Source organism: Pseudomonas fluorescens (assembly GCF_000968015.1).
GTDB lineage: Bacteria > Pseudomonadota > Gammaproteobacteria > Pseudomonadales > Pseudomonadaceae > Aquipseudomonas > Aquipseudomonas fluorescens_W.
This window is the reverse complement of the sequence record NZ_LACH01000005.1, coordinates 1-56285: the sequence shown is the minus strand read 5'-3', so window position 1 is coordinate 56285 and position 56285 is coordinate 1. Positions and strand designations below refer to the sequence as shown.

Sequence of the window (56285 nt, the reverse complement as noted above, 5' to 3'; positions counted from 1 at the left end):
ACACGACGCCATCGCGAGCAGGCTCACTCCTACAAGGGGGAGGTGGTGTTCTTGCGGGAGGGGGGATAAGCGGCAGAAAAGCGGCAGGCGGCGGAAATCGGTTGCCGCTTTTCTGGCATTGCCACTTTGCCACTGCCCGCAAAGCCCCGGTTTACGGGCTTTTTTTAATTGGCACGACGCTTGCTATGTCCATGTTACGAAAAATCAGGTCACCCGAAGGTTTCCGACATGAGCATCAGCTTCGATAAAGCGCTCGGTATCCACGAACAAGCCCTGGGCTTCCGCGCTCAGCGTGCCGAAGTCCTGGCCAACAATATCGCCAACGCCGACACCCCGAACTACAAGGCTCGGGATCTGGACTTCTCGAAAGTGCTTGCCGAGCAGAACGAGAAGACCAGGAGCGGCACTTTCGCTTTGAACAAGACCAACAGCCGTCATATCGAAGCCGAAGGCCTGGGCAATGGCGACGAGTCGCTGCTGTATCGCACGCCGATGCAACCGTCGATCGACCAGAACACCGTGGACGCCCAGCTGGAACAGTCGAACTACGCGGAAAACGCGATCAACTTCCAGGCCAGCTTCACCCTGCTCAACAGCAAATTCAAAGGGCTGGTGTCAGCCCTTCGTGGAGAGTAAGTCATGTCTCTATCCAGTGTTTTCAACATTGCCGGTAGCGGCATGAGTGCCCAGACCACTCGCTTGAACACCGTCGCCAGTAACATCGCCAACGCCGAGACCGTCTCGTCGAGCATCGACCAGACCTACCGTGCACGGCACCCGGTTTTCGCCACCATGTTCCAGGGCGGCCAGAGCGGCGGCAGCGATTCGCTGTTCCAGAACCAGGATGCGGCCGGTCAAGGCGTGCAAGTGCTGGGCGTGGTCGAGGACCAGAGCAACCTTGAAGCGCGCTACGAGCCGAACCATCCGGCGGCCGACGCCAAGGGCTACGTCTACTACCCGAACGTCAACGTGGTGGAAGAAATGGCTGACATGATTTCCGCGAGCCGTTCGTTCCAGACCAACGCCGAAATGATGAACACCGCCAAAACCATGATGCAGAAGGTCCTGACCCTCGGTCAGTGATAAGGGGCGACTCAGATGAGTGTTACCGATACCACGAGTGGCATTAGCCTCAAGGACATTCTGGCCAACTCCTCGATCAAGACCAGCACCAGTGCCGACGGCCTGGCGTCGGCGACGAACAGCGCCACCGGCAAAAAGGCCTTGGGCAAGGACGCGTTCCTGCAGTTGCTGGTAACGCAACTGAAAAACCAGAACCCGCTGGAACCGCAGGACAACGGCGCGTTCGTCGCCCAGTTGGCCCAGTTCAGTAGCCTGGAAGGCATCACCACGCTCAACACCACTGTGAGTGGCCTGGCGAGCAATTACAACTCGTCCCAGGCGTTGCAGGCGTCGTCGCTGGTCGGGCGTTCGGTTATTGCACCGGGTGACAAGGCGGTGGTCGATACCTCCAAGAGTTTCAACGGCACCATCGCCGTACCGGCGTCGGTGGACCCGGTCAAGGTCAAGGTCACCGATGCCGATGGCAAGGTTGTCCGCACCATCGACCTGGGCACCCAGAAAGCCGGTACTTCCACTTTCATCTGGGACGGCAAAAACGATGCCGGCGAAGTGGCCAAGGCGGGTACCTATACCTTCGGCGCTACGGCGACCTACGACGGCAAGGCGACCTCGCTGGTGACGTACCTGCCGGCCACCGTCAACAGCGTGACCATCAGCCAGACCGGCGGTGAGTTGATGCTCAACCTGGCCGGGCTGGGCAGCATTGCCCTGTCCAAAGTACAAACTATTGGTATGTAGAGCCGACTAACACGGCACAAAGGAGTGGAATATGTCTTTCAATATCGGCCTTAGCGGTCTCTATGCAGCCAACAAACAACTGGACGTGACCGGCAACAACATCGCCAACGTCGCGACCACCGGTTTCAAATCGTCCCGTGCGGAATTCGAAGACGTTTACTCGGCCACCAAGCTGGGTTCCGGCAGCAAAACCATCGGTAACGGCGTGCGCCTGGCCAACGTTTCCCAGCAGTTCACCCAGGGCGACGTCAACAACACCGGCAACGTGCTGGACATGGGTATCAACGGTTCCGGCTTCTTCGTGCTGAGCGAGAACGGTTCGATGTCCTACACCCGTTCCGGTACGTTCAAGGTCGACAAGGACGGTTACGTCACCAATAGCGATGGCTCTGCGCGTTTGCAGGGTTATGGCGTGGATGCCAATGGCAAGATCCTCAATGGTGTTTTGACTGACCTGCGCATCGATACGTCGAACCTGGCGCCAAAAAACACCTCCACGGTTTCGTCGACGATCAACCTGAACTCCACAGCTCCCATCATCAACCAGACGACCAATCCGTTTGACCCGTCCAAGGAAGCGTCCTTCACCAAGCAGTTCAGTACCCCGATTTACGATACCCAGGGTAACAAGCACACCATGGATCAATACATGGTCAAGACTGCTGACAACACCTGGAAGACCTACACCCTGATCGAGGGTCGCAACCCGGATGGCAGCGACCCTACCAATCCTCTTACTCCGCCTGTCGCTTCGACCATGAACTTCGACAGCGCCGGCAAGCTGACTTCGGTCACTACGCCGGTTGTTCCAGCGACCGTTCCGCCATCCGTGGTAACCAGCCCTGACCTGAAGGTCACCGGCTGGGTTCCGGGTACCGTGACCAATGGCGTGTGGACAGCCAACGGCGCTGCCTCCGGCGTCGTTACGGTCTCCATGGACAAAACCACGCAGTACAACGCTGACACCGCGCGTTCGATCCCTTCGCAGAACGGCTACGCCACCGGCCAGATCACCAACCTGACCATCGACACCAGCGGTATCATGCTGGCCAACTTCAGCAACAGCCAGACCAAGCCCATCGGCCAGATCTCGCTCGCCAGCTTCACCAACGAACAAGGTTTGCAGCCTGTAGGCGGCACCAGTTGGAAAGAAACCTACTCGTCTGGTATCCCGGGCTACGATGCGCCGAACACCGGTACCTTGGGCGAGATCCACTCCAACTCCCTGGAAGAGTCCAACGTCAACCTGACCAATGAACTGGTCGACCTGATCAAGGCGCAGAGCAACTACCAGGCGAACGCCAAGACCATCTCGACTCAGAGCACCATCATGCAGACCATCATTCAGATGACCTGATGCGGGTTGGCTGAAAACGCTGCACAAAGAGCCCCTCGCAAGAGGGGCTTTTTTATGGCCGGGATTTGTCCCTGGCGTAGACATCTTGGTTATCGGTGCTGGCCTCATCGTCGGAACGCCGCCCGGAGCAAGCTCACTCCTACAGTTGATCGCATTCCTCCAAGCCAACTCGGTCTCCTGTAGGAGTGAGCCTGCTCGCGATGGCGTCAGCCCGGGCATCACTTTCCTGGAGGCAAAAGAAAACCCCCGACAATCCAGAGGACCGATCGGGGGTTATCCAGGTAGCGCCTTGCGGCGCCTACCGGCTCAGCTTATTGGCAAGCTTCGCAATCCGGCTCGTCGATGGCGCAAGCCTTCGGCACTGGAGCAGGGCCGGCAGGTGCTGCCAGGACCGAATCTTCACCGTGGTTGCCGCCGCTGGAAACAGCGTTCAGCTTGCCGGTGTTGATGGTCGACTTCTCGGTGCTGGTCGCGGCCAGGGCACGGAGGTAGTAAGTGGTTTTCAGGCCACGGTACCAGGCCATGCGGTAGGTCACGTCCAGCTTCTTGCCCGATGCGCCAGCGATGTACAGGTTCAGCGATTGAGCCTGGTCGATCCACTTCTGACGACGGCTTGCCGCGTCAACGATCCACTTGGTGTCCACTTCGAAGGCAGTCGCGTAGAGCTCTTTGAGTTCTTGCGGGATGCGCTCGATCTGTTGCACCGAACCGTCGTAGTACTTCAGGTCGTTGATCATGACCGCGTCCCACAGACCGCGAGCCTTCAGGTCGCGAACCAGGTACGGGTTGATCACGGTGAATTCGCCCGACAGGTTCGATTTCACGTAGAGGTTCTGGTAGGTCGGTTCGATCGACTGCGATACGCCAGTGATGTTGGCGATGGTCGCGGTCGGTGCGATGGCCATGATGTTGGAGTTACGAATGCCTTTCTGAACGCGGGCACGAACCGGTGCCCAGTCCAGGGATTCGTTCAGGTCAACATCGATGTACTTCTGGCCACGTTGCTCGATCAGGATCTGTTGCGAATCCAGCGGCAGGATGCCTTTGGACCACAGCGAACCCTGGAACGTCTCGTAGGCGCCGCGCTCGTCGGCCAGGTCGCAGGAAGCCTGGATCGCGTAGTAGCTGACCGCTTCCATCGACTTGTCGGCGAACTCGACGGCAGCGTCGGAACCGTAAGGAATGTGCTGCAGGTACAGCGCGTCCTGGAAGCCCATGATGCCCAGACCGACCGGACGGTGCTTGAAGTTGGAGTTCTTCGCTTGTGGCACCGAGTAGTAGTTGATGTCGATAACGTTATCGAGCATGCGAACGGCGGTGTTCACGGTGCGTTCCAGCTTGGCGGTGTCCAGCTTGCCGTTGGTGATGTGGTTCGGCAGGTTGATCGAGCCCAGGTTGCAAACGGCGATCTCGTCCTTGTTGGTGTTCAAGGTGATCTCGGTGCACAGGTTCGAGCTGTGAACCACGCCGACGTGCTGCTGCGGGCTGCGCAGGTTGCACGGGTCTTTGAAGGTCAGCCATGGGTGGCCGGTTTCAAACAGCATGGACAGCATTTTGCGCCACAGGTCTTTGGCCTGGATGGTCTTGAACAGCTTGATCTTGCCCGGGTACTCGGACAGGGCTTCGTAGTACTCGTAACGCTCTTCGAAAGCCTTGCCGGTCAGGTCGTGCAGGTCCGGCACTTCGGATGGCGAGAACAGGGTCCACTTACCGTCATCGAAGACGCGCTTCATGAACAGGTCAGGGATCCAGTTGGCCGTGTTCATGTCGTGGGTACGACGACGATCATCACCGGTGTTCTTACGGAGTTCGATGAACTCTTCGATGTCCATGTGCCAGGTTTCCAGGTAGGCACAGACAGCGCCTTTGCGCTTGCCACCCTGGTTAACGGCGACGGCGGTGTCGTTCACGACTTTCAGGAACGGAACAACGCCCTGGGATTTGCCGTTGGTGCCCTTGATGTACGAACCGAGTGCACGAACCGGGGTCCAGTCGTTGCCCAGGCCGCCCGCAAATTTCGACAACATGGCGTTGTCGTGGATCGCGTGATAGATGCCCGACAGGTCATCCGGCACGGTGGTCAGGTAGCAGCTCGACAGCTGTGGACGCAGGGTGCCGGCGTTGAACAGGGTCGGGGTCGACGACATGTAGTCGAAGGACGACAGCAGGTTGTAGAACTCGATCGCACGGTCTTCTTTGTTCTTCTCTTCGATCGCCAGGCCCATGGCCACGCGCATGAAGAAGATTTGCGGCAGTTCGAAGCGGATACCGTCCTTGTGGATGAAGTAACGGTCGTACAGGGTTTGCAGGCCCAGGTACGTGAACTGCTGATCGCGCTCGTGGTTGATCGCCTTGCCGAGTTTTTCCAGGTCGAAGGTGGCCAGGACCGGGTTCAGCAATTCGAATTCGATGCCTTTGGCGATGTACGCAGGCAAGGCCTTGGCGTACAGGTCGACCATTTCGTGGTGGGTCGCGCTTTCGGCGACTTCCAGGAAGCTCAGGCCTTCGGCACGCAGGGTGTCCATCAGCAGGCGGGCGGTCACGAACGAGTAGTTCGGCTCACGCTCGACCAGCGTACGGGCGGTCATCACCAACGCGGTGTTGACGTCGGTCAGGGCCACGCCGTCGTACAGGTTTTTCAGGGTTTCGCGCTGGATCAGGTCGCCGTCGACTTCTGCAAGGCCTTCGCACGCTTCGGTAACGATGGTGTTCAGGCGGCCCATGTCCAGAGGAGCAAAGGTGCCATCGGCGCGGGTGATGCGGATCGACGGGTGAGCGTTGACGGCTTCTTCGGCCGGTGCGTGGGCGGCGCGTTCTTTCGAACGACCGTCACGGTAGATCACGTAGTCGCGCGCTACTTTCTGCTCGCCGGCACGCATCAGGGCCAGTTCGACCTGGTCCTGGATTTCTTCGATGTGGATCGTGCCGCCCGATGGCATGCGACGCTTGAAGGTCGCGGTGACTTGTTCGGTCAGACGGGCAACGGTGTCGTGGATTCGCGACGAAGCGGCAGCGGTGCCGCCCTCAACTGCGAGAAACGCTTTGGTGATAGCGACGGTAATCTTGTCATCGGTGTAAGGAACGACAGTGCCGTTACGCTTGATCACGCGCAGTTGGCCAGGCGCGGTGGCGGACAGATCCGAAGTCGAATCTGCGGCCTGCGGCAAGGTGCCCTGCGGGTTCTCGCGAGTTGTGTCGGTTTGCATGGGGGGTTGTCTCCACATTCTCTATGTTTGTTTGGGCACCATCACGGTGCCCACCGTTCCGTCCTGAAGCACTACAACCGGCGAGGGGCCGGGCATACCAACTTCGGGACAGATCAGGAAGGGGCAATTGGGGCGCCGCTTCCATGCCGAAGTCTTTGGTCCCAGGCCTTGAACCTGAAACCGGGATCCTTTTGGGTGACAGTAACTGACTGCAACACCCGTACCGTTAACGCCGTTTTCGGCTCAAAAACAGTAGCCATCCGCACGCGCGGTTTGGTCTTTCGAAAATACGTTTGGTTCAACCGGAAAGAGGCAATAAAAGCGCTTGAAATCAGTGTCCGGTTTGTGTTTGGTTTTTGGCGTAAAACCCTACATGTAGGGTTTTTTTCGCGCCGAGGTACAAGATAATGCGTTTTGGAGGGTGTTGCAACGTACTACCTGTGGATAAACCTGTGCGTAAATTGTGTGTGAAACGTGGAACGAGCGTGTAGGCCGCGACCTAGCTGGAGCGCACCGTTTTTCACTGATTTTCAGCGATTGAAAACAGTCATTCGGATTTTTAAGGGCGCGAACCCTATCACAAAATTCCGGGTTGTCCGAACGCATTTACCGGCTTGTGTTCTTGGCGAGCGGCGTTTATACAATCGGCCAATGCAGAAGCATTCTTATCCTCCCCAATCATTACAAAAAGACGGGCGGATCCTTCCTTATCAAGTGTTGTTGGCAAGCAGAGGTCACCGTGGAGCAAGAAGCCTGGCAGGTATTGATTGTGGAGGACGACCAGCGTCTGGCCGAACTGACCCGCGACTACCTGGAAGCCAATGGTCTGCGGGTATCGATCGAGGGCAATGGCGCCTTGGCCGCGGCCCGGATCATTAAGGAGAAACCGGACCTGGTGATCCTCGACCTCATGTTGCCGGGCGAAGACGGACTGAGCATCTGCCGCAAGGTCCGCGACAAGTATGACGGCCCGATCCTGATGCTTACCGCCCGCACCGACGACACCGATCAGATTCTTGGCCTGGACCTGGGTGCCGACGACTACGTGTGCAAACCGGTTCGCCCACGTTTGCTGCTGGCGCGCATCCAGGCCCTGTTGCGACGCAGTGAAACGCCTGAAGTGGCGCCGGAAAAACAACGGCGTCTGCAGTTCGGACCCTTGGTGGTCGACAACGCATTGCGCGAAGCCTGGCTGAACGACAACGGCATCGAACTGACCAGCGCCGAGTTCGACCTGCTCTGGCTGCTGGTCGCCAACGCCGGACGCATCCTGTCCCGGGAAGAGATTTTCACGGCATTGCGCGGCATTGGCTATGACGGCCAGGACCGTTCCATCGACGTGCGCATCTCGCGCATTCGCCCGAAAATCGGCGATGACCCGGAGCATCCGCGGCTGATCAAGACCATCCGCAGCAAAGGTTATCTGTTCGTTCCGGAAGCCTGCACGCTGTGAACTCTATCTTCCTGCGCATCTATGGCGGCATGTGCGCGGCGCTGATTCTGGTGGCGGTACTCGGCGTGCTGGCCTTGCACCTGCTTAACCAGGTGCGCGGCGAGCAATACCGCGAACGCCTCGCCCACGGCACGTTCTCGCTGATGGCCGACAACCTGAACCCGATGAGCGAAACCGAGCGCCGCCGTGCCTTGCTGGTGTGGGAGCGTTTGCTGGGCATACCGTTGGCGCTGAAGACCTTCGCCCAGACCGACCTCGACCTCACCCAGCGCACCCGCGTGCTGCGCGGTCAGGTGCTGGTGGAACAGACCGGTCCGCATGCAGCGAAGGTGTATCGACTGGTCAGCGACAAGGAACAGCTGGTGCTGACCGGCGAAGTCCAGCAGATCAGCGAACAACTGGCACGGGCGACTATTTACCTGCTGGCCGATGAACTGGTGCGCTACCCGGTGGCCGAGCAACCCGAGCGCCTGGCGCAGTTGAAGCGCGATAAAGGGTTTGGTTTCGACTTGCGGCTGGTGACGATCGAACAGGCGGACATGGACGAGGACCAGAGTCGCCGGGTGTCGGAGGGCGACACCGTGATGGCGCTGGGCAAGGGCGGCGATTCGATCCGGGTGTTTGCCGGCATGGTCGGTACGCCGTGGGTGCTGGAAATCGGCCCGTTGTATCAGATGAATCCTTATCCGCCGGAGTGGCTGGTGCTGATCGCCGCCCTGGGTTTGAGCCTGATCGGCTTGATCGTCTATTTGTTGGTGCGCCAACTTGAGCGCCGCTTGCGTGGCCTGGAAGCGGCCGCTACGCGCATCGCCAAGGGCAGCCTGGAAACCCGCGTACCGGCACGCGGCGCGGATTCGGTGGGACGGCTGGCTTCGGCGTTCAACGGCATGGCCGAGCACTTGCAGCAACTGTTGGCGATTCAGCGTGAGCTGGTGCGCGCCGTGTCTCACGAACTGCGCACGCCAGTGGCGCGGTTGCGTTTTGGTCTGGAAATGATCGGCTCGGCCACCACGCCGCAGGCGCTGGAAAAATACTGTGAAGGCATGGACCACGACATCGAGGATCTCGATCGGCTGGTGGACGAGATGCTCACCTACGCACGTCTGGAACAGGGGGCACCGGCGCTGAATTTTCAGCGGATCGATCTGGATGCGTTGGTCAGTCAGGTGATCGAAGAACTGGCGCCGTTACGCGCCGAGGTCACGGTGCAGCGCGGTTTGTGTTTGTCCGCCGCTGACAACGACGACGCTTGGGTCGAGGCCGAGCCGCGTTACCTGCACCGGGCGTTGCAGAACCTGGTGAGCAACGCCATGCGCCACGCTCAATCACGGGTGACCGTCAGCTATCAGGTCGGGCAGCAACGCTGTCGAGTGGATGTTGAGGATGACGGGCCGGGCGTACCGGAAACGGCCTGGGAGAAGATTTTCACACCCTTCCTGCGCCTCGATGACAGCCGCACCCGTGCCTCCGGTGGGCATGGGTTGGGGTTGTCCATCGTGCGGCGAATCATCCATTGGCATGATGGCCGGGCGTTGATCAGCAAGAGCAAGAGTTTGGGTGGGGCGTGTTTCAGCCTGAGCTGGCCGAGGAATCAGGAGAAGCGTTGAGATCTGTGTTGAATGATCTGCCGCCATCGCGAGCAAGCTCGCTCCCACGGGGATTTATGGTGTTGCATAGATCCAATGTGGGAGCGAGCTTGCTCGCGATGGGGCCCGAATCGACGATACAAATATTCAGGCCTTGATGCTGACCAGACTCAACAACTGCCCATCCACCACCCCAAACTGCGCATCCAGCTCAGTGCCATTGCGCCATTCACTGGACAGATCTGTCAGCAGCCGCAGCCGCACTTCACCACTCTCGCTCCACTCCAGAACTTCGGCATGTTCAAAATAAAAGCGCTGCTGAACGATCGGATACAGCGCCTTGAACAGGCTTTCCTTCACCGAAAACGTCAGGGTCACCAGCATCGCCAGTTGATCGCGACGGCCAGCAGTCATGCGTTGCAACTCTGGCGCGGTGAGGATTTCCCCGGCCAGTCGCTCGGCCCGTTCGGGGTTGAGCAGGTTTTCCAGGTCCATCCCCAGGCCGCGCCAGTGGGTTTTCTTCGCGACAATCGCCGAGGCCCGGCCGGTGCTGTGGGTGATCGAGCCCGTGATGTGCGTCGGCCACACCGGTGCCCGGTCCTCGCCGATGGCGGGGGTAAAGCTCAGCCCTTCCAACTGTTGCAACGCAGCCCGAGCGCAAACCCGCCCGGCGAGGAACTCCGCCTGACGCTTGGCGACTGAACGCTGGATGCTGGGCGGCGGCTCGATGGCGCTGCGCTGGAAATCATCGCTGGCCAGTTGCGAAGTATCGAAGTGAGTGCTCAACAGTACCGTATCGGGCAGCGCAAACGGCAGCGGCCAATGGGCATCGAGTGGAGTGCAGCAGATGGGTAGGGCGGGGGCGCGATTCATGTCGGGCATTTTGCCGGGTTGCTCTCAGGCTGGGTAGTACAAAGCTTTGGATTGGTGTCGCGGCCATCGCGAGCAAGCTCGCTCCCACAGGGATTTATGGTGCTACATAGATCCAGTGTGGGAGCGAGCTTGCTCGCGATTAGCCGCGCCGCGGTCTACCGGCTCAACCAAAAATCTTCTTGAAGAACGCCTGCATGTCCGCCCAGGATTTTTCATCCGCCGCCTTGTTGTAGCCAATATCCGGCCCGCCATGATCGCCATGGCTCAACCGATCCGCATCAGGGTTGCTGAACCCGTGCTTGGCGCCTTCCAGGCTGACGAACTTATAGTCCGCCCCAGCCTTGTCCATTTCAGCCTTGAACGCTGCCACGTTATCCGGCGTGATCATGCTGTCCATCGCCCCATGTTCAACAAGGATTTTCGCTTTCACACTACCCGGCGTCGCAGGCGTCTTGGTCGCCAGCGCACCGTGAAAACTCACCACGCCCGCCAGCGGTAAACCCTGACGCGCCGCATTCAGCACCACGCCACCGCCGAAGCAATAACCGATAGCGGCGATTTTGTTCGGATCGGTTTGCGGCTGTTTCTTCAATAGATCGAGCCCGGCCTGAAAGCGCGCGCTCGCCGCGCCACTGTCTTTTAACGCCGCCTGCATAAAGGCCATGGCGTCCTTGGGGTGCTCAGTGTTTTTGCCATCGCCATACATGTCGATGGCCAGTGCGCTGTAACCCAGACCGGCCAGGTCACGGGCGCGGCGCTTGGTGTACTCGTTGAGCCCCCACCATTCGTGCACCACCACAACGCCAGGGCGTGCGCCTTTGATGGCGTCGTCATAGGCGAAGTACCCGATCATTTTGGTGCCGTCAGTACTTTGATAGGGGATTTCCTGAGTCTTGATCGCGGCTTGGCTGAGCCCGCTCAAGGCCAGCAAGAGGAAAGCGAGAAACATACGCATGGTCGGATCTCCTGACAGAAAAGTCGTCAAAAACAGCTGGATCGATCTGGTTCAGCTCAGGTTCAGAGTGCGTTCAGGGGGAGTTCAGGGCGGGGTGAGTAACCTTGCCCCGTACCCAAATAGCACATAGCGCATAAGGAACTCCCCTATGACGGGCTTCAAAAAACTGCTTCTGGCTTTCACTGTCCTGACCGCGAGTACCGCGGCTTTCGCTTCCGACGACAATTTCGCCAGCCTTACTTTTGGACAGACCAGCGACAAAGTCAAAAAGTCCCACGCCCTGAACGACAACCTCAACCACCCGAACGCCGACGGCGTGATCGGCAAGGACAACACCTGGGGTGTGCGTATGGGCCAGCAAAACAGCCAGGGCCGCTACTACGCCACTTACGACAACGTGTCGGGCTCACACAATGGCATTAAATTGCGTCAGGAAAACCTTCTGGGCAGCTACGATCTGTTCTACCCGGTGGGCGGCAGCACCAGGTTGTTCGGCGGCGCCACGGCCGGTTTGACCAAAATGACTCAGGATTCGCCAGGCTTCAGCCGCGACAGCGACATCGGTTACGCCATCGGCGGCCAGTTGGGTGTCCTGCAACAGGTTTCGCAAAACACCTCGGTGGAACTGGGTTACCGTTACCTGCGCAGCAACGCCAGCACCGAGATGAGCGAGCGCGGTGGCAGCAAACAGGGTTCGCTGGACCTGACCAGCAGCGCCCAGACCTACCTGTCGGCGAACTACGCTTTCTAACAGGTAAGCACAATCCTTGTAGGAGTGAGCCTGCTCGCGATGGGGCCAGCACATTTGACATTGTTGTCGGCTGACACACCGCTATCGCGAGCAGGCTCACTCCTACAGGTTCTTCGACCTGACTGAAAACCGTGCTGCTGGAGATATCGATTTGCGTAGGAGAGCGTTATGAAACTGCTGGTCGTCGAAGATGAAGCGCTGTTGCGCCATCACCTGCAAACCCGCCTGACGGACAGCGGCCACGTGGTCGAGTCCGTGGCCAATGCCGAAGAGGCGCTGTACCAGACCGAGCAATTCAACCATGACCTGGCGGTGATCGACCTCGGCCTGCCGGGCATGGGCGGGCTCGACCTGATCCGCCAACTGCGCTCGCGCGGCAAGACCTTCCCGATCCTGATCCTCACCGCGCGCGGCAACTGGCAGGACAAGGTCGAAGGCCTGGCTGCAGGCGCCGACGATTACGTGGTCAAACCGTTCCAGTTCGAAGAACTCGATGCCCGGCTGAACGCGTTACTGCGCCGCTCCAGCGGTTTCACCCAATCGACCATCGTCGCCGGGCCGTTGCTGTTGGACCTCAATCGCAAACAGGCGTCCCTCGATGAACAACCGCTGGCGCTGACCGCTTACGAGTACCGGATTCTTGAGTACTTGATGCGTCATCACCAGCAAGTGGTGGCCAAGGACCGCTTGATGGAACAGCTCTACCCGGACGACGACGAGCGCGATCCGAACGTTATCGAAGTGTTGGTCGGCCGTCTGCGCCGCAAACTTGAAGGCCCGTCCGGCTTCAAGCCGATCGATACCGTGCGTGGCCTCGGCTACCTGTTCAACGAGCGCTGCACTTGATTCGTTCCCTTCGTGTTCGTTTGATGCTCGCCGCCACGATCCTGGCGGTGTTGTTCATGCTGGCGTTGCTGCCGGCGATGCAGGGCGCGTTCAGCCTGGCGTTGCAGGACTCGATCGAACAACGCCTGGCGTCGGACGTCACCACGCTGATCTCCGCCGCTCGGGTGGAAAATAACACCCTGCAAATGCCGGCGCAGTTGCCCGACGAGCGCTTCAACCTGACCGACAGCCGTTTGCTCGGCTACATCTACGACCGCGAAGCTCACTTGGTGTGGCGCTCGAAAGCCACCCGCGAAGAGAAGATCAACTACAAACCGCGTTACGACGGACGCGGCAACGAGTTCGCCCGAATTCGCGAGGCCGACGGTCAGGAATTCTTCGTCTACGACGTCGAAGTCAAACTGCTCGGCGGCAAGAGCGCGGCGTTCAGCATCGTCGCGCTGCAACCGGTGCGTGAGTACGAAGCCACCCTCGAAGGCCTGCGCGAAAACCTCTACCTTGGATTCGGTGCCGCCTTGCTGGTGTTGCTCGCGCTGCTGTGGATCGGCCTGACCTGGGGCTTGCAGGCATTGCGCCGGCTCAGTCAGGAACTGGATGAGATCGAAAGCGGCACCCGCGAAAGCCTCAGCGAACAACACCCGCGCGAACTGCTGCGCCTGACCGGCTCCCTCAACCGTTTGCTGTACAGCGAGCGCGAACAACGCAGCCGCTATCGCGATTCCCTCGACGACCTGGCCCACAGCCTGAAAACCCCGCTGACCGTGCTGCAAGGCGTCAGCGAAGACATGGCCCAGCGCCCGGCCGATCGTGATCAGGCCTGGGTGCTGCAAACCCAGATCGAACGCATGAGCCAGCAAATCAGCTATCAACTGCAACGCGCCAGCCTGCGCAAAAGCGGCCTGGTGCGCCATCAGGTACGCCTGCGCCCGGTGCTGCAAAGCCTGTGCGACACCCTGGACAAGGTCTACCGCGACAAACGCGTGCGGGTCGCCTTCGATCTGCCGGAGCAGTGTTACGTGCCGATCGAGCAGGGGGCGTTGCTGGAAATGATGGGCAACCTGCTGGAAAACGCCTATCGCCTGTGCCTCGGCGAAGTACGCATCAGCGTGCGTGAAAGCCTTGGCGGGGTTGAGTTGTGCGTTGAAGATGACGGGCCGGGCGTGCCACCGGATCAGCGAGCGCGGATTCTGCAAAGGGGAGAGCGGCTGGATCGCCAGCATCCGGGGCAGGGGATTGGTCTCGCGGTGGTCAAGGACATTATCGAGAGCTACAGCGCGAAGCTGACGCTGGGGGATTCACCGATGGGCGGGGCGGCGTTTCGGATTCATTTTCCGGTGGTTTGACCGCAGAGTTGATGGTGTTCTTCCAGGCCTTATCGCGAGCAAGCTCGCTCCCACAGGGATCTTCAGTGAACACATAATTGTGTGAACTCAGGAGATCAAATGTGGGAGCGAGCTTGCTCGCGATGAGGCCCGCCCATACAACGCAAATCCCACAGAAGCTCAGCAGTAAACAGCGGTGTTTAAAACACATCTCCAGACACTCACGCAGGCTACACATCCTTGCGCCGCTGCCTACGACTACGCCAGAATCCGCCGGCTTTTGCGCCTGGGGCGTGGGCTCTATCGTTTCCGGGTCGCTGACGAATCAGCGATCGGGTTTAGCAGCTCGGGTCATCTCTAGACGTACAGCGTCCGCCGTTGATGTTATGGCGGCTTTGCGTGGGGCACTTCGGTGCGCCGGGTTCTAGAGTCCTGGTCTGCTAACCCGCGTACAGCCGCCACCCCTTTTTCGTTTAGCAGCGATGCGTAGCGGCTCCATCACTCTAGGAGCTCAAATGTTCAAGATCACCCCAAATCCACCTGAAACCGACGACGTTTCCCCGCACGAATCCCTCGATTCCCAAAAGCTCAACGAAGCCGCCGACCGCACCCTCGATTACTACCTCACCCCGGCGGCCCACATCAAAGCCACCCCGCGCACACCCGGCACGATGTTCATCGTCAACCCGGAGCTCGATACCGAAACCCTGCTGGCCCACGCGTGCGAGTCGCTGGCTTCGGCCAATGTCATGACCATGGACCTGGCGGATCATATGGAGGGGTCGAGTCGCAATTCGCTGTTGGGGATTGCGCAGATCATCATGCTGGGCGAACTGGCGGTAAATCGGGCGCTGGATAACATCGATCCGCACGACTAGCGCGGACCTGTTGCGAGGGGGCTTGTCGGAACGCCGCACCGCCTCGTTCGGCTGCGCAGCCATCGAGCCCTCGCCACAAAAAGCATTGCTGGTTGCAAGAGTTATGCGGTGTACTTTCGGCCCTCATCGCGAGCAAGCTCGCTCCCACAGGGATCTTCAGTGAACACATAATTGTGCAAACTCAGGAGATCAAATGTGGGAGCGAGCTTGCTCCGGGCGGCGTTCCGACGATGGGGTCAGTGGCTACGCCAGAAAAAACCAGCGCAAGAACTCAGTTTTCTTGGGCGCGGTAGGCCCCCGGCGTCAACCCGGTCCACTTCTTGAACGCCCGATGAAACGCCGAAGGCTCTGAAAACCCCAACTGCTCGGCAATCTGCTGCAACGACAAATCCGCCCGCCCCAGGTGATAAATCGCGATGTCCCTTCGCAACTGATCTTTCAATTCCTGAAAACTCGACCCTTCTTCCCGCAAATGCCGACGCAATGTCTGCGGGCTGATGTGCAAGTGCGCGGCCACCGTTTCGAGGTCCGGCCAGTGTGAACTGTCGCGGCTGAGCAGTCGGCGCAACTGGCTGCTCAAACTGTCGCCATCGTCCGGGCGCGATAACAGGTCGGCGGGGGAGTGTTCGAGGAAATGTTTGAGTGTCCGTTCGTCCTGCAACAGCGGCATGTTCAGGTAGCGACTGTGAAACAGCAGACTGCTCTGCGCCGTGGAAAAGACCATCGGGCAGGGGAACAGCAAATCGTATTCGGCGCCGTGCTCGGGTTTCGGGTAGCTGAACGTCGCCTGTTCCAGCCGAATACGCTGGCCGATCAGCCAGCTGCCGAGTCGATGCCACACCATCAGCTGGCTCTCGGTGAGGAAGTGGTCCGGGTCGCGGAACTGCGAATCGTCGAGGCTGAGGCGAATCATGTCGTCTTCGCGGGTCAGGGTCAGACGCGGGCTGTCGGGAAACAAGCTATAAAACAATAGGCCGCGGTGGAGTGCTTTCTCCAGATTGCGGCAGTGGATCACCGCATGGCACATCATCGCGAAGCTGCCGGTTTTGCTCGGGACCGGCCCGAAGCCCAGGTATTCGTCGTCCAGTGCCAGCCACAGTCCCTGGATCAACCGGGTGAACTGTTCAGGCGCGATTCTCGCTCGTGGCTCTTCAAGCAACTCGGGGTTGATGCCAAGTTGTTGCAGCAAATTTGAATAGTCATAACCCAGCCGGCGTGCGCCACCGAGGGCGGCACGGGCGAAATGACTGGCGATGGTGCGTTCGCGCATAGAAGGCAAGTCCGTCCATTGAACGACGGATGGTAGCCGTGGTGCCTGAAGATGAACAAGGCGGATATCCGCCAAATTGCAGGACGAGGTCTGGTCGATGGGCGGAAATCCGCCACTTTGCCGTAACCGTTTGGTGACAAAGAAAAACCTGCAACCCTTGATGTCAAAAGCCTTGCTGGCGATTTGACGAAGGTGGCACGGGCCTTGCGATACAACCCGCAGATGCCTGCCGTTGCGCAGCTCGACAAAACAAATCCCTCCAGTGCAGGAGGGTTCGCAATTGAAGTGTCTTTGGCAACAGATGGATGTTGTCACCGGGCACTCTTGAGGAACTTTGCAATGACGACTCGTCAGCCACTGTACAAATCCCTGTATTTCCAGGTGATCGTTGCTATTGCCATCGGCATCCTGCTAGGTCACTTCTACCCGCAGACCGGTGTAGCCCTCAAGCCGCTGGGTGACGGGTTCATCAAACTGATCAAAATGATCATCGCCCCCATCATCTTCTGCACCGTCGTCAGCGGTATCGCGGGCATGCAGAACATGAAGTCGGTCGGCAAGACCGGCGGTTACGCGCTGCTCTACTTCGAAATCGTTTCGACCATCGCTTTGCTGGTGGGTCTGGTGGTGGTCAACATCGTGCAGCCGGGTGCCGGCATGCACATCGACGTCACGACGCTGGATGCCTCCAAAGTCGCTGCTTATGTAGCGGCCGGTGCTGATCAAAGCGTTGTTGGCTTCCTGTTGAACGTGATCCCGTCCACCATCGTCGGCGCGTTCGCCACAGGCGATATCCTGCAAGTGCTGATGTTCTCGGTGATCTTCGGTTTCGCCCTGCATCGCCTGGGTGCCTACGGCAAGCCGATCCTGGACTTCATCGATCGCTTCGCCCACGTGATGTTCAACATCATCAATATGATCATGAAGCTCGCGCCACTGGGTGCCTTCGGTGCCATGGCGTTCACCATCGGTGCCTACGGTGTGGGTTCGCTGGTGCAACTGGGTCAGTTGATGGCCTGCTTCTACATCACTTGCCTGCTGTTCATCCTGGTCGTACTGGGCGGTATCGCTCGCGCTCACGGCTTCAGCGTGCTGAAAGTGATCCGCTACATCCGTGAAGAGCTGCTGATCGTGCTGGGTACTTCTTCTTCGGAATCGGTGCTGCCACGCATGCTGATCAAGATGGAACGCCTGGGCGCGCAGAAATCCGTTGTGGGTCTGGTGATCCCGACCGGTTACTCGTTCAACCTCGACGGTACTGCGATCTACCTGACCATGGCGGCGGTGTTCATTGCTCAGGCAACCGACACCCACATGGACATCACTCACCAGATCACCCTGCTGGTGGTGTTGTTGCTGTCCTCCAAAGGCGCTGCGGGAGTGACCGGTAGTGGCTTCATCGTGTTGGCGGCTACCTTGTCCGCTGTTGGCCACCTGCCGGTTGCCGGCTTGGCGCTGATCCTCGGTATCGACCGCTTCATGTCCGAAGCCCGTGCCCTGACCAACCTGGTCGGTAACGCTGTTGCCACCCTGGTTGTGGCCAAGTGGGTCAAGGAGCTGGACGTTGATGTGATGCACGCTGAACTGGCTTCTGGCGGTCGCGGTATCTCCGACGAGCCTAAAGACGATGTTCTGGGCCACGTCGAAGGGGCAACCCCAAGCAACGTCAAATAAGACGGCTGCACTGAAAAAACCCGCTTCGGCGGGTTTTTTCATGCCTGCGATTTGAGCGTAACGGTCAGCGCATCTGACGCATAAGGTGATTGCTGCAATGCCGTCGGCTGCCTAGTCTGGGAGCATCGTTTACGGAGAACGCCCATGCTCGGTCCACTGGTATCGCTCAAGGTTCTGGATTTCTCGACACTGCTGCCGGGGCCGTTCGCCTCGTTGTTGCTGGCGGACATGGGGGCCGAGGTGTTGCGCATCGAATCGCCGACGCGCATGGACCTGCTGCGGGTATTGCCGCCTCACGATCAGGGTGTCTCCGCCAGCCACGCCTACCTCAATCGCAACAAATGCAGCCTGGCGCTGGACCTCAAGCAGCCGGAGGCACTTGAGGTGATCAAGCAGTTGCTTGCGGACTACGACATTGTGCTGGAGCAGTTCCGCCCCGGTGTGATGGAACGATTGGGCCTGGGTTATGAAGCCTTGAAGGCGATCAATCCGAAACTGATCTACGTGTCGATCACCGGTTACGGCCAGACCGGCCCCTACAAGGACCGCGCCGGCCACGACATCAACTACCTGGCGCTGGCGGGGCTGGCGAGCCACACCGGCCGGGCCGACAGCGGACCGCTGCCGTTGGGCATGCAAGTGGCGGATATCGCCGGAGGCTCGTTGCACGGGGTGATCGGGCTGTTGGCGGCGGTCATCGCCCGGCAGCAAACCGGGCAGGGGCAGCATCTGGATGTGAGCATGACCGACTGCGCGTTCAGCCTGAACGCCATGGCCGGCGCCGGGTATCTGGCCTGTGGCGTGGAGCCGGGAAGGGAGGATCAGATGCTCAACGGTGGCAGTTTCTATGACTATTACCGTTCCCGCGATGGACGCTGGTTCTCGGTGGGCAGTCTGGAGCCCGCGTTCATGAAGCAACTGTGTGCAGCGTTGGGACTGGAAGAGCTGGAAACCTTGGGCTTATCGCCTGAACCGGCCTTGCAAAAGGCGCTGAAGAACGCGCTGAGGATTGAATTCGAGACGCACGATTTCGCCGAGTTGTGCGCGTTGTTTGCCACGTTGGATGCGTGTGTCGAGCCGGTGTTGAGTGTGGGCGAGGCGGTGCGGCATCCGCAGTTCAAGGCTCGGGCGCTGGTGACCGAAGTGCCGCGTGGGGATGGGACGACTCAGGCGCAAATGGCGTGTCCGTTGAAGTTTTCGCAAGGGTTGCCGCAGCCACGGCATATTGGTGCCCGACTGGGGCAGCACACGGATCAGGTGTTGGGGGAGTTGGGGTTTAGTGCAGAGCGTATCGAAGAACTGCGGCGTGCCAAGGTGGTTGTTTAGCGCCAGATCAGACGCCATCGTCGGAACGCCGCCCGGAGCAAGCTCGCTCCCACATTCGACCGAGTTCTTTCAGGAGGAAATGCGATCAAATGTGGGAGCGAGCTTGCTCCGGGCGGCGTTCCGACGATGAGGCCAGATCAGACACCACAAATCTTGCTACTCGACCCGCATCTCCCCACTGAACACCAACGTACTCCGGCACCGCCGACACAAATACCGCCGTCCTTGCCGCACCAAACCATGGCGCTGGGCCGAAAACGGAAAATCACTGTCCGCACACGGACACTTGTAGATGTAGCGGGTCACGCTGCGGCGTTTGACGTCATAGGTGTGGCAGCGATTGGGCGGCAGTTCGTATACACCGCGCATGATCAATTGCCACTCTTCGCCATGGGGCTGGATGCGGTCGCCGAACAGTTGATGGGCGATCAGGTGCGCCACTTCGTGGGCCACGGTCTGCTTGAGGAAGTCTTCGGTGTTTTCCCGGTACAACTGCGGATTGAAGCGCAGCAGGTTCTCATGCAAATGCGCGACACCGGCTTTTTGCCCGCGCAGCTTGAGGCTCACCACGGGGCGTTTGAAAGGTCGTTTGAAAAAGGATTCGGCTAGTTGGTAACAGTCTTCGACGCGGGTATTGAGTTGCTCGGGCATGCTTGATGGATCTCCAGAGACGTCGAGTATGCCGCAACCCTCGAGCGTTGCGAATCGCCGAGGCGCCGAATGGTCGTCACCGTTTCCTTTCCTTGAGCATTAGAAGGCCGCCTTGCGGCGGCCTGTGTTGGCAGATCTTGTTTTTGGGTGATGTGTTGCTAATTGGTGTAGACCGGCCCCACGCCGAGTCCCCAGACAATTACAGTGAACGCCATGATGGCCACCAACACCACCAGGCCTACAGCAAGCACCGAACTTGAAAATAGAAATCCCTCGTCTGATGGAATGTTCATGAAAGTGGGTAGCCCCACATACAGCAGGTACACCGTGTAGCAGATGGCCGCGGTGCCGACGATCATCCCAAGCCACATGTGTGGGTACAGCGCCGCCAGACCGCCGATAAAGAGCGGTGTCGCGGTGTAGGTCGCAAATGCAACGCAGCGTGCCAGACTCGGATTGGCGTCATAGGTACGAGCCATCCAGTGGATGAACGCGCCCATTACCGCCACACCGCCGAGCATCGCCAGGTACGACATGACCGTCATCCATATCGCGCTTTCCACCGTCAGCATTACCGGTGCGCGACTGCCAATGACCCAGCCGACCTGAGTGGTGCCGATAAACGCGGATACCGCGGGAATCGCCGCCAGAATCAGGGTGTGAGTGAGATACATGTGGCTGATGCTTTCCTCCTGATCGCCACGAATCTCTTTCCATTCTTGGTCAGGGTGGGTGAAGAGCCCCACTACGTGATGGATCATGCCAGTCACTCCTCTTGTTTTTACCGTCGCCCCCCAGTGGAGCGCCTACGGGCCAAAGTGGCCTAGTAAGGAAAGGTCTGGATATGTGTGCGACCTTATGTCGCAGTATAGAAAGGTCTTAACGGCGCAGGTTGCAGGGCTTTAGAGCAAATTGCGCTGTAAACCCTCCTGTTAATCGCCGCAGGGTCTGTGCACACAGACCTTGTAGGAGTGAGCCTGCTCGCGATAGCAGTGGGTCAGCTTGCATTGATGATGATTGCACACCGCCATCGCGAGCAGGCTCACTCCTACAGGAGACGGTGGGCTCTTCGCCCCTGATGGGTTTTTGCGTAAAATGCCGGCCTTTCGTCACACCTCACGGATCTCGCGTCATGGGCACTCTTACGGTCAACCAGAACAAACTGCAAAAGCGCCTTCGCCGCCAGGCCGGTGAGGCTGTTGCCGATTTCAACATGATTGAAGACGGCGACAAGGTCATGGTCTGCCTGTCCGGTGGCAAGGACAGTTACACCATGCTCGATGTGCTGATGCACTTTCAGAAGGTCGCCCCGATCAAGTTCGAGATCGTGGCCGTGAACATGGACCAGAAGCAGCCGGGTTTTCCTGAACATGTGCTGCCGGCCTACCTCAAAGAGCTGGGCATCGAGTACCACATCGTCGAGAAAGACACCTATTCGGTGGTCAAGGAGCTGATCCCGGAAGGCAAGACCACCTGTTCACTGTGCTCGCGCCTGCGCCGCGGCACGCTCTACACTTTCGCCGACGAAATCGGCGCGACCAAGATGGCCCTCGGTCATCACCGCGACGACATCGTCGAGACCTTTTTCCTGAACATGTTCTTCAACGGTTCGCTCAAAGCCATGCCGCCGAAGCTGCGCGCCGACGATGGCCGCAACGTGGTGATCCGCCCGCTGGCCTACTGCAACGAAAAAGACATCCAGGCCTACTCGGACTTCAAGCAATTCCCGATCATCCCGTGCAACCTCTGTGGTTCCCAGGAAAACCTGCAACGCCAGGTGGTCAAGGACATGCTTCAGGAGTGGGAGCGCAAGACGCCAGGCCGCACCGAAAGCATTTTCCGCAGCCTGCAGAACGTGATCCCGTCGCAACTGGCGGACCGCAACCTGTTCGACTTCACCAATCTGCGTATCGATGAAACCGCCGCTTCGCGGTTCGTCAATGTGGTGAACCTCTAATCAGAAACTGTAGGAGTGAGCCTGCTCGCGATTGCGTCGTGTCAGTCGACATCAACGTTGAATGACACACCGCTATCGCGAGCAGGCTCACTCCTACATTTGTTTTTTGTTTCAACCTCCAGGAGAGGGCATGCGCGATTACAAGTGGCTGCACGAATACTGTCTGAACCGCTTCGGTTCAGCGGCTGAACTGGAAGCCCATCTGCCCGTTCCGAAAACCCCGGTGCAATTGCGCAAGATCAGCGACGACCGCTACCTCTCGACCATGGCGCTGCGCGTCTTCCGCGCCGGGCTCAAGCACAGTCTGGTGGACGCCAAATGGCCAGCGTTTGAAGAAGTGTTTTTCAAGTTCGACCCTGAGAAAGTCGTGCTGATGAGTGCCGAACACCTTGAGCGCTTGATGCAGGATGCGCGGATCATTCGTCACTTGGGCAAGCTCAAGAGCGTTCCGCGTAATGCGCAGTTCATTCTGGATGTGGCACATGAAAAGGGCAGCTTCGGCGCGTTGATCGCTGATTGGCCGGTCACGGATATCGTTGGGTTGTGGACCTACCTGAAAAAGCGCGGTCATCAATTGGGCGGATTGTCGGCACCGCGGTTCTTGCGGATGGTGGGCAAGGATACGTTTGTGCCGAGCTACGACGTGGTCGCGGCGTTGAATGCGCAGAAGATCGTCGACAAGGTGCCGACCAGTCTGCGGGATCTGGCCACAGTGCAGGGCGTGTTCAACCAGTGGCATGAAGAAAGTGGCGGGCGGCCGATGAGCCAGATATCGATGATGCTGGCGTACACCGTGAATCATTAAGACCGAGTCGCGCCCATCGCGAGCAAGCTCGCTCCCACAGGGGATTTGTGAACGACGCAGATCCAATGTGGGAGCGAGCTTGCTCGCGATGGCGGTCTATCAGGCGGCGCTGATTTCGCCTTCGCCAGCCAACTTGCGATTGAGCTGAAACCGCCACCGCACATACAACAGCGCCGAGCAGAACACCGCCAGGCTCGCGCCCATTTCCAGCAAACCAAACAGTTGCCGGTTCGGGTCATACGCCGCCAATGCGCCCTTGATGAAATACAGGTTCACCACAAAACACATCCATGAATGCCCGCGCGCACTGCCGATAATCATCCCTGGCGCCAGCAACAGCAGCGGTATCAGTTCGATCAGCAGAATCACCCACGGCCGGGCGCCGTGCAGGTCGGCGACCACCAGGTAGTAGGCGCACAGCAAACCCACCAAACCGAAGTAGCACAGCAGGCTGATGACACGCATCGCTCGGACCCGGGGTTCGAGCCATTCGATGGAGGGCAAAATCTTCGGCTTTTTGGCCACGTCAGTTCCCCAGTTTCTGTGCAGTCTTCGCCAAGCGCAGGCCCAAGGCCCGACACAGCGCGACTTCATGTTCATTCAAGCCGCTTTTGCCATCGGCCCCGGCGTGATGGCTGGCGCCGTAAGGCGTGCCGCCGCCACGGGTTTCCAGCAGGGCCGATTCGCTGTAAGGCAGGCCGGTGATCAGCATGCCGTGGTGCAGCAACGGCAACATCATCGACAGCAGCGTGGTTTCCTGGCCGCCGTGCAGGCTCGCGGTGGAGGTGAAAACGCCAGCCGGCTTGCCCACCAGAGCGCCGGTCAGCCACAGGTTACTGGTACCGTCTAGGAAGTACTTGAGCGGTGCTGCCATGTTGCCGAACCGGGTCGGGCTGCCCATGGCCAGGCCCGCGCAGTTCTTCAAATCGTCGAGGCTGGCGTACAGCGCGCCTTCGTCAGGGATGTCCGGCGACACGGCTTCGCATTCGCTAGAGATCGCCGGGACCGTGCGCAACCGCGCTTCCATCCCGGCCTGCTCGACACCCCGGGCAATCTGCCGGGCCATTTCATTGGTTGAGCCGCTGCGGCTGTAATACAGAACCAGAATGTACGGTGCACTCACGGCAGCAACTCCAGCACATTCTCCGGCGGACGGCCGATGACGGCTTTGTCGCCGACTTCCAGAATCGGTCGCTCCATGAGTTTCGGGTTGGCGGCGATGGCGGCGATCAATTGCGCCTCGCTCAGGCTGCTGTCGGCCAGGTTGAGGGTTTTGTACTCGTCCTCACCGGTGCGCAGCAGTTGCCGGGCGCTGATGCCGAGCTTGGTCAGCAGGCTCTGGATTTGCGCGGTGTTTAGCGGTGTTTCCAGGTAGCGGACCACCGTCGGGGTCAGGCCACGGGCTTCGAGCAGTTCGAGCGCACCGCGGGATTTCGAGCAGCGCGGGTTGTGATAAAGCGTCAGATCGGTCATGTGCGGTTCGCATCTTGCGTAAGGTGACGGCTATTCTAACTGTGCAGCGCGTAATCCAGAACCTTGGGAGGCGATGGGTCGCAGGCGCATTTAATTTTGAACAAGGAATACGACATGACTAGGCGACTGGCAGCGGCATTGGCGATCATCGGTACGTTATTGCTGGGGGGCTGTGGCAACGACTATGGCATCGACCAGAGCGGCCAGAAAGTCGCCGCCGAACGTCTGGACAAACAATGGCTGGTGCTCAATTACTGGGCGGAATGGTGCGGGCCGTGCCGGACCGAGATCCCGGAATTGAATACCCTGGCCTATCAGCTCAAGGACAAGAAGATTGGTGTGTTCGGGGTCAACTTCGACAATGTGCAGGGCGAAGAGCTGAAAACCGCCAGTGAAAAACTGGGCATCAAGTTCACCGTGCTGGCCTCTGATCCGGCCGATCTATTTGAGTTGCCGCGCAGCGAGGCGTTGCCGGTGACTTACATCATCGATAACAAGGGCAAGGTACGGGAACAGTTGATGGGCGAGCAGACGGCGGCTGGGGTGATGGCGAAGCTTGAGGCGTTGCAGGCTAAGAACTGAAAGCAAAAGATCGCAGCCTCGTTTCACTCGACAGCTCCTACAAGGGTTTCGAATTCCACCTGTAGGAGCTGTCGAGTGGGCTGAATGATCAACCCTCTTCAAGCCACCAACGCAGCGGCTTGCCTTCGGCCGGCCAGAAACGCATCTGCTCGATCGGCGAGACGTCCCAGCGCTGAACGTTTTCCAGCGCCTGCATGAAGCGCTTTTCCTGTTCCATGACCGCCGGCGCACACAGTTTGCGCGTGCTGCCGACCTTGCCGAAGCTCAGCTTGTCGCCTTCCAGGGTGTACGGTGCGAACCAGTGGTTGCAGCCGCCGTTGCCGTAGGCCCGACCGTCTTCACCGAGGGTGATGGTCAGGTGGCTGTAGTCCATCAACGGACGTTCGCCGATCCATTCCAGAATGTAGCTGCGGTTCTGTTGCAATTGCACCGGCTCGGCGGCGCAGCCCAGCAGGCTGGCACCAACCATAGCGGTCAGAGCGAGGTGTTTCATCACGCGGGCTCCTGGCATTTCGGGCACAGGTGCTTCTCGCCAACGGTGGTCCAGCCCAGTTCGGCGATCCGTGCGGTGGCAGCAGGCTTTTCAGCCTTGTTGCCCAGCTTGGCGTCGACCGCGAACTCGAAGCTCAGCTCTTTGGCGCAGCTGTCGCAGTTGACTTTCCAGGTGTGGATCGCCAGTTCGCCGAACACCGGACCACTGGCCACCGCGACCCATTGGCCTGGCGGATTGATCAAGTGGCGAACCGTTTCGACGGTCAGGCGCATGGACAAGTCCTTGGCACCTTTGAGGGTCACTACCAGCACGTCGTCGTTACGAATCGAGCCGCCGTTGCCGGTGACTTGATAACGCCCCGGCACAAGGGCGCGGCATTCGGTGAGGGTGTGTTGCGGGTTCATCAGGCTATAGCGGAAATCGTGTTCGACCATGGGTCCTCCAAATATGCGCGGCATGCTAGCACGGACATCAGCGCAGCATGGCGCGGGCATATGACCTTCGATCTGGTTCAGTCGCCCTTTACCAGATTCGCAGGCGCGCCCGCCGCCCAGGCGGCGATGTTCTGCAGGGTGGTCGCGGCAATCGCGCCCAAGGCTTCGCGGGTCAGGAAAGCCTGGTGAGCGGTGACGATCACGTTCGGGAAGGTCAGCAGCCGCGCCAGCACATCGTCTTGTAGCGGCAGGTCGGAGCGGTCCTCGAAGAACAGCTGCGCCTCCTCTTCATACACATCCAGCCCCAGATAACCCAGCTGACCGTCCTTCAACGCCTCGATCAGCGCCGGCGTGTCCACCAGACCACCGCGGCCGGTGTTGATCAGCATCGCACCCGCTCGCATGTGCGCCAGTGACTCGCGATTGATCAAGTGTTTGCTTTGTTCGTTGAGCGGGCAGTGCAGGCTGATGATCTGCGACTCGGCCAGCAGTTCCGGCAGGCTCAGGTAACGGGCACCGAGGGCTTCGACTTGCGGGTTGGGGAAGGGGTCGTACGCCAGCAATTGGCAGCCAAAGCCGTTCATGATTTTCGCGAAGGTCGCGCCGATCTGGCCGGTGCCGACCACGCCGACGGTCTTGCCCACCAGGTCGAAGCCGGTCAGCCCGTGCAGGCTGAAATCCCCTTCGCGCGTGCGGTTGTAGGCGCGGTGCAGGCGTCGGTTGAGCGCCAGGATCAGCGCCACCGCATGTTCCGCCACCGCGTGGGGCGAGTACGCCGGGACGCGCACAATCGCCAGTCCCAGACGCTTTGCCACTGCCAGATCGACATGGTTGTAACCGGCCGAGCGCAGGGCGATCAGGCGAGTGCCGCCCGCGGCCAGGCGTTCGAGCACCGGCGCGCTGAGGTCATCATTAATGAAGGCACAGACCACCTCGTGATGCTCCGCCAGCGCCACCGTATCAAGGCTCAGTCGCGCTGATTGGAAGTGCAGTTCAATGCCGGCCGGTAGTTCGGCACTGAGGAAACTGTCGCGGTCGTAGGTCTGGCTGCTGAATAGAATCGTACGCATGCGGTCCTCCATTTGACTCGGTCACGCTTTATGTAGCAGCTGGCGAAGCCCTGTGGCGAGGGGATAAATCCCCTCGCCACAGGGCTTCGCCAGCTGCTACAGAGTCCGGTGAGTTTAGCGGTTATGGTTTCGGCGCCATTGCGCTGCATCACGCATTTATACGGGCATGGGCGGCCAGGCGATTGATGGCCCGGTCGAGGTCTTCCAGTGCGCTGGGGGCTTTGGGGTCCTGTTGCTTGAGCAGGGTTTCGCTGCGCTGGCAGGCGGCGCGCAGTTGCGGGACGCCGCAATAGCGTGTCGCGCCATGCAGGCGATGGACGCGCTCGATCAGGGCGTTCTGGTCGTTGTTTTCCCGGGCGAAGCGAATCGCCTCGCGGTCGGCTTCCAGCGACGCCAGCAGCATTGCCAGCATGTCTGCTGCCAGGTCAGCCTTGCCGGCGGCCAGACGCAAACCTTCCTCGTGATCGAGCACCTGCAACTCATGACCACCACCGTGGCTGTCGCTGGAGCGCTCCGGCCCATGATTGCGCAGCGCCAGACCGGTCCACTTCAGCACCACTTGGGCCAGTTGCCGTTCGCTGATCGGTTTGGTCAGGTAATCGTCCATGCCACTTTGCAGCAGTGCACGCTTTTCGTTGGCCATGGCGTGAGCGGTGAGGGCAACGATCGGCAGCGGTGTGCAATGCCGTTCACTTTCCCACTGGCGAATCGCTTCGGTGCTTTGCCGCCCGTCCATGCCGGGCATCTGAACGTCCATCAGCACCAGGTCGAAGGTTTCGGTCTGCACGGCCTTGACCGCCGCGTAGCCGCTTTCCACCGCGAGGACTTTGGCGCCCATGTCCTCGAGCAGGGTTTGCACCAGCAGCAGGTTGGCCGGGTTGTCGTCGACACAAAGCACTTTTGGCGCACGGCTGGACACCGGTTCGCCGGGTTCGCTGCGGTGCTGACGCGGGTTGACCAGGTCGGACAAGGCCCGCCGCAACTTACGGGTGCAGGCCGGTTTGGCCTGGAGTTGGCTGTGCGGGTTGGGCACCGAGAGGTGGAACAGCGTCTGCTCGGTGGTCGGGCACAACACCAGCACCTTGCAGCCCAGGTGTTCGAGGTCCCAGATGTGCTGGTTGAGGCGCTCCGGCGGCATGTCGTTGCTGGTGATGCCGAGCACCGCCAGGTCGATCGCCTGATCGGTCTGATGCGCGCCGGTCACGCCATTAGTCAGGCTTTCCAACGTATTGAACGGAGTGACTTCGAGGCCGCAGTCTTCCAGTTGATGCTGCAACGCCTGACGAGCCAGTTCGTGGTTTTCCAGCACGGCCACCCGACGCCCGAGCAACGGCGGGCCGGGCAGGTCTTCGGCATCGTCGCGGGTTTTGGGCAGGCTCAGGCTGATCCAGAATTCCGAGCCTTCACCGGGGGTGCTGTCGACGCCAATCTCGCCACCCATCTGTTCGATCAGACGTTTGGAAATCACCAACCCCAGACCGGTTCCGCCTGGTTGCCGCGACAGCGAATTGTCGGCCTGGCTGAAGGCCTGGAACAAGGCGCGCACGTCCTGGTTCGACAGCCCGATGCCGGTGTCCTGAATGCTGATGCGCAGTTGCACGCTGTCTTCGTGTTCTTCCTCGAGCATGGCCCGGGCGACGATGGTGCCTTCGCGGGTGAACTTGATCGCATTGCTGACCAGGTTGGTGAGAATCTGCTTGAGCCGCAGCGGGTCACCCACCAGCGACAGCGGCGTATCGCGATAAACCAGGCTCACCAGCTCCAGTTGCTTGGCATGGGCGGCCGGGGCGAGGATGGTCAGCGTGTCCTGGAGCAGGTCGCGCAAGTTGAACGGAATATGGTCGAGCACCAGTTTGCCGGCCTCGATTTTCGAGAAGTCGAGAATCTCGTTGATGATCCCCAGCAAGCTGTCGGCGGACTTTTCGATGGTGCCCAGATAGTCGAGCTGGCGCGGGGTCAGCTCGCTTTTTTGCAGTAGATGCGTGAAGCCGAGAATGCCGTTGAGCGGCGTGCGGATTTCATGGCTCATGTTGGCCAGGAACTCGGATTTGATCCGGCTGGCTTCAAGGGCTTCCTTGCGCGCCAGGTCCAGTTCGATGTTCTGGATCTCGATGGTTTCCAGGTTCTGGCGCACATCTTCGGTGGCCTGGTCGATGCTGTGCTGCAATTCTTCCTGCGCGTTCTGCAGGGTGCCCGCCATGCGGTTGATGCCGGACGCCAGTGTATCCAGCTCCTGGCTGCCGAGGGGCGGCAGACGGGTTTCCAGATGACCGTCCTTGAGTTGCGCCACCGCTTGCTTGATCTGACTCAGCGGCCGATTGATGCCCCGGCCCATGCGCAACGCCAGCAGCGCCGCACCTGCCAGGCCTGCGCCGATCAGCAACAGGCTGGCGAACAGGCTGCGGTAACCGCGCAGCAGCATGCCGTTGTGGGACAGTTCGAGTTCGACCCAGCCCAACAGGCGGTCAGCTTCGTCGGGAATCAAGTCACCGGCCAGATTGCGGTGCTTGCCGAACACCGGCAGCAAGTAACGCGTCGCGTCATTGCCGCTGCGGCGCAGCATCTGCGAACTGTTGCCGATCGGCGCCTGATTGAGCATGGTCGGGCCGGCATGGGCCCACAGGGAGCGGTCGGGCGCGAGGAACGAAACCGCGCGCACGTCCGGTTGCTCCAGCGATTGGGTGGCAATGCGTTCCAAAAGCTCGGTGTTCTTGTGGCCCATGGCCGGGGCCACCAAGGGCGCCAGTTGTTCGGCGATCATCTCGCCACGCTGCATGAGCTGGGTTTGCAGGTCGGATTGCTGCATCCAGGTGAAATAGCCGCCCAGAACCAAGGCCATCAGGCTGGTCGGCAACAGGGTCAGCAATAGCACGCGGCCTTTAATTCCCAGTTTCTTGAGCACGCATCTCTCCTGCATCCAGCGATTTAATGACCTGCACGTACGTCCAGCACGCGCCACCTGCGCAGTGTAGCGATTTGCAGGCGGGCAATCTTCGTAAAATTGATGTCGGCATTCGTCGGCCGGATCGCCACTTTTACCTCTTGGGCAAACCTTGTGTTGCCCGCAGCGAGGCAATCTTGAATAATCGACAACTGAGAATTATTTGCAGATAGTCATGACTCCCATCACCGCTGGCCATCCTCGTATCCTGTCTATAGAAGACGACCTCGTACTCGGTGCTTATGTTCATGAGCACCTGGGGCGTTGCGGTTTTCAGGTGACGTGGTGCCAGAACGGTCTGGAAGGCTTGAGCATTGCCCGCCAGCAAGCCTTCGATGTGGTGCTGATGGATATTCTGTTGCCGGGCCTGGACGGGCTGAATGTACTGACGCAGTTGCGCCAGAGCCATTCCACTCCGGTGGTGCTGATGTCGGCGCTCGGTGCCGAGGCGGATCGCATCAGTGGTTTTCGGCTGGGTGCCGATGATTACCTGCCCAAACCTTTCAGCATGGTCGAGTTGCGGGTGCGCATCGAAGCGATCCTGCGACGGGTCGCGCTCGACCGCCGGCCAGCGCCGGCACCGATTGCCCCTTCGGCGGACAGCTTGCGTTTCGACGATGAATGCTGTGATGTCTTTTATGGCGAACACGCTGCCGGCCTGACCCGCAGCGAGTATCGGTTGCTGGAAACGCTGAATCGCAATGGCGATGAAGTCCTGAGCAAAGCCTTCCTTTATCAGCATGTATTGCAGCGCGGTTATGCGCCCCATGACCGCAGCCTCGACATGCACATCAGCCAGATCCGTCGCAAGCTCAAAGCCGTCGGTTACCTGGAGCGCGAAGTGCGCACGGTGTGGGGCAAGGGTTACGTTTTGAGTGCTGTCGATGAAGTGGACTGACCTGCCGGGCAGGCATTCGCTGTTCTGGAAACTGGCGTGTTTGTTGGTGGCGTTCTGTCTGCTGATGATCTGGCTCAGTTGGTCCTGGGGGCGCTACATGGAACAGAAAAACCTGTTCCTGTCCGACGAGGCACGGGGCACGCTGACGCGCTATGCCGCCGAGGCCGAGCAGGTGTGGAATGAGCGCCAGAGTGCAGGCGTCGATGCCTGGTTGCAGAGCGTCGGTCATCGCGAGTCGACATGGGTCGGTGTGATTGGCGGTGATTTGCAGTCATTGAGCAGTTACCCGCTGACAGAAAAAGAAACCCAGCGCCTGACCTTTTTACGCGGTCTGGATTGGCCGACGAGTCGCCATACCAAAGGCTTGCCGTGGTTGAGAGTGCCTTTTCCCAACGATCCGTCCGCTGGCAGCCTGGTGATCGAACTGCCCCGGCGTTTCGTACCCGGGCAATACCGGGTGTTCTGGCGGGTGATCACCAATGGGGTGATTCCCGGACTGTTCACCTTGCTGCTGTGCGTCGGCCTGTATCGGTTGCTGGTCGTGCCTTTGAACAGTCTGCGCGAACAGGCCAATGCCTGGCGTGCCGACCAGTTGAATGTGCGGTTGTCGAGCCGCATCACCAATCGCCCGGATGAGCTGGGTGAACTGGGCCGGGCGTTCGATCACATGTCCGAGCGCCTGCAAAGCACGGTGGCCCTGCAACAACAACTGCTGCGCGACTTGTCCCACGAGTTGCGCACGCCACTGAGTCGCCTGCGGGTGGCCAGCGAAAGCGAGCAGGGGTTGACGCAATTGCGCGAGCGCATTGGCCGAGAGGTCGATGGCATGCAGCGTCTGGTGGAAGACACCCTGCAACTGGCCTGGCTCGATACCGAGCGCGCGCCGCTGCCCGAAGAATCGATCCAGATTCAGGCGTTGTGGGAAATGCTCACGGAAAACGCCTGCTATGAAAGTGGCTGGCCGGCGAGCCAGTTGCAGTGTGCGGTGGATTCGTCCTGCTGGGTGCGCGGCCATCTCAATACGTTGGCTCAAGCGCTGGAAAACATCCTGCGCAATGCCATTCGTCATTCACCGCAGGGCGGCGTTGTGCGCCTTGGTGGACAGCGCGATGGCGATTTCTGGCATGTGTGGCTGGAGGATGAGGGCGGCGGGGTGGCTGAGGCGGATCTTGAGCGGATCTTCTGTCCGTTCATTCGACTCGACGGTTCACGGCCGGGGGATGGTGGGTTCGGGTTGGGGTTGAGCATTGCGAGGAATGCGGTGCAGCGTCAGGGCGGGAGTCTTTGGGCTGAGAACACTGAGACCGGGTTGCGACTGAATATGCGGTTGGTGGCTGATATTGATGGTGTGAGTGATGACGCCATCGCGAGCAAGCTCGCTCCCACAGTGGAGGTGTGTCGGCCACAAATGGTGTGATCAACTCCTGACCCTGTGGGAGCGAGCCTGCTCGCGAAGAGATCAGTCGCAAGCTGGAACAGGCTGAGTGGGGCGAGATCTACCACGCTGAAAAGAAAGTCGCACCACTGGTGCGACAATTATCCTGGTCGCAAAACGTAATCATCTTCAGCCAGAGCAAACACCCGGAAGAGCGGGAGTTCTATGTGGTATGGCGTTTCGGGAAACAGTCTATGCATTGAATGTCGCGCAAGGCGAAGCGTACTGATCCAGCCCCTTATTCCCATAAACCATAAGCACCGTACTTTGCGTGATATGGCCTGCGAAGGTTTGCCGGTATGATAGGCGCCCCCGCAGTCTGGATTGCGAATTACGCCATGACCTTGCAGTACCCAACCATCGCCGATTGCGTCGGCAACACTCCGCTGGTCCGTTTGCAGCGCCTGCCTGGCGCCACCAGCAATACCCTTTTGCTCAAGCTCGAAGGGAATAACCCGGCGGGTTCGGTCAAGGACCGTCCGGCGCTGTCGATGATTACCCGCGCTGAATTGCGTGGGCAGATCCACGTCGGCGATACGCTGATCGAAGCGACTTCGGGTAACACCGGGATCGCCCTGGCGATGGCCGCCGCGATCAAGGGTTACAAGATGATCCTGATCATGCCGGACAACTCCAGCGCCGAACGTAAAGCCGCCATGACGGCGTATGGCGCCGAGCTGATTCTGGTTACTCAGGAAGAGGGCATGGAAGGCGCCCGCGACCTCGCCCAGCGAATGGAAGCCGAAGGCCGCGGCAAGGTGCTGGATCAGTTCGCCAACGGGGACAACCCCGAAGCGCACTACACCACCACCGGCCCGGAAATCTGGCGTCAGACCGAAGGCACCATCACCCATTTCGTCAGTTCCATGGGCACCACCGGTACCATCATGGGCGTCTCGCGCTACTTGAAAGAGCAGAACGAGAACGTGCAGATCATCGGTCTGCAACCGATGGAAGGCTCGGCGATTCCGGGCATCCGTCGCTGGCCGCAGGAATACCTGCCGAAGATCTACCAGGCCGAACGCGTGGACCGGATCGTCGACATGGCGCAAAGCGAAGCCGAAGACGTGACCCGTCGTCTGGCTCGCGAAGAAGGCATCTTCTGCGGCGTGTCCTCGGGCGGTGCCGTGGCAGCCATGCTGCGTCTGTCCAAAGAAGTTGAAAACGCGGTGATCGTCGCGATCATCTGCGACCGTGGCGACCGTTACTTGTCGACCGGCATTTTCGACGCGCCTAACTGATGGCCAAACAAGAGAGAGGCCTGCGCTTCCAGCCCACCGGCGGCAGCAAGGCCCCGCAAATTCCGACCGGCAAAAAGCAGCGCTTGAGTATTGAGCGCCTGGCTAATGACGGTCGCGGTATCGCGTTTTTTGAAGGTCGCACCTGGTTCGTCATCGGCGCATTGGCCGGTGAAGAAGTCGAAGCACGCGTGTTGGGCGCCCACGGCAAAGTGGTCGAGGCGCGCACCGAACGGGTGTTCCAGGCCAGCGAACTGCGCCGCCCGGCACCATGTCCGCATGCCGGTCGCTGTGGCGGTTGCAGCGTGCAACATCTGCCGCACAACGAACAACTCGCCCTGAAACAGCGCATGCTCGCCGAGCAATTGTCGAAGGTCGCCGGTGTCGAACCCGAAGAGTGGGCCGCGCCATTGAGCGGTCCGGAATTCGGTTACCGGCGTCGCGCCCGAGTGGCGGTGCGCTGGGACATGAAGGCGAAAAAACTCGAAGTCGGTTTCCGCGCCGCTGGCAGTCAGGACATCGTGGCGATCAACGAATGCACGGTGCTGGTACAGCCCTTGCAACCGATCATGACCCGCTTGCCGGAAATGCTTCGGCGCTTGAGCAAACCTCAGGCGCTGGGGCATGTGGAATTGTTCAGCGGTTCGTCGTTGGCGGTGCTGCTGCGGCACATGGCGCCGCTGTCCGACGCCGACATGACGATCCTCAAGGATTTCTGCGCCTTCCATGAAGCCCAACTGTGGCTGCACGGCGACGGCGAACCGCAACCGGTCGAGGCTGACCAGTCGTTGGGTTATCGGCTTGAGCAGTGGGACTTGAACCTGGCGTACCGACCGGGGGATTTCATCCAGGTCAATGCCGGGGTCAACGAAGCGATGATCGCCCAGGCGCTGGACTGGCTGAAGCCGACGGCGGAGGAACGCGTTCTCGATCTATTCTGTGGTTTGGGTAACTTCGCGTTGCCGCTGGCCAAGGTCGTACGTGAAGTGGTGGCGGTTGAAGGTGTGCAGGCGATGGTCGAGCGAGCAGCCACGAACGCTGCTAGCAACAATCTTCATAATGCGAAGTTTTTTCAGGCCGATTTATCCCAGCCTTTGACCTATGCCGAATGGGCGCGCGAAGGCTTTTGTGCGGTACTCTTGGACCCACCGCGTGACGGTGCTTTCGAGGCAGTGCGCAAGCTAGCGTCCCTGGGCGCCAAACGGTTGGTGTATGTGTCGTGCAATCCGGCAACGCTGGCGCGCGACACGGTGGAATTGATCAAGCAGGGCTACCGGTTAAAACGTGCCGGGATTCTCGATATGTTTCCTCAGACGGCACATGTCGAGGCCATGGCGTTATTTGAAGCGAGCTAGGACGGCTCGTCTGGTCCGACTGGCCCGCCCGTGCAGCCGCGTACCGGCCCTGATGTGGGCGCACGGGCAACGAAGGTCAGCGATTTGACGCATTGAATCTGCGTCGTAGGGAAGGTAAGCAAGATGGTACAGGTGAGAGCACACCAGCCGATCAACACCGACGGCAGTATCAATCTCGAGGCTTGGCTCGATCACGCGGTCAGTGTCGATCCGGCACTGGATCGCGAAGCCTTGAAGGAAGCGTGCGAGTTTGCTCGCGCGTCTGAACAACAAGCCAATGCGGCGAAAAACCTGTGGTCCGAAGGGACCTCGAGTTTCCGCACGGGCCTTGAGATCGCCGAGATTCTCGCCGACCTCAAACTCGATCAGGATTCGTTGGTTGCCGCGATCCTGTATCGCGGCGTGCGCGAAGGCCAGATTGAGTTGCCGGCGGTCAGCCAGCGGTTCGGTCCGGTGGTCGCCAAACTCATCGACGGCGTGTTGCGCATGGCGGCGATCAGCGCCAGCCTCAGCCCCCGTCAATCCCTGGTGCTGGGCACGCAGGGCCAGGTCGAAAACCTGCGCAAGATGCTGGTCGCCATGGTCGACGACGTTCGCGTGGCGCTGATCAAACTGGCCGAACGCACCTGTGCGATCCGTGCGGTGAAAACCGCCGATGACGAAAAACGCAACCGCGTCGCCCGTGAAGTCTTCGACATCTACGCGCCTTTGGCTCACCGTCTCGGTATCGGTCACATCAAGTGGGAACTGGAGGACTTGTCCTTCCGTTACCTTGAGCCCGATCAGTACAAGCAGATCGCCAAGTTGCTTCATGAGCGGCGTCTGGATCGCGAGCGCTTTATCGCTGACGTGATGAGCCAACTGAAGAATGAGCTGACCGCGACCGGCGTCGATGCCGACATCAGCGGCCGGGCCAAACACATCTATTCGATCTGGCGCAAAATGCAGCGCAAGGGTCTGGAATTCAGCCAGATCTACGACGTGCGTGCCGTTCGCGTGCTGGTGCCGGAAATGCGCGACTGCTACACCGCGCTCGGTATCGTCCACACCCTGTGGCGGCACATCCCGAAAGAATTCGACGATTACATCGCCAACCCGAAAGAGAACGGCTACCGCTCGCTGCACACCGCAGTGATCGGCCCCGAGGGCAAGGTGCTGGAAGTGCAGATCCGCACCCACGCCATGCACGAAGAAGCCGAGCTGGGCGTTTGTGCGCACTGGCGTTACAAAGGCACTGACGTCAAATCCGGCTCCAACCACTACGAAGAGAAAATCTCCTGGCTGCGTCAGGTCCTCGAGTGGCATGAAGAGCTGGGTGATATTGGTGGCCTGGCTGAACAACTGCGGGTCGATATCGAACCGGACCGGGTGTACATCTTCACCCCGGACGGTCACGCCATCGACTTGCCGAAGGGCGCGACGCCGCTGGACTTCGCCTACCGCGTGCACACCGAAATCGGTCACAACTGCCGTGGTGCGAAGATCAACGGGCGCATCGTGCCGCTCAACTACAGCCTGCAAACCGGTGAACAGGTCGAGATCATCACCAGCAAGCACGGCACCCCGAGCCGCGACTGGCTGAACCCGAACCTGGGTTACATCACCACCTCGCGGGCACGGGCGAAGATCGTTCACTGGTTCAAATTGCAGGCGCGCGATCAGAACGTCGCCGCCGGTAAAACCTTGCTCGAGCGCGAACTCAACCGCCTCGGTCTGCCAGCGGTAGATTTCGACAAACTGGCCGAAAAGGCCAACATGAAAACGGCCGAAGACATGTTCGCTGCGTTGGGCGCGGGCGATTTGCGCCTGGCACAACTGGTGAACCTGGCGCAGCAACTGGTCGAGCCGGAACGCGGCAACGAACAGCTGGAGCTGATTCCACGCAAGGCTACCGGTTACAAACCGGGCAAGCGCGGCGACATCCAGATCCAGGGCGTCGGAAACCTGATGACCCAGATGGCCGGCTGCTGCCAGCCGCTGCCGGGGGATGCGATCGTCGGTTACATCACCGTGGGCCGCGGCGTGAGCATTCACCGTCAGGACTGCGCCTCGGTGCTGCAACTGGGCAGCCGCGAGCCCGAGCGGATCATCCAGGTCAGCTGGGGCCCGGTGCCGGTGCTCACCTATCCGGTGGACATCATCATCCGCGCCTACGACCGGTCCGGCCTGCTGCGTGACGTTTCGCAAGTGCTGCTCAACGAGCGGATCAACGTGCTGGCGGTGAACACCCGCTCGAACAAAGAGGACAACACCGCGTTGATGTCCCTGACCATCGAGATTCCGGGACTGGATGCACTGGGGCGGTTGCTGGGGCGGATTTCCCAGTTGCCGAACATCATCGAAACCCGTCGTAACCGAACCCCTTGATGGTGATCCCCTGTGGGAGCGAGCTTGCTCGCGATGAGGGCCGTTCAGTCAACAGTGATGTTGGATGTGCCGGCCCTATCGCGAGCAAGCTCGCTCCCACATTGGTTTTGAGTAGAGATTGATTGATGTATTCACTTGAAGACTTGCTGCACCTGATGAGCCGTCTGCGCGACCCGCAGTTCGGCTGCCCGTGGGACATCAAGCAAACCTACGAAACCATCGTCCCGCACACCCTTGAGGAAGCCTATGAAGTTGCCGACGCCATCGAGCGCGGTGACTTCGATCACTTGCAGGGTGAGTTGGGGGATTTACTGTTCCAGGTGGTTTATTACAGCCAGCTGGCCCGGGAAGAAGGGCGCTTCGAATTCGCCGGTGTCATCGACAGCATCACTCGCAAGCTGATTCGCCGTCATCCGCACGTGTTTCCTACCGGTGATCTGTACGCACCGCTGGATGTTCCGCGCTTGAGTGAAGATCAGGTCAAGCAGCGCTGGGAAGAGATCAAAGCTGAAGAACGCGCCGAGAAATCTTCCACGCCAACGCAACTGTCCTTGCTCGACGACGTACCCGCAGCACTGCCGGCATTGTCTCGTTCGGCGAAGTTGCAGAAGCGCGCGGGGCAGGTCGGGTTCGACTGGCCTGACGCCTTGCCGGTGCTCGACAAAGTGCGCGAAGAGCTCGATGAAGTGCTCGAAGCCATGGCCGACAATGACTCGGTAGCGATTGCCGATGAAGTCGGTGATCTGTTGTTTTCCGTGGTCAATCTGGCGCGTCATCTCAAGGTCGATCCCGAAACTGCACTGCGTGGCGCCAACAGCAAGTTTGAAAGACGCTTCCGTTTTATCGAACAGGCATTGCGCGACACCCACCGTCCCATAGAAGATTGCACCCTAGAAGAGTTGGACGCCTTGTGGGGCGAAGCCAAACGTCAGGAAAAGAATTTGCCCAGCTGCGGTTGAGCAGTTGCCTAAGTGAGTAATAAGCACCATGAGCATTTCCCTTCGCGACCAGTTGCTCAAAGCAGGGCTGGTCAACCAGAAGCAGGCCAAACAGGTCGGCAAAGAGAAGCAGAAACAGCAGCGGCTGGCCCACAAAGGTCAGATCGAACTTGATGACTCGCAGCAGCGTGCCGCCCAGGAAGCCATGGCCGAGAAGGTCAAGCGCGATCAGGAACTGAACCGTCAGCAACAGGAGAAGGCCGAGGCCAAGGCTCGCGCTGCTCAGGTCAAACAGTTGATCGAAGTCTCGCGTCTGCCGAAGCTGACGACCGAGGACTACTACAACTTCGTTGACGACAAGAAGGTCAAGCGCATCTCCGTCAACACGCTGATGCGCAACAAGCTCAGCAGCGGTTCGCTGGCCATCGTGCACCACGCCGGCGGTTATGAAGTGATCCCGCGTGAGGCGGCTCTGAAGATCCAGGAGCGCGATCCACAGCGTATCGTGCAGCTGAATGTGAAGACCGAAGAAGTCGCTGTCGAAGACGATCCGTACGCGGCTTATCAGATCCCGGACGATCTGATGTGGTAAGCCGTTAAAGACTGCAACAACGACAAACCCCGCTCATGGCGGGGTTTGTCGTTTTCAATGCTGTCATTGCTTATGCGGATTGGAGCGCTCGTTGCTGCTCCAGTTTTTCCAGTTCGGCCTTGTAGCTGTGGGCATCGGTTTCGGAGTGGAACATCCCCACCAGCATGTCTTGTTGGTGCACGTCCCAGATCCGGATACCGGCGGCTACGCCTTCGTGGGACTTATGTGAATCGTCGCGTTCAGTTACTTTTACAGTCATCTGCTAGCTCCAATCTCTGTTATCTGCAGCAAGGCGTGTGCAGGACTCCGTTATATGTTTGGTTAGCCTGCTAAGTAAACGACTGAGTTTGGTAACGGTTTTTTGCGAATTTGGTAAAAGTCCTGCAGCCCTCTAAATACGCGACATTCGGTCGCAGGGCGTTGAGTTTCATGACAAAAGCTTCATGTTTGCCGCGCTTTTTGTGGGAGCGAGCTTGCTCGCGATGGGGCCATTACAGTCAACATTTATGTTGTCTGATTTATCGCAATCGCGAGCAGGCTCACTCCTACAGGTTTTGCGGCGCTCCTCATTTTTCATTCGCACAAAAAAACGCCCCGAACCAGTCGGGGCGTTTTTGTGTGCAGCGAAACGGCGAGGTATTACTTACCTGCCCAGCGCTTCAGTACCAGCGTAGCGTTGGTGCCACCGAAGCCGAAGCTGTTGCTCATCACGGTGTTGATGGTGGCGTCTTCACGAGTCTTGGTCAGGATCGGCATGTCAGCCACTTCCGGGTCCAGTTCGTCGATGTTGGCGGAACCCGCCATGAAGTTGCCTTCCATCATCAGCATGCAGTAGATCGCTTCGTGAACGCCGGCGGCGCCCAGGGAGTGACCCGACAAGCTCTTGGTGGAGCTGATGGCCGGAGCCTTGTCACCGAACAGTTCACGCACACCTTTCATTTCCATGACGTCGCCGACCGGAGTCGAGGTGCCGTGGGTGTTCAGGTAGTCGATCGGAGCGTCAACGGTGGACATGGCCATCTGCATGCAGCGGATGGCGCCTTCGCCGCTTGGGGCGACCATGTCGTAGCCGTCGGAGGTCGCGCCGTAGCCAACGATTTCCGCGTAGATCTTCGCGCCGCGGGCCAGAGCGTGTTCCAGCTCTTCGACCACGACCATGCCGCCACCGCCGGCGATGACGAAACCGTCACGCTTGGCGTCGTAGGCACGGGAAGCTTTTTCCGGGGTTTCGTTGTACTGGCTGGACAGTGCGCCCATGGCGTCGAACAGGAACGATTGGCTCCAATGCTCTTCTTCACCGCCGCCGGCGAACACGATGTCCTGCTTGCCCATCTGGATCTGTTCCATGGCCGTACCGATGCAGTGAGCACTGGTGGCGCAGGCAGAAGCGATGGAGTAGTTCAGGCCCTTGATCTTGAACGGTGTGGCCAGGCAAGCGGAAACGGTGCTGCTCATGGTCCGCGTGACGCGGTATGGGCCGACACGCTTGACGCCTTTCTCGCGCAGGATGTCCAGCGCTTCCATCTGGTTCAGCGTGGAGGCGCCACCGGAACCGGCGATCAGGCCGGTACGCGGGTTGGAGACTTGCTCATCGGTCAGACCGGAGTCGGCGATGGCGTCTTTCATGGCCAGGTAGGCGTAAGCCGCCGCGTGGCCGACGAAGCGAAAGATCTTGCGATCGATCAGCTCTTCGAGGGGAAGGTCAATGGAGCCGGAAACCTGGCTACGCAGACCCATTTCGGCATATTCCGGGTTGAACCGGATGCCAGGGCGGCTTGCACGCAGGTTAGCGGAGACGGTCTCTTTGTCATTGCCCAGGCACGAAACGATGCCCAGACCAGTGATAACGACGCGGCGCATGCGGATAACCCTTAGAAGTTGTCAGTGGAGGTGAAAACGCCGACCCGAAGGCCTTCGGCGGTGTAGATCTCGCGGCCGTCGACGCTGACCGAACCATCGGCGATGGCCAGGTTCAGTTTGCCCTTCAGTACGCGCTTGATCTGAATGTTATAGGTTACTTTCTTGGCGGTCGGCAAAACCTGACCGAAGAATTTCACTTCGCCCGAACCCAGGGCGCGACCGCGGCCCGGCAGACCTTGCCAGCCGAGGAAGAAGCCGACCAGTTGCCACATGGCGTCGAGGCCCAGGCAGCCTGGCATCACCGGATCACCTTCGAAGTGGCAGGCGAAGAACCACAGGTCCGGAGTGATATCCAGCTCGGCGACCAATTCACCTTTGCCGTACTTGCCACCCTCGGCGCTGATATGGGTGATGCGATCCACCATCAACATGTTCGGGGCGGGCAGTTGTGCGTTACCTGGGCCGAACAGCTCACCGCGACTGCAGCGCAGCAGGTCTTCCCGAGTAAAGGCGTTTTGTTGGGTCATGCGAGCTCCTCAATAGTCCCATGCGGCAGGTGGGGCAAATCTTCCCGGCCGATCGAAGCGTTCATGCCTCGAGTCAGCAGCCTACTCATAGACTATTGCGTTGTGGTGAAAGTCACAGCACCAAGGACATGAATGTACACTTGTGCACTGAAATTATTATTCAAGCCCCTTTTCGGGCCTGTTCGGGTGCCTAAGACTGCCGCACTTTCGCCTTTCACGCCAGTCGCAGATAGCCGAAAGGCCTGCACTACTGCACCCAGCGCTGCAAAATTTGCTGCAAATCTGTGCGTTTGAAGGGCTTGGCCAGGTAATCGTTCATTCCCGCCGATAAACAGGCTTCGCGGTCACCCTGCAAGGCGTTGGCGGTCAGCGCGATGATCGGCAAGTCTGTGCAGCCGGGTAATTGGCGAATCTGTCGGGTGGCCTCGTAGCCGTCGATGATCGGTAGCCGGCAGTCCATCAGAATCGCTTCGAAGATCAGACTCTCGGCACTGCGCACTGCCTGCGCGCCATCGGTGACGACGCTGACAGTAAAGCCCAGACTGCGCAACATTGCTTCGATGACCGTCTGATTGACTGGATTGTCTTCCACCAGCAACACGTTGCGCCCTTCGCCATCACCGCTGCCGGTCGGTGTGCGCGGCACCAACACGGGCAGCGTCTGTTTATAAAGCGCCAGCGGAATTTCCAGGGTAAACACCGAGCCGCGACCTTCCTCGCTCTTGGCGCGCAACGTGCCGCCCATGCGTTCAGCCAGCGTGCGAGCAATCGGCAGGCCCAGCCCGGTGCCACCGTAGCGCCTCGAAATAGAACTGTCGGCCTGCTGGAAGGCGTTGAACATCAATTCCAGGCTTTCAGCCGAGATACCAATCCCGCTGTCGCGCACAGTGCAGGTGAACCACAGCAGTTCGTGATCCAGCGACTGCCATTGCGGTTCGATGCTGACGCGGCCCTGTTCGGTGAATTTCAGCGCATTGCCGATCAGGTTGACCAGGATCTGCCGGATCCGCGTCGGGTCGCCCTGCACCTGCAACGCGCGCATGTCGTCCGGAATCGACAGCGCCAGGTCGAGCCCGCGTTGCACGGCGCTGTGGGAGAACGACTGGGCGCAACTGCCGATCAGGTCCGCGAGGTTGAACGGAATGTGCTCCAGCTCCAGTTCCGAACGCTCGATGCGCGAGAAATCGAGAATGTCGTTGATGACTTTGAGCAGGTGTTCGGTGGACTCCGAGGCAAGCGCCGCGTATTCGACCTGCTCCTCGGTCATCTCGGTGGTTTCCAGCAGTTGCAGCATGCCCAGCACGCCATTCATCGGCGTGCGCAGTTCGTGGCTCATCATCGCAAGGAAATCGGATTTGGCGTTGTTGGCCTTTTCCGCTTCCTCGCGAGTCTGAATCAACTGCGCCATCGCTTGATGCTGTTCGCGACTGGCTTGTTCGAGCCCGTTGGCGAGGTTGTTGATGTGTTGCGACAGCGCGCCCAGTTCGGTGTCGTCGACGATCGGCAGCGGCGTTTTGTAATCGCCGTCTTGAATCGCCTTGACCGCGTTGCCGATGTCGCGGATCGGTTGCGACAGGCTGCCGGCCAGTCGCCGGGCGAGCAGAAAAGTGAACAACAGGGCGAACAGTGCCAGGATCCCGGCCTTGAGCAGGATTTCCTGCTGACGCTGGCTGAAGGCGTCATTGGACAGGCCGACGATCACCCGACCCAGATAATCCTCGGTGGGCGCCGTGTTGGCGACGCGGCTGCCTTGCAGGAAATCATTGTGCAGCTGGATTCGTTGCAGCCGCACCGGGGCCTGGAACACTTCGACCTGATGCGAGCGGGTGTGGGTTTCCGACGGTTGCTCGACGTACACCAGAATCCGGTTGGTACTGTCCTGGACTTCCAGAAAGCGCACATTGGGCGTGGCCAGGGTGGCCTTGAGCAAACTGTCGAGCACCTCGTTGTTGCCCGAGATCACCCCGTATTCGGTGGCCGGCGCCAGTTGGTTGGCGATCAGCTGCCCGGTGTGATTGAGCTCCTGACGCAGGTCCTGGATTCGCACGAAGGTGAAGAAGCTGATCAACAGCAACGTCAGCAACAGGGCAGGGCCGAGGCTGATGATTTGTGTGCGGGTGTTGATGTCCCAACGGCGACGGAAGGTCATGGGCGGTTTTCTCCTTCGGCCAACTGTGTTGCGACAGACGCTTCGTTCATCTGTTCAATACCTAATGAACGAGCCACTTGCGGGTTGCTTAAGACTTTGAAGCGTTGCGGGTAGTGCGTGCGTGGCCACGTGGCCGGTGGCCGGTCGAGCAGTTCGTCGAGCATTGCCAGCCAATCGCTCTGATCGCTGTAGGTGCTGGCCAGGCTCCCGGCCCTGACGAACCCGGCGTTAGGGCCGATCAACGCCAATTGCCGTGCATAGCTGCTGAGCAACAGGTTTTTCGCGGTTTTCGGGTTGTACAGATCGGGGTCGTCGAGGCCCAGCAACACGTCGCTGTTCTTCAGCAAGGTCTGCAGCGGCCGGCTGTCGTTCGTGTTATCCCAGCGCTCGGTGACCACCTCAAGACCCAGGGAGTGGGCGGCCTGATGCAGTTCTTTCAAGAGGAATTCGCTGTGGCCGTCGAAGAGCACGCCGACCCGTTTGGCCTGAGGCAGCAGCAGTCGGGTCAGGCGCAATTGTCGGTCCAGGGGCGGATCGCTCCAGAGCAGGCTGAGGTGGGGGGGGCGGGTGGCCCCCAGATGCTGACGGGCTTGCAGGCGGCTGATGCGCAGCACCAGCGTCGCCGGGCCCTGGGTGTCTTGCAGGCGCCAGTCGAGGCTCGGCAGGTCGAGCAGAATCAAACGGGTGTCGGCGGGCAGTTTGCCTGGCGCCGGCAGACTGGTCAGTGGCTGGAAGTGCACGTAATCGGCAGGCCGCAACGTGCTCAGGGCCTGAGTGAAGGATTGCATGCCCGGGCCGTCCTCGGCGCCGGTCAGCAAAATGTCCGCGGCGCGGGCTTCCAGGCTGCTCAGCAGCCCGGCAAACACCAGGCACAACCCGGCCAGCAGGCGGCCAAGGATTGGCGTCTTGCGTGACGGGCGATACCGCATCTTAGAACGCCAGCTCCGCGCTGAAGTAAAGCACCCGGCGCTCGTCGTAGTTGTTGTCGACGAAGGTCGTGGGCTGGCTGTCGAGGCGTTGCTGGAGCACGCCGGCCAGTTCCAGGCTGGCCTTGCCCAGGCCAATGCGTTTGGCGATGCGCGTGTCGACCCGTTCGAAGCGGTAGCCGTTCAGGGCATCGTCACCATAGTAGAAGAGCGCGCTGTTCCAGCCGTGGCCCCAGTTGCGTAGCCAACCGGCGGAACCGCTGTTTCGAGCCGTCTGTTGTGCATCCTGTGGGTTACTCGCCTCGGCATCGACGTAGGCATAGGTCAGGCGTAGGCGATCGGCGCTGCTGATTCTCCAGTCGAGCTGGGTTTCTGCCCCGGAGAAGCGCGCGCGGTTTGAATTGCTGGCGATGTACTGATTGTTGCGCAACGGTTCGCTGATCATCCCGGTGATTTCGTCGTAGAACAGCTTCACATCCACCGCCAGCCCCACTTCGGCAAAGTAGCCGTTGTAGCCCAGCTCCCGGGAGCGCATGTGTTCCTGTTCGAGGTTGCCGGGGCCACGGGTCTTGACGAAATAACGGGCACTGGACTGGCCATAGGCGCTGGGCCGCAGGTTCTTTACCTGATAGCTCCAGTTGACGTTGTTCTCGAACATGTCCGGCGAGCGGATGGCTTCCGAATACACCGCCCGCAGGCCATGGCGCGGGTTGATCAGGTAGTTGACGGCCACCCGGGGGGTGAGCGAACTGCCGATCAATTGCGTGTCTTCGAACATCGCTCCGCCCTGCAGCAACCAATGTTCGGTGGCGCGCCACTCGAGTTGGCCGAACGCACGCCAGGTGGTGTCGTCCAGGGTGCCATTGAAGTAGGTCTCGGAATCTGCCCGGTCGTAACGATAGTTCATGCCGCTGAGCAGCCGCAGACTGTCGGACAGGCTGAGGGTGTCCTGCAATTCAAGGTCGTAGCGCGATTCCCGGGCGCTCTGGTCAATGTCGCCACAGAGGGTTTGCCGGGCGCCGTTTCGCCATTGGTCGAGCACTTGATTGGCCAGTGCGCGTTGGGCCGGGTCACCTGCGGGCGCGCCGGGGCCGGTGTAGCGCTCCATGTTGCGCGCCAGGCGTTCGGTGTAATTCGGGTTGAGCTGCCAGAGTTCGGTCAACTGGGGGCTGAACGAAACCTCGGCATCGCAGGCACGCCAGGTCTGCTGACGATCCCAGTGCTGCGCCGAGCCCTGGATGTAAAGGCTGTGATCGGGATTGATGTCGAGGTTCCAGCGCAGCGAGCCGGCGTAGTCCTTGGCGATGACGTCAGAATTGTTCCCCGCAGCGGTAATCCCCGAGAAGACCGGGCGGTAGGTATACGGACGCTGATTGGTCCCGTCCTTGGCATTCAATTGCCAGTCGATACTCTGGTTTTCAGTGAGCGTCTGGCTGACAGCGAGGTTGAAGCGGTTCAAGCGGCGGCTGTCACGGTAGTCGGCGCCATTGCGGTCCGAGTCGAAGCCGTCGTCTTGCTGGCCGGACAGTGACAGGCGCAGGTCGCCGCCGTCCCAGCCCACGCCCTGGCTGGCGTAAAAGTCGTCGATGCCGCGCTGCCCACGGGTGACTTTCATTCGCGTGCCGTGGCTGTCGGCCGGGTTACGCGTGATGATGTTGACCACCGCCATCAGCGCATTGGCGCCATAGCTGACGGTGTTGGGGCCGCGAAAAACTTCGATGCGCTCGATGTCTTCCAGGGCGACGGGAATGTCACTCCAGTCCACGGTGGCCAGGCCTGCGCGGTACACCGAACGGCCGTCGATCAACACCTGCAGGCGTCGCGCTTCGGTCGCATTGGTGCCGTGATAGTTCACCGCCGCCTGGTTGCCGTTGATGTTGCCGACCATCATTCCCGGCACCAGTCGCAGCAACTCACTGATGTCCCGGGCGCCACTGGCGTTGATCAGTTCGCTGTCGATCACCGTCATGCTTCCCGGTACCGCGGCCGGCGACTGCTTGAGCCGCGTCGCGGTCAATACTTGCGGCAGCGCCTCGCTGTCGAGGAACAAGTCGTCGGCAAGCAAAGGCGAGCTGAAAATCAGCGCCAGTACCAGCGGCGAGCGAGGTGATGGAGAGCCAAACGACACAACACATCCTTGATAGCGAACAATTGGCGCGCATGTTAACCGAGCGCAATGACTTTTCCAGTCACGTTGTGGGCATTTTCCTCGGTTTTCTTGGTCTTCTTCCTACAAGTGTCGGTAATTGATGCGGGGGCTGGCCGCCACTGGGCCGCTCCGTATAATGCCGACATCGCCACTGGTATGGATTAACGGATTGCATATGACTGAACAGCGCCCAATTGCGGTCCTGGGAGGCGGAAGTTTTGGTACCGCCGTGGCTAACCTGCTGGCCGAGAACGGGCACCAGGTCCGGCTGTGGATGCGTGACCCCGAGCAGGCAGAGGCCATTCGGGTCAATCGCGAGAACCCGCGTTACCTCAAAGGCATCAAGATTCTGCCGGCCGTGGAAGCGGTCACCGACCTGCTGGCCACTCTGCAAGCCTGCGACCTGTGCTTCGTCGCACTGCCGTCCAGCGCGCTGCGCTCGGTATTGATGCCGCACGCCGAACGTTTGACCGGCAAATTGTTGGTGAGCCTGACCAAAGGCATCGAAGCCCACACCTTCAAACTGATGAGCGAAATCCTTGAAGAGATCGCCCCGCAAGCGCGTATCGGCGTGCTGTCCGGGCCGAACCTGGCCCGTGAAATCGCCGAACACGCGCTGACCGCCACGGTGGTCGCCAGCGAAGACGAAGAGCTCTGCCAGCGGGTTCAAGAAGCGCTGCATGGCCGGACCTTTCGCGTGTACGCCAGCGCCGACCGCTTCGGCGTGGAGTTGGGCGGCGCACTGAAAAACGTCTACGCAATCATCGCCGGCATGGCGGTGGCGCTGGGCATGGGCGAAAACACCAAGAGCATGCTGATCACCCGGGCGCTGGCGGAAATGACCCGCTTTGCGGTGAATCAGGGCGCCAACCCGATGACCTTCCTCGGTTTGGCGGGCGTTGGCGATTTGATCGTCACCTGCTCGTCGCCGAAAAGCCGTAACTACCAGGTCGGGTTCGCCCTCGGCCAGGGCTTGAGCCTGGAAGATGCCGTGACGCGCCTGGGCGAAGTCGCTGAAGGCGTGAACACCCTCAAGGTGCTCAAGACCAAGGCCCAGGAGGTTGGCGTGTACATGCCGCTGGTCGCCGGACTGCATGCCATCCTGTTCGAAGGGCGCACGCTGGAGCAGGTGATCGGTCTATTGATGCGTGCCGAGCCGAAAACCGACGTCGACTTTATTTCCACCAGCGGTTTCAACTGAGCACTCAATTGACAGGGGCAGGGAGCGAGACATGAACGATCCGAAAACAGAAGCCAAGTACGAATCCATCCTGCTGCGCGTGTTGTGGATGATCGTCTACGTGTTGGTCTGGCAAGTGGCGCAATTCATCCTTGGCGCCGTTGTGTTGGTTCAACTGATCTATCGTTTGATCTATGGCGCCCCGAGCGCCAGCCTGATGAACTTCGGCGACAGCCTGAGCCAGTTCCTGGCGCAGATCGGTCGTTTCGGCAGTTTCCACAGCGACCAGAAGCCCTGGCCGTTCGCCGACTGGCCGACGCCGCGTACACCGGAAGGTGAAGCGCCGCACGCTGTGGCGCCGGCCCCGCATCCGGTACGAGATGAGGAACCGAAACTATGAAACTCTGGGTATTACGTCATGGTGAAGCCGAGCCTTACGGCTCCTGTTCCGACTCGGAGCGGGCACTCACTCCCCACGGTTGCGAAGAAGTGCTGCGCAGCGCTGCCGAACTGATCGGTCAGCCGATTACGGCCATCTATGCCAGCCCCTACCAACGAGCGCAGCAGACTGCGCAGCTGGTGCGTGAAGCGCTGGGATTTCAACCGGATATTCGCACCGTCGAATGGTTGACCCCTGGCTACAGCCCGCAAGTAGTGGCGGAGCAATTGGTGTCGGTGGATTACGCGTTGCTGGTCAGCCATAACCCGCTGGTGGGCAACCTGCTGGGTTACCTGCAAAACGGCCATGTGCAGGACCCGGAAAAGGTGGGAACCGCGGGTCTTGCGGAGCTGGAGGGCGATTTGCCGCTGGCCGGAGCAATGAAGCTCGTCAGCATCAAGCAACCGTAGTGTCTGTTGGAGCCGGGCTGTTGTGGGAGCGTGGCTTGCCCGCGATGGCATCGGCTCGGTCTGACTGATAAACCGCGGCGCCTGCATCGCGGGCAAGCCACGCTCCCACAGGTTCGGTGGCGAACCGTTTTTTGTGTGAAATAGTCAACCGAGCAACTGCTTGGTTGACTACGCTTGCTCCAGACCAAAAATAAAGGAGCGAGTCGCATGCCTGCTGCTTTTCGTTTGCCCCTGGACGTCTTCTACGAGCGTGAGGCCCGTCATCCGCGCCAGCGCTTTCTGGTCCAACCCGTGGGCGGCGGGCAAGTCGAGACCTTGACTTGGGAAGACGTCGGTCATCAGGCGCGTTGCGCCGCGCATTGGCTGCGCGCACGCGAACTGCCTCAAGGCAGCCACATCGCCCTGATCTCGAAAAACTGCGCGCACTGGATCATCGCCGACCTGGCGATCTGGATGGCCGGCCATGTGTCGGTGCCGCTCTATCCGAACCTCACCGCCGAGACCGTGGCCCAGGTCCTTGAACATTCCGAAGCGGCGCTGGTGTTCATCGGCAAACTCGATGACTGGCCTGGAATGTCTCGCGGGGTCATCCCTGATCTGCCAACGATCAGCCTGCCGTTACATCCGCCTGGTACTTTCGATTTCAGCTGGGACGACCTGCAAAAGAGCTCACCGATCCAGGACGATCCCAAGCCTTCCGCCGACCAGTTGGCGACCATCATTTACACCTCCGGCACCACCGGCATGCCCAAAGGCGTGATGCACAGTTTCGCCAATCTGGGGTTTGCCACCACTCGCGGCACGCAGTTGTTTGGCTTGAATGAGTCGGATCGGCTGCTGTCCTACCTGCCCCTATGCCATGTCGCCGAGCGGATGTTCGTTGAGCTGGCGTCGATCTACACCGGGCAAACGGTGTTTTTTGCCGAGAGCCTCGACACCTTCCTGACCGATTTGCGCCGTGCACGTCCGACCGCGCTGTTCGGCGTGCCGAGGATCTGGACCAAATTCCAGATGGGCGTGTACAGCAAGATCCCGGCAAAGCGCCTCGACTTCCTGCTCAGCCTGCCGATCATCGGCAAGCGGGTCGGCCACAAAGTCCTGGCCGGGCTCGGGCTGGACGCCTTGCGCATCGCCTTGTCCGGCGCCGCGCCAGTGCCGCAGACCTTGCTGCTGTGGTACCGCAAACTGGGCCTGGATGTGTTGGAGGTCTACGGCATGACCGAAAGCTGCGGCTACTCGCACGTTGGCCTGCCGGGCCAGAACAAACCTGGCTGGATCGGCAAGCCATGCCCTGAGGTCGAGGTGCGGATCGCTGAGTCGGGCGAAGTGATGGTGCGCAGCGGTGCGACCATGCTCGGGTATTTCAAGGAGCCTGAGAAAACCGCCGAAACCATCACCGAGGACGGCTTCCTGCGCACCGGCGACAAGGGCGAGCAAGACGCCGAAGGCAACCTGCGCCTGACCGGGCGACTGAAGGAAATATTCAAGACCAGCAAAGGCAAATACGTGGCCCCGGCACCGATCGAGAATCGCCTGGCGGAGCATTCGCGCATCGAGCAGGTGTGCGTGGTGGGCGATGGCCTGAGTGCGCCGTTGGGGTTGTGCGTGCTCTCGGCGGTCGGTCAGCAGGACGCCAGCGGAACGGCGCGGGCGGGCCTGCATTCAAGCCTGGAAAAACTGTTGGATGAGGTTAACGGCGTCCTCGACAAACACGAACGCTTGCGTCGATTGGTGGTGGTCAAGGACAGCTGGGCGGTGGAAAACGGCTTCCTGACGCCGACCCTGAAGATCAAGCGCAACGTGATCGAAGCCGCCTACGGTGCCCGTTTCGAAGAATGGAGCGAGCGCAGCGAAGCGGTGCTGTGGCAGGATTGAGTCACGAATAAAACCAACAAAGGATGTCAGCAATGAGCTTGTGGCGTACCAATCCCAACATTGAGCAGCTGAACGCAATCCAGAAAAACACCATTGGCGAAGTGCTGGATATTCGCTTCGAAGCCTTCGACGACGAGTCCCTGACTGCGAGCATGGTCATCGACCATCGCACTCACCAGCCTTACGGACTGCTGCACGGCGGCGCCTCGGTGGTCCTGGCTGAAACCGTGGGCTCGATGGCCAGTTACCTGTGCATCGACGCCAGCAAGTTTTACTGCGTGGGCCTGGAAATCAACGCCAACCATTTGCGCGGCTTGCGCAGCGGGCGGGTCACGGCGGTGGCCAAGCCAATTCACATTGGCCGCACGACGCATGTCTGGGATATCCGTTTGACCAGCGATGAGGGGAAGGCCAGTTGTGTGTCGCGCTTGACCATGGCGGTAGTGCCATTGGGTGAGAATCCGCCTGCCCGCTGAGGGTGTGTTTCTTCAATTAGATCCACCCCTCACCCTAACCCTCTCCCCACGGGGGCGAGGGGATTGACCGAGGTGTTCTTTCGAGCTACATCGACCTGAAAGTCCGAGCCGAACTCCGGTCTGGAAAAGCCCCCGATCTGCTCCCTTTCCCCCTCTCCCCCGTGGGGAGAGGGCTGGGGTGAGGGGTGGATTCATCTTACACACCATTCCCTTGACCAGACTGTCATCATTCCTGGCACTTACGGTCATTGCTGTAGGACGCCGTCTTACGGACAATCAACCCTTGTTTTCGTTGATGGATCACCGGTATGTCGCAACAGATATTTTTCGCCCACGCCAATGGTTTCCCCTCGGGCACCTACGGCAAGTTGTTCGCGGCGCTGGCGCCCGAGTATCAGGTGACGCATCTGCAGCAGCACGCCCACGACCCGCGTTTTCCGGCGGACGACAATTGGTACAACCTGGTCGACGAGCTGATTCATCACCTCAAGCAGCAACCGGAACCGGTGTGGGGCGTCGGCCATTCCTTCGGTGGCGTGCTGCACCTGCACGCAGCGTTGCGGTGCCCTGAGCTCTATCGCGGCGTGGTGATGCTCGACTCGCCGGTGCTGACCCGCGCTGATCAATGGGTGATCCGTGCCGCCAAACGCTTCGGTTTCATCGATCGCCTGACCCCGGCTGGCCGTACGTTGGGACGTCGGGAAGAGTTCACCGATCTGGAAGCGGCCCGACTCTATTTCGCAGGTAAAACCCTGTTTCGCAGTTTCGACCCGGAATGCTTCGACGCTTACCTGCAACACGGCTTGCACAAGGTGGGCGACAGGCTGCGCCTGCGCTTCGACCCGGCCACGGAAATCAGTATCTACCGTGGCGTGCCGCACACCAGTCCCGGCCGCACACGGCAACTGAAAGTGCCGCTGGCGGTGGTCAGGGGGCACAAGAGCCGGGTGGTGATGCGTCATCACGCAAGCCTCGTGGGGCGCTTGCCGCTGGGCGAGTCCCTGACCATGCCTGGCGGCCACATGTTTCCCCTCGAACGTCCCCAGGACACGGCCACGCTGCTGAAGAACCTGCTCAGCCGTTGGGACGGTCGCCGCCAACAGGATTGCGCATGAGCAACGTCGTTGAAGAAGTTCGCCTGAGCCTGCCGCATATCGAGTTGGCAGCGCACTTGTTCGGCCCCGAAGACGGCATGCCGGTGATCGCCCTGCACGGCTGGCTGGACAACGCCAACAGCTTCGCCCGGCTGGCGCCGAAGCTCAAAGGCTTGCGCATTATCGCGCTGGACATGGCCGGTCACGGTCATTCCGGGCATCGGCCGACCGGTGCCGGTTACGCGCTGTGGGACTACGCCCATGACGTGCTGCAAGTGGCCGAGCAATTGGGCTGGAAGCGCTTTGGCCTGCTGGGGCATTCCATGGGCGCGATCGTTTCGCTGGTGCTGGCCGGTTCGTTACCGGAACGCGTGACCCACCTGGCGTTGATCGACGGCATCATTCCTCCTACAGACAAAGGCGAAAACGCTGCCGAACGGATGGGCATGGCCCTGCAAGCGCAGCTGGATTTGCGGGAGAAGCGCAAACCGGTCTACAACACCCTCGACCGGGCTATCGAGGCACGCATGAAAGGCTTGGTCGCTGTCAGTCGCGAAGCCGCAGAACTACTCGCCCAACGTGGATTGATGCCGGTGCCGGGCGGTTATACCTGGCGCACCGATAACCGCCTGACCTTACCGTCGCCGCTGCGTCTGACCTCCGAACAGGCGATGGCCTTCGTCCATCGAGTCAGTTGTCCTGCAAAACTGGTGGTGGCTGCCGACGGCATGCTCGCCAAACATCCCGAGTTGCTGGAGCGTCTACCCTTTAGCCGTGAACAGCTGCCTGGCGGCCATCATTTACACCTGAATGACGAACCCGGCGCCGACCTTGTCGCAGACTGTTTCAATCGGTTCTTCGCCGTTCCTTGACTTGCGCCTGGCAACTGTCGAGGCTGGGCGGGTTGAAATGGGAGACAACCATGATAGATCTCTACACCGCTGCGACCCCGAATGGCCACAAGGTCTCTATCGTGCTCGAGGAACTCGGCCTGCCCTACACGGTGCACGCCTTGAGTTTCGACAAAAAGGAACAGAAGTCCGAGGGCTTCCTCAAGATCAATCCCAATGGCCGGATTCCGGCAATTGTCGACCGCGCCAACGGCGATTTCGCCGTGTTTGAATCCGGCGCGATCCTGATTTACCTGGCTGAACTGAGCGGCAAACTGCTGCCAAAAGACCCCAAGGGGCGTTCAGTGGTCCTGCAATGGCTGATGTTCCAGATGGGGGGGATCGGCCCGATGCAGGGTCAGGCCAACGTGTTTTTCCGTTATTTCCCGGAGAAGCTCCAGGGCGCCATCGATCGCTATCAACATGAAACCCGCCGCCTCTATGAAGTGCTCGACACGCGCCTGCAAGCCGTGGAGTTTCTGGCCGGTGAGTACAGCATTGCCGACATCGCCACTTTTCCGTGGGTCCGTGGCCATGAGTGGTCGGGTGTCGAGGTCGACGGTTTGTCGGCCTTGCAGCGCTGGATGGCAACCATGGAGGCGCGTCCGGCGGTACAGCGTGGTTTGCTGGTGCCTGAGCGCATCGATGACGCCAGTATCATCAAGGGCGCCCAGGCCATGCTGATCCGATGAGTCTATCCATGCGTTCACTCAGTCTGCTGGCGCTGTGTTGTTTCAGTCCCCTGTTGTTTGCCGCCGATATCCCGGGCAGTCAGGACTTGCCGATCGTGCCGCGTATGGCCGATGCGCAGATCGTCGACTATCGTCCGGTCGCCGAACTTGAGCGGATCTATCCACTGGGCTCTATCCGCAAAATCAGCGGCCAGTTGCGCTTTGACGGCCAGGTCGCTGCCCGAGGGCAAACCACGTCGGTGACCTACGAGTTGCCACCGGAGCATTCCTCCACCGAGGCCTTCACCGCCGCTCGTGAAGCCTTGCAGAAGCAGGATGCCCAGTTGCTGTTCTGGTGCCAGGCCCGTGATTGCGGCGAAAGCAGCCTGTGGGCCAATGATGTCTTCGGCAATGCCAAGCTTTATGGCGCTGATGATCAGCAAGCGTTTTTGCTGTTGCGCCTGGCGGCCCCACAGGACAACACGCTGGTGGCGCTTTACAGCATCACGCGCGGCAATCGCAAAGCGTATCTGCACGTCGAACAGTTTGACGCCGCCGCGCCGCTGGGTGATTTGCTGCCGACTTCTGCAACCTTGCTTCGAGAGCTCAAAAGCACAGGTGAGCTCGATTTTCCAAAATTGACCGGCGATCCTGACGATGCCTGGCTACGCCTGATCTCTCGTGGGCTGAATCTGGACACCACGTTGCGGGTCAGCGTTTCCGGGCCGAAGGCCGAAGCCTGGCGTCAGGCACTGATCGGGCAGGGTGTGCGTACCGCCAGGATGGAAGCCGGCAGCGTCGACGGCGCTGGCTTGCACATCGAACTGTTGCGGTAAGCTTATCAGGTGAACGTGCATGTCGCGTTCGCCTACTCCTTTGCGAACTGACTTTTTTCGAGATTTAGATGATCAATAACGATCGGCTGTTGGTGCAGATCCTGCTCCTGGTGCTGTTTGGCGCGAGCTTCTGGGTGATGGCGCCGTTCTGGTCGGCGCTGTTCTGGGGCGCGGTGCTGGCGTTTGCCAGTTGGCCGCTGATGCGTTTGCTGACGCGTTTGCTCAATGGGCGCGAATCTCTGGCGGCCGCCGTGCTGACGCTGGGCTGGATGTTGCTGGTGGCGTTGCCGTTGGTCTGGCTGGGGTTCAACCTCGCGGACCATGTGCGCGATGCCACGGCGTTCATCAAGGATGTGCAGGTCGACGGGCTGCCGGAAGCGCCAATCTGGCTGGGCAGCATTCCCCTGGTGGGCGAGCGGCTGGTGGGGGTCTGGAACAGCATCGATCAGCAGGGCGCGGCGCTGATGCTGGCGGTCAAACCTTACCTGGGCCAGGTCGGCAATTGGCTGCTGGCGCGCAGTGCGCAAATTGGCGGCGGGATTCTCGAGCTGACGTTGAGTATCGTCTTCGTATTCTTTTTCTACCGTGACGGGCCGCGTCTGGCGGCGTTTGTTCACGGGTTGCTGGAACGTCTGATTGGTGACCGTGCCGGGTATTACATTGAATTGGTGGCAGGCACGGTGCAGCGGGTGGTGAACGGCGTGATCGGGACGGCGGCGGCCCAGGCGGTTCTGGCGTTGATCGGGTTTTTGATTGCCGGGGTGCCCGGTGCGCTGGTGCTGGGGATCGTCACGTTTTTGCTGAGCCTGATTCCGATGGGGCCGCCGCTGGTGTGGATTCCGGCCACGGCCTGGCTGGCCTGGAAAGGCGAGTATGGGATGGCGGTGTTTCTCGGCATTTGGGGGATGTTCATCATCAGTGGCGTCGACAACGTGCTCAAACCGTACCTGATCAGCCGGGGCGGGAATTTGCCGTTGGTGATTGTGCTGCTCGGGGTGTTTGGCGGGTTGATTGCCTTCGGGTTTATTGGCTTGTTCATCGGCCCGACGTTGTTGGCGGTGGCCTACAGCCTGCTGAACGACTGGAGCAAGAGTCAGGCTCGGGTTGAGGATCGCCGGCCCTGAGATTTTTGTTGGAGCTTAGGGCCTCTTCGTCGGAACGCCGCCCGGAGCAGGCTCGCTCCCACAGGGTTAAGTGGTGTTCACACATTATGTGTTTCACCCCGGTCCAATGTGGGAGCGAGCCTGCTCGCGAAGCTTTTGACTTATGTGGCCTCGTTCAGGTATTTGCCCACGGTCGCCACGTTGTCGAGCGAGTACTGCTTGCTCAGGTTGGCGATCATTTTGTTCAGGGCTTCGGTCACTTTCGACTGATCGGTGGAGCTGTCGGTGTTTCGCTCGCGGCCGGCTTGCAACGCCGCGTTCAACTCGTCGCTGCTGACGCCGCCACTGCTGTCGCTATCCAGCACTTTGAGCAACGCAGCGCTGGTGTCGGTGCTGGTCGAAGAAGTGCTGCTGGTCTGCAACGCGCTGGTCAGTTCGGTGGCACTGACACTGCCGTCGCTGTCCGCATCGAGCTGGCTGAACAGTTCTTCGCTGGACATTTGTTGAGGTGGCGGCGGAGGCGGGGCGAGGCTCGCGGCGAGTTCGTCCTGGCTGACGGAGCCGTCTTCGTTCTTGTCCAGGGCCGAGAAGATTTCTGTGCTGTCGGCGCTGCTGCCGGCGCTGGCCAGGCCGTTGCTCAGTTCATCGCTGCTGATGGCGCCGTCACCGTCGGCGTCCAGGGCGCTGATCAGCGCGTCAGCCAGTTCGGTGTTCGGTGCCTGGTCCCGTGGCGGTGGCGGCGGTGGGGCCATCGCGGCCATCTCTTCACCGCTCAGACTGCCGCTGTCGTCGCTGTCCAGGTCAGCGAAGTTCTTGCTCAGGCTGACCAGTAGACCGTCGTCGGTTTTCTGCGACAGGGCGCTCTTGAGTTCATCCTGATCCACCGCGCCGTCGCTGTTGCTGTCGAGTTTAGCGAGCAGCTCTTTCTGAAACTGCTGACTGCGGGCGGTGCTGGTCGTGGTGCTGCTGGTGCTGGTATAGCTCATGTAACTGCTGACGCTACCAATCATTGCGCTCACTCCTTGGAATGGAAGCCGGTGGGTGCACCGGCTTATGCAGCCTCAAGGGGCAAGTTGTCGTGGGTATGTGAGGTTTGTACCGATGGGCACACACACTCATCGCGGCGGGATCATGTAATTGGATGGACTCGCCC

General features: G+C 60.0%; 52 protein-coding genes and 1 pseudogene. 33 read left to right on the top strand and 20 right to left on the bottom strand.

Annotated features, from left to right (window positions below):
- The first annotated feature begins 228 nt into the window (after positions 1-228).
- From flgB to flgE, 4 genes are read left to right on the top strand one after another with little or no spacing between them, the layout of a single operon-like run.
- Positions 229-636, top strand: a complete 408-nt coding sequence (flgB, locus tag VD17_RS04245; protein ID WP_046052812.1) for a flagellar basal body rod protein FlgB — start codon at positions 229-231, stop codon at positions 634-636.
- Between the two features lie 3 nt (positions 637-639).
- Positions 640-1083, top strand: coding sequence for a flagellar basal body rod protein FlgC (gene flgC / locus VD17_RS04240; protein ID WP_007937507.1), 444 nt, complete (start codon positions 640-642; stop codon positions 1081-1083).
- A 15-nt stretch (positions 1084-1098) separates the two neighbouring features.
- Positions 1099-1821, top strand: coding sequence for a flagellar hook assembly protein FlgD (gene flgD, locus VD17_RS04235; protein WP_046052811.1), 723 nt, complete (start codon positions 1099-1101; stop codon positions 1819-1821).
- 31 nt (positions 1822-1852) lie between these two features.
- Positions 1853-3178 carry a flagellar hook protein FlgE gene (flgE, locus tag VD17_RS04230; protein WP_046052810.1) on the top strand — a complete coding sequence of 442 codons (1326 nt, stop codon included), beginning with the start codon at positions 1853-1855 and terminating at the stop codon, positions 3176-3178.
- 311 nt (positions 3179-3489) lie between these two features.
- On the opposite strand, the gene VD17_RS04225 is transcribed toward flgE, so the two are convergent.
- Complete coding sequence (locus VD17_RS04225; RefSeq protein ID WP_046052809.1) at positions 3490-6384, bottom strand: ribonucleoside-diphosphate reductase subunit alpha; 2895 nt, start codon at positions 6382-6384, stop codon at positions 3490-3492.
- A gap of 739 nt (positions 6385-7123) precedes the next feature.
- On the opposite strand from VD17_RS04225, the gene VD17_RS04220 reads away from it, so the two are divergent.
- Both VD17_RS04220 and VD17_RS04215 read left to right on the top strand, forming a co-directional pair.
- Complete coding sequence (locus VD17_RS04220; protein ID WP_046046510.1) at positions 7124-7837, top strand: response regulator; 714 nt, start codon at positions 7124-7126, stop codon at positions 7835-7837.
- The gene (locus tag VD17_RS04215; RefSeq protein WP_046052808.1) at positions 7834-9444 is read left to right on the top strand and encodes an ATP-binding protein; all 1611 of its coding nucleotides are present in this window, start codon (positions 7834-7836) and stop codon (positions 9442-9444) included. The genes VD17_RS04220 and VD17_RS04215 overlap by 4 nt, the downstream gene beginning before the upstream one ends.
- Positions 9445-9570: 126 nt before the next feature.
- Here the strand turns inward: VD17_RS04215 and VD17_RS04210 are convergent, their stop codons facing one another.
- Entirely contained in the window at positions 9571-10296 is a 726-nt protein-coding gene (locus VD17_RS04210) for a 4'-phosphopantetheinyl transferase family protein (protein ID WP_221174428.1), read from the bottom strand.
- A 163-nt stretch (positions 10297-10459) separates the two neighbouring features.
- Entirely contained in the window at positions 10460-11251 is a 792-nt protein-coding gene (locus tag VD17_RS04205; RefSeq protein WP_046052806.1) for a dienelactone hydrolase family protein, read from the bottom strand.
- Between the two features lie 148 nt (positions 11252-11399).
- Between VD17_RS04205 and VD17_RS04200 the strand changes: the two genes are divergently transcribed.
- From VD17_RS04200 to VD17_RS04185, 4 genes are all read left to right on the top strand, one after another.
- A complete protein-coding gene (locus VD17_RS04200; protein ID WP_046052805.1) occupies positions 11400-12002 on the top strand; it encodes a membrane protein in 603 nt (200 codons plus the stop codon).
- A gap of 168 nt (positions 12003-12170) precedes the next feature.
- Positions 12171-12848: a response regulator gene (locus VD17_RS04195; RefSeq protein ID WP_033055248.1), complete on the top strand. Its 678-nt coding sequence runs from the start codon at positions 12171-12173 to the stop codon at positions 12846-12848.
- Positions 12845-14191, top strand: a complete 1347-nt coding sequence (locus tag VD17_RS04190; RefSeq protein WP_046052804.1) for an ATP-binding protein — start codon at positions 12845-12847, stop codon at positions 14189-14191. Before VD17_RS04195 ends, VD17_RS04190 begins: the two co-directional genes overlap by 4 nt.
- Before the next feature lie 494 nt (positions 14192-14685).
- Positions 14686-15048 carry a DUF6124 family protein gene (locus VD17_RS04185; protein WP_046052803.1) on the top strand — a complete coding sequence of 121 codons (363 nt, stop codon included), beginning with the start codon at positions 14686-14688 and terminating at the stop codon, positions 15046-15048.
- A gap of 271 nt (positions 15049-15319) precedes the next feature.
- On the opposite strand, the gene VD17_RS04180 is transcribed toward VD17_RS04185, so the two are convergent.
- Complete coding sequence (locus VD17_RS04180) at positions 15320-16318, bottom strand: AraC family transcriptional regulator (RefSeq protein ID WP_046052802.1); 999 nt, start codon at positions 16316-16318, stop codon at positions 15320-15322.
- A gap of 339 nt (positions 16319-16657) precedes the next feature.
- Here VD17_RS04180 and VD17_RS04175 point away from each other — a divergent pair, with 339 nt between their 5' ends.
- A complete protein-coding gene (locus VD17_RS04175; protein ID WP_046052801.1) occupies positions 16658-17992 on the top strand; it encodes a dicarboxylate/amino acid:cation symporter in 1335 nt (444 codons plus the stop codon).
- Positions 17993-18136: 144 nt separating this feature from the next.
- Complete coding sequence (locus VD17_RS04170; RefSeq protein WP_046052800.1) at positions 18137-19318, top strand: CaiB/BaiF CoA transferase family protein; 1182 nt, start codon at positions 18137-18139, stop codon at positions 19316-19318.
- Between the two features lie 156 nt (positions 19319-19474).
- Here VD17_RS04170 and VD17_RS04165 read toward each other — a convergent pair whose 3' ends face one another.
- Positions 19475-19969 (bottom strand): SprT family zinc-dependent metalloprotease, encoded by a 495-nt coding sequence (locus VD17_RS04165; RefSeq protein WP_033055255.1) that lies wholly within the window; start codon positions 19967-19969, stop codon positions 19475-19477.
- A gap of 158 nt (positions 19970-20127) precedes the next feature.
- Complete coding sequence (locus VD17_RS04160) at positions 20128-20730, bottom strand: Yip1 family protein (protein WP_008147981.1); 603 nt, start codon at positions 20728-20730, stop codon at positions 20128-20130.
- Between the two features lie 371 nt (positions 20731-21101).
- On the opposite strand from VD17_RS04160, the gene ttcA reads away from it, so the two are divergent.
- Positions 21102-21926 (top strand): tRNA 2-thiocytidine(32) synthetase TtcA, encoded by an 825-nt coding sequence (ttcA, locus tag VD17_RS04155; protein WP_033055258.1) that lies wholly within the window; start codon positions 21102-21104, stop codon positions 21924-21926.
- A 130-nt stretch (positions 21927-22056) separates the two neighbouring features.
- Positions 22057-22731 carry a DNA-3-methyladenine glycosylase I gene (locus VD17_RS04150; protein ID WP_046052799.1) on the top strand — a complete coding sequence of 225 codons (675 nt, stop codon included), beginning with the start codon at positions 22057-22059 and terminating at the stop codon, positions 22729-22731.
- A gap of 99 nt (positions 22732-22830) precedes the next feature.
- Here the strand turns inward: VD17_RS04150 and VD17_RS04145 are convergent, their stop codons facing one another.
- From VD17_RS04145 to arsC, 3 genes are read right to left on the bottom strand one after another with little or no spacing between them, the layout of a single operon-like run.
- Positions 22831-23256, bottom strand: coding sequence for a DUF2069 domain-containing protein (locus VD17_RS04145; protein WP_046052798.1), 426 nt, complete (start codon positions 23254-23256; stop codon positions 22831-22833).
- A 1-nt stretch (position 23257) separates the two neighbouring features.
- Positions 23258-23854 (bottom strand): NAD(P)H:quinone oxidoreductase, encoded by a 597-nt coding sequence (wrbA, locus tag VD17_RS04140; protein ID WP_033056848.1) that lies wholly within the window; start codon positions 23852-23854, stop codon positions 23258-23260.
- Positions 23851-24204 carry an arsenate reductase (glutaredoxin) gene (arsC, locus tag VD17_RS04135; RefSeq protein ID WP_046052797.1) on the bottom strand — a complete coding sequence of 118 codons (354 nt, stop codon included), beginning with the start codon at positions 24202-24204 and terminating at the stop codon, positions 23851-23853. Before arsC ends, wrbA begins: the two co-directional genes overlap by 4 nt.
- 114 nt (positions 24205-24318) lie before the next feature.
- Between arsC and VD17_RS04130 the strand changes: the two genes are divergently transcribed.
- A complete protein-coding gene (locus VD17_RS04130) occupies positions 24319-24786 on the top strand; it encodes a TlpA disulfide reductase family protein (protein WP_046052796.1) in 468 nt (155 codons plus the stop codon).
- 88 nt (positions 24787-24874) lie between these two features.
- Here the strand turns inward: VD17_RS04130 and VD17_RS04125 are convergent, their stop codons facing one another.
- From VD17_RS04125 to VD17_RS04110, 4 genes are all read right to left on the bottom strand, one after another.
- A complete protein-coding gene (locus VD17_RS04125) occupies positions 24875-25279 on the bottom strand; it encodes an META domain-containing protein (protein WP_046052795.1) in 405 nt (134 codons plus the stop codon).
- Complete coding sequence (locus VD17_RS04120; protein WP_046052794.1) at positions 25279-25713, bottom strand: hypothetical protein; 435 nt, start codon at positions 25711-25713, stop codon at positions 25279-25281. The genes VD17_RS04125 and VD17_RS04120 overlap by 1 nt, the downstream gene beginning before the upstream one ends.
- Before the next feature lie 77 nt (positions 25714-25790).
- Positions 25791-26783, bottom strand: coding sequence for a 2-hydroxyacid dehydrogenase (locus tag VD17_RS04115; RefSeq protein ID WP_046052793.1), 993 nt, complete (start codon positions 26781-26783; stop codon positions 25791-25793).
- A gap of 148 nt (positions 26784-26931) precedes the next feature.
- On the bottom strand, positions 26932-29685 hold the full coding sequence (locus VD17_RS04110) for a response regulator (RefSeq protein ID WP_046052792.1): 2754 nt from the start codon (positions 29683-29685) through the stop codon (positions 26932-26934).
- A gap of 214 nt (positions 29686-29899) precedes the next feature.
- Here VD17_RS04110 and VD17_RS04105 point away from each other — a divergent pair, with 214 nt between their 5' ends.
- The 8 genes and pseudogenes from VD17_RS04105 (at position 29900) to VD17_RS04075 (ending at position 38547) form a co-directional block, all read left to right on the top strand.
- Positions 29900-30622 (top strand): response regulator transcription factor, encoded by a 723-nt coding sequence (locus tag VD17_RS04105; RefSeq protein ID WP_046052791.1) that lies wholly within the window; start codon positions 29900-29902, stop codon positions 30620-30622.
- Entirely contained in the window at positions 30609-32039 is a 1431-nt protein-coding gene (locus tag VD17_RS04100) for a sensor histidine kinase (RefSeq protein ID WP_046052790.1), read from the top strand. The genes VD17_RS04105 and VD17_RS04100 overlap by 14 nt, the downstream gene beginning before the upstream one ends.
- Positions 32040-32080: 41 nt before the next feature.
- Positions 32081-32227: pseudogene (locus tag VD17_RS32115) on the top strand (PDDEXK nuclease domain-containing protein); the annotation flags it as partial.
- A 168-nt stretch (positions 32228-32395) separates the two neighbouring features.
- On the top strand, positions 32396-33298 hold the full coding sequence (gene cysM, locus VD17_RS04095) for a cysteine synthase CysM (RefSeq protein ID WP_033056865.1): 903 nt from the start codon (positions 32396-32398) through the stop codon (positions 33296-33298).
- On the top strand, positions 33298-34650 hold the full coding sequence (rlmD, locus tag VD17_RS04090) for a 23S rRNA (uracil(1939)-C(5))-methyltransferase RlmD (protein ID WP_046052789.1): 1353 nt from the start codon (positions 33298-33300) through the stop codon (positions 34648-34650). Before cysM ends, rlmD begins: the two co-directional genes overlap by 1 nt.
- A 123-nt stretch (positions 34651-34773) precedes the next feature.
- The gene (relA, locus tag VD17_RS04085; RefSeq protein WP_046052788.1) at positions 34774-37017 is read left to right on the top strand and encodes a GTP diphosphokinase; all 2244 of its coding nucleotides are present in this window, start codon (positions 34774-34776) and stop codon (positions 37015-37017) included.
- Positions 37018-37142: 125 nt separating this feature from the next.
- Complete coding sequence (gene mazG / locus VD17_RS04080) at positions 37143-37976, top strand: nucleoside triphosphate pyrophosphohydrolase (RefSeq protein WP_046052787.1); 834 nt, start codon at positions 37143-37145, stop codon at positions 37974-37976.
- Positions 37977-38004: 28 nt separating this feature from the next.
- A complete protein-coding gene (locus tag VD17_RS04075) occupies positions 38005-38547 on the top strand; it encodes a DUF2058 domain-containing protein (protein WP_033056870.1) in 543 nt (180 codons plus the stop codon).
- Positions 38548-38617: 70 nt separating this feature from the next.
- On the opposite strand, the gene VD17_RS04070 is transcribed toward VD17_RS04075, so the two are convergent.
- From VD17_RS04070 to VD17_RS04045, 6 genes are all read right to left on the bottom strand, one after another.
- Positions 38618-38806, bottom strand: coding sequence for a hypothetical protein (locus VD17_RS04070; protein WP_008148017.1), 189 nt, complete (start codon positions 38804-38806; stop codon positions 38618-38620).
- A gap of 380 nt (positions 38807-39186) precedes the next feature.
- Positions 39187-40407: a beta-ketoacyl-ACP synthase I gene (fabB, locus tag VD17_RS04065; protein ID WP_046052786.1), complete on the bottom strand. Its 1221-nt coding sequence runs from the start codon at positions 40405-40407 to the stop codon at positions 39187-39189.
- Between the two features lie 11 nt (positions 40408-40418).
- Entirely contained in the window at positions 40419-40934 is a 516-nt protein-coding gene (gene fabA / locus VD17_RS04060; RefSeq protein WP_008148022.1) for a 3-hydroxyacyl-[acyl-carrier-protein] dehydratase FabA, read from the bottom strand.
- 247 nt (positions 40935-41181) lie between these two features.
- A complete protein-coding gene (locus VD17_RS04055; RefSeq protein WP_046052785.1) occupies positions 41182-43083 on the bottom strand; it encodes an ATP-binding protein in 1902 nt (633 codons plus the stop codon).
- Positions 43080-44012, bottom strand: coding sequence for an ABC transporter substrate-binding protein (locus tag VD17_RS04050; protein WP_046052784.1), 933 nt, complete (start codon positions 44010-44012; stop codon positions 43080-43082). Before VD17_RS04050 ends, VD17_RS04055 begins: the two co-directional genes overlap by 4 nt.
- Before the next feature lies 1 nt (position 44013).
- On the bottom strand, positions 44014-46137 hold the full coding sequence (locus VD17_RS04045) for a TonB-dependent receptor plug domain-containing protein (RefSeq protein WP_046052783.1): 2124 nt from the start codon (positions 46135-46137) through the stop codon (positions 44014-44016).
- 196 nt (positions 46138-46333) lie between these two features.
- Here VD17_RS04045 and VD17_RS04040 point away from each other — a divergent pair, with 196 nt between their 5' ends.
- From VD17_RS04040 to VD17_RS03995, 10 genes are all read left to right on the top strand, one after another.
- Complete coding sequence (locus tag VD17_RS04040; RefSeq protein ID WP_033056878.1) at positions 46334-47359, top strand: NAD(P)H-dependent glycerol-3-phosphate dehydrogenase; 1026 nt, start codon at positions 46334-46336, stop codon at positions 47357-47359.
- 31 nt (positions 47360-47390) lie between these two features.
- Positions 47391-47738 (top strand): DUF4389 domain-containing protein, encoded by a 348-nt coding sequence (locus VD17_RS04035; RefSeq protein WP_008087808.1) that lies wholly within the window; start codon positions 47391-47393, stop codon positions 47736-47738.
- Positions 47735-48187 carry a phosphohistidine phosphatase SixA gene (sixA, locus tag VD17_RS04030; RefSeq protein WP_046052782.1) on the top strand — a complete coding sequence of 151 codons (453 nt, stop codon included), beginning with the start codon at positions 47735-47737 and terminating at the stop codon, positions 48185-48187. The genes VD17_RS04035 and sixA overlap by 4 nt, the downstream gene beginning before the upstream one ends.
- 207 nt (positions 48188-48394) lie before the next feature.
- Positions 48395-50062, top strand: coding sequence for an AMP-binding protein (locus tag VD17_RS04025; RefSeq protein ID WP_046052781.1), 1668 nt, complete (start codon positions 48395-48397; stop codon positions 50060-50062).
- A gap of 32 nt (positions 50063-50094) precedes the next feature.
- Positions 50095-50538, top strand: a complete 444-nt coding sequence (locus VD17_RS04020; protein WP_046052780.1) for a hotdog fold thioesterase — start codon at positions 50095-50097, stop codon at positions 50536-50538.
- A gap of 308 nt (positions 50539-50846) precedes the next feature.
- Positions 50847-51653: an alpha/beta fold hydrolase gene (locus VD17_RS04015; RefSeq protein ID WP_046052779.1), complete on the top strand. Its 807-nt coding sequence runs from the start codon at positions 50847-50849 to the stop codon at positions 51651-51653.
- Positions 51650-52504: an alpha/beta hydrolase gene (locus tag VD17_RS04010; RefSeq protein ID WP_046052778.1), complete on the top strand. Its 855-nt coding sequence runs from the start codon at positions 51650-51652 to the stop codon at positions 52502-52504. Before VD17_RS04015 ends, VD17_RS04010 begins: the two co-directional genes overlap by 4 nt.
- 50 nt (positions 52505-52554) lie before the next feature.
- Entirely contained in the window at positions 52555-53214 is a 660-nt protein-coding gene (locus tag VD17_RS04005; protein WP_046052777.1) for a glutathione S-transferase family protein, read from the top strand.
- Between the two features lie 8 nt (positions 53215-53222).
- Complete coding sequence (locus VD17_RS04000) at positions 53223-54029, top strand: DUF4892 domain-containing protein (protein ID WP_046052776.1); 807 nt, start codon at positions 53223-53225, stop codon at positions 54027-54029.
- 68 nt (positions 54030-54097) lie between these two features.
- Positions 54098-55153 (top strand): AI-2E family transporter, encoded by a 1056-nt coding sequence (locus VD17_RS03995; protein ID WP_046052775.1) that lies wholly within the window; start codon positions 54098-54100, stop codon positions 55151-55153.
- 140 nt (positions 55154-55293) lie between these two features.
- Here the strand turns inward: VD17_RS03995 and xopAW are convergent, their stop codons facing one another.
- Positions 55294-56142 carry a XopAW family type III secretion system calcium-binding effector gene (xopAW, locus tag VD17_RS03990; protein WP_046052774.1) on the bottom strand — a complete coding sequence of 283 codons (849 nt, stop codon included), beginning with the start codon at positions 56140-56142 and terminating at the stop codon, positions 55294-55296.
- Positions 56143-56285: the final 143 nt, after the last annotated feature.

What these genes read in the sequence shown, in the direction of transcription:
- VD17_RS04055 (WP_046052785.1), bottom strand. Translation starts at nt 43,083, where the DNA reads ATGACCTTCCGTCGCCGTTGGGACATCAACACCCGCACACAAATCATC.
- VD17_RS04125 (WP_046052795.1), bottom strand. Translation starts at nt 25,279, where the DNA reads ATGAAACACCTCGCTCTGACCGCTATGGTTGGTGCCAGCCTGCTGGGC.
- VD17_RS04165 (WP_033055255.1), bottom strand. Translation starts at nt 19,969, where the DNA reads ATGCCCGAGCAACTCAATACCCGCGTCGAAGACTGTTACCAACTAGCC.
- relA (WP_046052788.1), top strand. Translation starts at nt 34,774, where the DNA reads ATGGTACAGGTGAGAGCACACCAGCCGATCAACACCGACGGCAGTATC.
- flgC (WP_007937507.1), top strand. Translation starts at nt 640, where the DNA reads ATGTCTCTATCCAGTGTTTTCAACATTGCCGGTAGCGGCATGAGTGCC.
- VD17_RS03995 (WP_046052775.1), top strand. Translation starts at nt 54,098, where the DNA reads ATGATCAATAACGATCGGCTGTTGGTGCAGATCCTGCTCCTGGTGCTG.
- VD17_RS04035 (WP_008087808.1), top strand. Translation starts at nt 47,391, where the DNA reads ATGAACGATCCGAAAACAGAAGCCAAGTACGAATCCATCCTGCTGCGC.
- arsC (WP_046052797.1), bottom strand. Translation starts at nt 24,204, where the DNA reads ATGACCGATCTGACGCTTTATCACAACCCGCGCTGCTCGAAATCCCGC.
- VD17_RS04050 (WP_046052784.1), bottom strand. Translation starts at nt 44,012, where the DNA reads ATGCGGTATCGCCCGTCACGCAAGACGCCAATCCTTGGCCGCCTGCTG.
- VD17_RS04040 (WP_033056878.1), top strand. Translation starts at nt 46,334, where the DNA reads ATGACTGAACAGCGCCCAATTGCGGTCCTGGGAGGCGGAAGTTTTGGT.
- VD17_RS04100 (WP_046052790.1), top strand. Translation starts at nt 30,609, where the DNA reads ATGAAGTGGACTGACCTGCCGGGCAGGCATTCGCTGTTCTGGAAACTG.
- VD17_RS04210 (WP_221174428.1), bottom strand. Translation starts at nt 10,296, where the DNA reads ATGAATCGCGCCCCCGCCCTACCCATCTGCTGCACTCCACTCGATGCC.
- VD17_RS04200 (WP_046052805.1), top strand. Translation starts at nt 11,400, where the DNA reads ATGACGGGCTTCAAAAAACTGCTTCTGGCTTTCACTGTCCTGACCGCG.
- fabA (WP_008148022.1), bottom strand. Translation starts at nt 40,934, where the DNA reads ATGACCCAACAAAACGCCTTTACTCGGGAAGACCTGCTGCGCTGCAGT.
- VD17_RS04075 (WP_033056870.1), top strand. Translation starts at nt 38,005, where the DNA reads ATGAGCATTTCCCTTCGCGACCAGTTGCTCAAAGCAGGGCTGGTCAAC.
- VD17_RS04105 (WP_046052791.1), top strand. Translation starts at nt 29,900, where the DNA reads ATGACTCCCATCACCGCTGGCCATCCTCGTATCCTGTCTATAGAAGAC.
- VD17_RS04160 (WP_008147981.1), bottom strand. Translation starts at nt 20,730, where the DNA reads ATGATCCATCACGTAGTGGGGCTCTTCACCCACCCTGACCAAGAATGG.
- fabB (WP_046052786.1), bottom strand. Translation starts at nt 40,407, where the DNA reads ATGCGCCGCGTCGTTATCACTGGTCTGGGCATCGTTTCGTGCCTGGGC.
- VD17_RS04170 (WP_046052800.1), top strand. Translation starts at nt 18,137, where the DNA reads ATGCTCGGTCCACTGGTATCGCTCAAGGTTCTGGATTTCTCGACACTG.
- VD17_RS04120 (WP_046052794.1), bottom strand. Translation starts at nt 25,713, where the DNA reads ATGGTCGAACACGATTTCCGCTATAGCCTGATGAACCCGCAACACACC.
- VD17_RS04150 (WP_046052799.1), top strand. Translation starts at nt 22,057, where the DNA reads ATGCGCGATTACAAGTGGCTGCACGAATACTGTCTGAACCGCTTCGGT.
- mazG (WP_046052787.1), top strand. Translation starts at nt 37,143, where the DNA reads ATGTATTCACTTGAAGACTTGCTGCACCTGATGAGCCGTCTGCGCGAC.
- VD17_RS04025 (WP_046052781.1), top strand. Translation starts at nt 48,395, where the DNA reads ATGCCTGCTGCTTTTCGTTTGCCCCTGGACGTCTTCTACGAGCGTGAG.
- VD17_RS04175 (WP_046052801.1), top strand. Translation starts at nt 16,658, where the DNA reads ATGACGACTCGTCAGCCACTGTACAAATCCCTGTATTTCCAGGTGATC.
- VD17_RS04225 (WP_046052809.1), bottom strand. Translation starts at nt 6,384, where the DNA reads ATGCAAACCGACACAACTCGCGAGAACCCGCAGGGCACCTTGCCGCAG.
- VD17_RS04070 (WP_008148017.1), bottom strand. Translation starts at nt 38,806, where the DNA reads ATGACTGTAAAAGTAACTGAACGCGACGATTCACATAAGTCCCACGAA.
- VD17_RS04130 (WP_046052796.1), top strand. Translation starts at nt 24,319, where the DNA reads ATGACTAGGCGACTGGCAGCGGCATTGGCGATCATCGGTACGTTATTG.
- flgB (WP_046052812.1), top strand. Translation starts at nt 229, where the DNA reads ATGAGCATCAGCTTCGATAAAGCGCTCGGTATCCACGAACAAGCCCTG.
- flgE (WP_046052810.1), top strand. Translation starts at nt 1,853, where the DNA reads ATGTCTTTCAATATCGGCCTTAGCGGTCTCTATGCAGCCAACAAACAA.
- ttcA (WP_033055258.1), top strand. Translation starts at nt 21,102, where the DNA reads ATGGGCACTCTTACGGTCAACCAGAACAAACTGCAAAAGCGCCTTCGC.
- cysM (WP_033056865.1), top strand. Translation starts at nt 32,396, where the DNA reads ATGACCTTGCAGTACCCAACCATCGCCGATTGCGTCGGCAACACTCCG.
- VD17_RS04180 (WP_046052802.1), bottom strand. Translation starts at nt 16,318, where the DNA reads ATGCGCGAACGCACCATCGCCAGTCATTTCGCCCGTGCCGCCCTCGGT.
- VD17_RS04195 (WP_033055248.1), top strand. Translation starts at nt 12,171, where the DNA reads ATGAAACTGCTGGTCGTCGAAGATGAAGCGCTGTTGCGCCATCACCTG.
- flgD (WP_046052811.1), top strand. Translation starts at nt 1,099, where the DNA reads ATGAGTGTTACCGATACCACGAGTGGCATTAGCCTCAAGGACATTCTG.
- VD17_RS04115 (WP_046052793.1), bottom strand. Translation starts at nt 26,783, where the DNA reads ATGCGTACGATTCTATTCAGCAGCCAGACCTACGACCGCGACAGTTTC.
- VD17_RS04005 (WP_046052777.1), top strand. Translation starts at nt 52,555, where the DNA reads ATGATAGATCTCTACACCGCTGCGACCCCGAATGGCCACAAGGTCTCT.
- VD17_RS04020 (WP_046052780.1), top strand. Translation starts at nt 50,095, where the DNA reads ATGAGCTTGTGGCGTACCAATCCCAACATTGAGCAGCTGAACGCAATC.
- xopAW (WP_046052774.1), bottom strand. Translation starts at nt 56,142, where the DNA reads ATGATTGGTAGCGTCAGCAGTTACATGAGCTATACCAGCACCAGCAGC.
- sixA (WP_046052782.1), top strand. Translation starts at nt 47,735, where the DNA reads ATGAAACTCTGGGTATTACGTCATGGTGAAGCCGAGCCTTACGGCTCC.
- rlmD (WP_046052789.1), top strand. Translation starts at nt 33,298, where the DNA reads ATGGCCAAACAAGAGAGAGGCCTGCGCTTCCAGCCCACCGGCGGCAGC.
- VD17_RS04015 (WP_046052779.1), top strand. Translation starts at nt 50,847, where the DNA reads ATGTCGCAACAGATATTTTTCGCCCACGCCAATGGTTTCCCCTCGGGC.
- VD17_RS04000 (WP_046052776.1), top strand. Translation starts at nt 53,223, where the DNA reads ATGCGTTCACTCAGTCTGCTGGCGCTGTGTTGTTTCAGTCCCCTGTTG.
- VD17_RS04010 (WP_046052778.1), top strand. Translation starts at nt 51,650, where the DNA reads ATGAGCAACGTCGTTGAAGAAGTTCGCCTGAGCCTGCCGCATATCGAG.
- VD17_RS04185 (WP_046052803.1), top strand. Translation starts at nt 14,686, where the DNA reads ATGTTCAAGATCACCCCAAATCCACCTGAAACCGACGACGTTTCCCCG.
- VD17_RS04205 (WP_046052806.1), bottom strand. Translation starts at nt 11,251, where the DNA reads ATGCGTATGTTTCTCGCTTTCCTCTTGCTGGCCTTGAGCGGGCTCAGC.